Origin of the sequence: Alloalcanivorax balearicus MACL04, from assembly GCF_025532145.1 — a bacterium.
Taxonomy (GTDB): Bacteria; Pseudomonadota; Gammaproteobacteria; order Pseudomonadales; family Alcanivoracaceae; genus Alloalcanivorax; species Alloalcanivorax balearicus.
Genome location: NZ_ARXS01000032.1, coordinates 1 through 54,188 on the forward strand (window position 1 = coordinate 1; position 54,188 = coordinate 54,188).

Sequence of the window (54,188 nt, forward strand, 5' to 3'; positions counted from 1 at the left end):
TTGCGGGGCACCATAGAATCTCCCACAGCGGTTTCCGGGGCACGTGGAGAGCCGATAAAATTGGTCGGCCACCAGTGGCTCGTGAGCCGCGATTTCGCGCGCCGAATCAGCTCCGCCGGCCGGCCTGATCGCGGGCGAACTGCCAGGCGATACGTCCGGAACGGGCGCCGCGGGTGCGGGACCACAGCACTGCTTCGTCGCGTAAAGCGGCCGCTTCCCCGTCACTGAATCCAAAATAGCGCAGCCATTGGTCCACGGCGCGCAGATAGTCGTCCTGGGTAAAGGGGTAGAAACTCAGCCATAGCCCGAACCGCTCGGACAGCGACACTTTTTCCTCGGTGGTGTCGCCGGGATGAATCTCACCGTTCTCGCCGGGGCGGGCCTCCAGATTCTCGCTCATCTTCTCCGGCAGCAAATGACGCCGGTTGGACGTGGCGTAAATCAGCATGTTGGCGGCGGCACCGGTCAGCGAACCGTCCAGGGCGGTCTTCAGTGCCTTGTAACCGCCTTCACCTTCCTCGAAGGAAAGATCATCGCAAAACAGAATGAAGCGTTCCGGGCGCTGACGGATCAGGGCCACCACCTGGCGCAGATCGGCGAGATCTTCCTTGTCGATTTCGATCAGGCGGAGGCCTTCATCGTGGAACGCCTGCAGGCAGGCCTTCACCAGTGACGACTTGCCGGTACCCCGGGCGCCGGTGAGCAGGACATTGTTGGCGGGCCGGCCGGCGACGAACTGCCGGGTGTTGCGTTCAATCGCCTGCCGTTGGCGGTCCACGTTGCGCAGATCATCGAAGCGGATCAGCGCGGGATTCTCGATCGGCACCAGGCGGCCGCCACCGAACGGTCCCTGACGCCGTTCCCAGCGATAGGCCGGCGCGTCTTCGGGAAAGGACACTGCAGCGGTGCCGGTGGCGGTCTCCAACGCGTGGGCGATGCGTTCGAGCTGACGATGCAAAGCGGTGAGCAGCGCCTCGTTGGACGAGGGTGAATCCTGAGACATGGTGACTCCGTCAATGGGGATAGGATGAAACTCCTATGATGGCGCGGGCCGGTATCCGCCTGTTACCTGAAAACCGCCTAATACTAGCGCGAATACGACAGACAAACCTCCCCGCCGGCGCTATTCTGAACCGGTTCGACAACCGTGCAGAATCACTCAGGAAAACGCCAAGGAACAAGATGTCGATCTGGAAACTGCCCGCTGCTCTGATCATGGTGGCGATGGTAACGGGCTGTGGCCCGTCCGATAACCCGTCCGCGGATGCGGCCTCCGACCAAGCCATCACCACCAATGACGCCGCCACGGATAATCAGGCCGGCTCTTCCGGCCATAACGCGCCGGTGTTGGACATCGGCACCGAGGAATCCCTGCAACAGTCCCTGGGCCAGGTGCGTTCGTCACTGCCGGAAGACCAGCGTATCGAATTCGACCAGTCGGTGAAGCTGATTATGGATGTGGAGCCGCAACGATTGCATGGCATGACCGCCGAGCAGGTGCTGGCGGCCGGGCGCGAACTACACCAGCGGATCAACGGCGGTTGAGGACGGCTGATGCTGGTCCTGGGAACGCTGTGCCCGCAGGTAGGCCGGCTCCTGCTGTGCCCGCTGCCAATAGGCACTGACCCGTGGCGGGAAGTATTGGGACAGGTCGAGTCGTTGGGCCAGTAACAGGGCATAGGCCACGGAAATGTCGGCGGCGGTGAAGCGGCCGGCGCACAGCCATTCGCGGTCGCTCAAGGCCCGCTCCACGCCTTTCAGGCGCGACAGGAACCAGCGCGTATAATCCTCCGCCACTCGCGGCAGCCGCCGTTCTTCCGCTTCCAGTTGGGTGTAACGCAGTACCAGTGTCTGCGGGAAGGTCAGCGTGGCCTCACCAAAGTACAGCCAGTTGATCCAGGCGCCGTATTCGGGATGGTCCGCCGGCAGTGCCAGTGACGAATCGGGTCCGTAGCGGCTCACCAGATAATGAACGATGCCCGAGGATTCGGTCATGCGCGTGTCGCCGTCCACCAGCAGGGGAATGGTGCCGAGCGGATTTTCCTGCAAATAATCCGGGCATTCGATGCGCGGCGGGAACGGCATCATGTTCAGCTGGTAGGGCAATTCAAGGGCTTCCAGGGCCCACAGGCAGCGGAACGAGCGGGCGTTGTGACAGTGGTAAAGCGTGATCATCGACGAGACTCCGTGATGTTGTATTCGGCCAGCACTTCATCGGTGTGCTGGCCCAGTTGCGGTGCCGGCCGGGCCGGCTGTGGTGCCCGCGCACTGAAACGGGTGGGCAGCGGCATTTCCACGTAATCCCCTTCGCTGGGGTGGTGGCGGCGCTGGAACAGGCCGGTGGCCCACAAGTGCTGGTCTTCCAGAACGCGATCAAAGGGACACACCGGCATGGCCGGAATCGATGCCGTCCGGCACAGTGTCATCCATTCAGCGGTGGTTTTTTGTGGCGTGCGTTGCGCCATTTCCTTGTAGAGCAGGGAGATGTTGGCGCGGCGCTCGGGCTGGCTGCTGAACTCCGGCCGTTCGGTGAGTTCCGGACAGCCGAGCAGATCGAGCAGGGTCAGCCAGCAGTGATCGTTGTGGGGGACGATACTGATGTGGCCGTCAGCGGTGGGGAAAGGATTGCGGTGCGGGTCCAGTTGCCGGAAATAGCCGGCTTCCTCGCTGGTGGGCGGCTGAAACGTCTGGCCGAATAAATGTTCCTGGAACAGAAACTGGGTGAAGGTCTCGAACATGGGGATCTCCACCTGTTGGCCTTCGCCGCTGCGCAGCCGGTGCACCACCGCCGCCAGTACCGCCTGGCTGGCGTACAAGGCCCCCACCTTGTCGGCGATTACCGAAGGCACATAGCGGGGCTGGCCGCCATCGCCGTCATAGCGGCCGACCAGATCGGTCATGCCGCTGGCAGCCTGGATCACGTCATCGTAAGCCTGCAAGCCGGCATAGGGGCCGCCGGAGCCGAAGCCGACACAGTGGGCATAAATAATGTCCGGGCGCAGCGCTTTGATGCTGGCATAGTCGAAGCCAAGGCGGGCGATGGCATCGGCGCGCACGTTGTGAATGAAGACATCGGCGTCGCCCAGCAGGGCCGCCAGTGCACGCCGGCCCTGCTCCTGTTTCAGATCCAGCACCACCGACCGTTTGCCGCGATTGGTGGTCACGAACGCCGGCCCCATGCCCGGTGTTTTCGCCGGATCGCCGGCGATGCGCATGAGATCTCCGGCGGGCGCCTCCACCTTGATCACGTCGGCGCCGAGATCGGCGAGCATCTGTGTGCAATAAGGGCCGAAGATCATCGTCGTCATGTCGATGATGCGTACGCCCTCGAGCATGCTCTGGGACATGATGAATCTCCCGCGGGATGAGCGATCAGCGGCCGGTCCAGACCGGTTCCCGTTTCTCGATGAAAGCGCGCGGACCTTCCTGGTAGTCCTCGGTGGTCACCAGGTACTCACGGGCTTTGTCGCCAGCGGCGATCAGCGCGGCCTCGTCCAGGTCATGGGTAAGGCGGGCGATGACCAGACTTTCCTGCACCGCGATCGGCGCATTGGCGGCGATGGTTTCGGCCAGTTCCCGGGCGGTGTCCAGAACCTGGTCCGCTTCCACCAGCCGGTTTACCAGGCCGAAGTCGTAGGCGCGCCGAGCGTCCAGGGTGTTGCCGGTGGCGATCAGTTCCAGGGCAATGGCACGGGGCAGATTGCGGGGCAGGCGATAGAGGCCGCCGGCCAGCGCCACCAGCCCGCGTTTCACCTCCGGCAAACCGAACGCCACCTTGGGGGACGCCACACGCAGGTCGCAGGTCAAAGCGATTTCCAGACCGCCGGCCAGGGCCAGCCCATTGAGCGCGGCGATCCATACCTTGCGGCGCGGTGAATGAACAAAACCGGCGAAACCGCCTTCCTTGGTAACCAGCCGATGGGCGTTGCCGGCGGAGATTTCCTTGAGATCGGCGCCGGCGCAGAACACCTTGTCGCCGCTGCCTTGCAGAATCACGGCGCGGATGTCGTTGTCCGCTTCGGTGGTTTTGACCGCGGCTTCCAGTCCCTGGGCCACGTCGCCGTTGACGGCGTTGCGGGCTTGCGGCCGATTGAGAGTGACCAGGGCAATATGATCGCCCAGGCGTTCCAGGGTTACGGCGTTATTGGTGTTATCCGTCATGTGCGCGTTTCTCATCCAGGTATTTGGGGTTGGCTGCTACACGGCTTCTTTGGTGTTGGCCGTCCGCTGTGTGGTCACGCGGAAGTGCAGAAGGTCGTCTTCTCCCGGCATGGCCTCGCCGGCCAGGCCGATGGGGCTGTTCTCGGGGTCGAGCAGGGCGTTCAGGCTGGTGCGGTCGGAGCCGGGAACACGTGCCATCAAGCGCTCGCCGGTCGGCGTCAGTGCCAGCACCACGGCGTAGTCCACCTCGCCGGCACGATTGAACAGCGCGGTGAACGTCTCCAGCGTGGCCGGTCCCTGATAGTGTTCCCGCAGCGGCGGCACCGGTCCGCGGCGGGCATCGGCTTGCGCCTGCACGCTGTAGTCCTCGGCCAGTGGTGCCGGTGGCGGCCGGTTGGAAAGCACCACGGCATGGTGTTTGGTGACGTATTCACCCTGGCCATAGAGCAGCCCCTCGCCCGGGGCGCTGTCGCGCAGGCGGCGCACCATGGCGGCGGCGGCGTGGGTCATGTAGTTGTTCATCGGCGCGCCGAAGAAGCTCAAGCCGCCAGTCACGCTGGGCTCGAAATGCTCGTCCAGGCCGAGAGTGCGGCGGGCCATTTTGGGCACGCAGGGAAAGCAGCTGTACAACTCCAGATGGCGGAAGCCGCCGACGTCGCCGCCGGCCCACTGCAGCGCGGTTTCCAGCACGGTGTCCTGGGCGTGGGAGCGGTGGAACTGATCCCGTTGCAGATAATCCTCCGGCTCCACCGCCGCCGCTCCGCCCCAAAGGTGGATCCAGCGCTCCTCGGGAATCCCCATTTCCCTGGCCACGGCGGCGCTGGTCAGCAACAGGGCGGCGCCCTGATTGACCATCGGATTGGCCACCTGCCACTTGGTGTAGGGCCAGGCCACCGCCCGGTTTTCCGCTGTCGGGGTGATGATCTCCTCGGCGCTCGGCGTGCGCTCGGACCAGGTATAGGGATTGTCCGCCGCGATGCGGGCCATTCGCGCCCACAGTCGGCCGGATTCCTCCATGGCCGCGCGGGGCGTCTGGCCATAGCGGTGAGGCAGGGCGTTTTCGTAGAACGGATACACCGTTGGCGGCATCAGAATGCCGTGTTTGAGCGACAGCGGATGCAGAATGTCCTTGCCGCGCCGCACCTTCGGCGCCGGATCGCGCGGGGGCCAGGGCAGATCCAGATTCTGTTTCGCCGCCCGTTCCGTGGTGTGCCGGGATTCGGCGCCGACCACCGCCGCTACCCGGCATTCACCCCGTGCGATGGCCAGGGCGGCCTGATGGAGGTAGTGCAACGGCGATTCCCCGCCCATGGGACCGAGTACCACCCGTTGTGGGCGGTGTCCCAGCCGTTGGCAGAGCTGCTCCTCGGTATCGGGGTAGGGCCAGGACAACTGGTAGACGATATCCACTGAATCAAGCTGATCCAGCAGGGGCGCGCCACTGTCCTGTTCGGCCTGGCGCAAAGCGTGTTCCATCAATGCCATTGGCTCGAGTCCCCGCTCCAGATGTCGGGGGCGATCAAGCACTTCACCCACGCCCACAAGGACGGGAAGACAGCGCGGGTCGGGACTGCTCATGTAGAATCCTTTGTTTCGATATAAAAAATCGCCGGGAGCGATTTTCGATGTGGCTTGGGCGACAGCCCCAGCAAATCCATCCTTGAGTGTTCCTCAGTGAGGATTGGGGATATTCGTCGATTCAGACGAAATTGCACCAAACCGGACCTTTCATCCGGCGGCGTCCGATTGTGCCGGCGTTTACCCTGTTCACGCCGCCCCCCTATACTTTCCGCAATCCCACCTCCCGCGGCCCCGCGATGGCGTGGGCCTATCCATGAGACCCTGTCTCCGGCGGTACTTGCATGACACAGCTGTTCAGCAAAAACGATAAGAGCGGGCTGACCCGAGACCTGATCGAAGCTCTGTTTCCCATGTTCGAGCAAGCCAGCGCGGGGGGCATCGCGGTGGACCGGCAGGCGCGGATTACCTGGATCAACGCCAGCTACGCCTCGCTGCTGGGGATCGAGGATCCGACGGCGGTGATCGGTGAACCGGTACGCCGGGTGATTCCCATGACGCGCATGCCGGAGGTGGTGGAAACCGGCCGCCCCCTGCTGCTGGACATCATGGAATACGAATCCCAGCAACTGGTGGTGACGCGACTGCCTTACTTTGACGACAGCGGCAAGGTCATGGGCGCGGTGGCGTTCGTGCTGTACGACGACCTGCAGCCGTTGACGCCGCTGGTCAGCAAGTACCGCCGTTTGCACCAGGATCTGGTGGCGGCCCGCAAGGCGCTGGCGAGGAAAAATCGCGGTACGCGTTACAGCCTGGGGGATTTCGTCGGCGCCAGCCCGGCGGCCCTCGAGGTCAAGCGTCGGGCCCGGCTGGCGGCGGGGCGGGATATGCCGGTGCTGTTGCTGGGGGAAACCGGTACCGGAAAGGAAGTGCTGGCCCAGGCCATCCACGCTCTGTCGCGGCGGGCGGACCGTCCCTTCGTCGGCGTCAATGTGGCGGCGATACCGGAAAATCTGCTGGAGGCGGAATTCTTCGGCGTGGCGCCGGGCGCCTACACCGGCGCAGACCGGCGTACCCGGGACGGCAAATTCCAATTGGCCAATGGCGGCACCCTGTTTCTGGATGAAGTGGGCGACATGCCGCTGGCTCTGCAAGCCAAGCTGTTGCGGGCGTTACAGGAAGGGGAGATCGAACCGCTGGGCTCCAACAAGGTGGCCCAGGTGGACGTGCGGGTAATCGCCGCCACCAGCCGTAATCTGGAAACCATGATGGAAGAGGGCCGCTTTCGTTCGGATCTCTATTACCGGCTCAATGTGCTGGAGATCACCATCCCGCCCCTGCGGGAACGCCTGCCGGATCTGGGCGTGCTGTGTGAAGCGATTCTGGAGGATATCGGGGCCGGTCTGGAGCTGCGTGCCGAGATCACCGATGCCGCCGTGTCGGCCCTCAGCAGTTATGACTGGCCCGGTAATGTCCGCGAGTTGCGTAATGTGCTCGAACGGGGCCTGACCATGGGGGAGGAAACCGGCCTGCTGGACGCCGACGCCATCTTCAAGGTGTTGCCGCGCAAAAGCGGACGCCTGCAACCGGTGGGGGCGGCGCAACCGACCCGTCCGCTGGCCCAGGTGCTGGCGGAGGCGGAACTCCAGGCCATCGAAGCCGCGCTGGTGGCCAGTCGGGGTAACCGCTCCCGTGCGGCGCGGATACTGGGGATCTCCCGTTCCGCCCTGTATGAAAAGCTGAATAAGCTGTCCTGATTCCAAGACAGGTGTCCATTTTTTAGGACAAATTCGTTAGACCTTTGTCTAAATCTGTTCTGAATTCCGGACACTTTTATGAAAAGGAATCACCGGAAAACTCATACCTCTTTGTTTTTAAAGGGTTTTCTGGTCTGGCACGGTGCCTGCTAGTTGGTGTGCGCAGAAGGTGGGAACAACCACCCCGACAATCGCACAACAACAAAGAAGGATTCTCTTCATGTCGCTCAAGCAACAGCTCTCGAATCTCGGGCGCGGTGCCACTTTCGCCGCTCTTTTTTCCGCCACGGTGATGTCCGCCAGTCTGATCAGCGGTCAGGCCGTGGCGGAAGAGAAAATACGCTGGCAGGTACCGCTGGCGTTCCCTTCCCACCTGGTCGGCCTGACCACCCCGATCAAACATCTCTCGGACAACCTGAAAGCGATTTCCGGCGGCGATATTCAACTGCGTTACTACGAGCCCGGCGAACTGGTGCCGCCGTTTGAAATCATGGACGCCGTCAGTGAGGGCAAGTACCCGGCGGGCTACACCTGGGTCGGCTACGATCAGGGCACCATTCCGGCTCTGCCACTGTACTCGGGCGCCCCGTTCAACATGGAGCCGCCCGCCTATCTGGCCTGGTACTACGAAGGTGATGGCAAGGCGCTGTTGGAGGAGATCTACGACGAGCGCAACATCCACCCGATGCTGTGCAGCATCATCGGCCCCGAGGGCGCGGGCTGGTTCGCCAAGCCGATCAGTGAACTCAAGGACATCGAGGGGCTGCGGATCCGTTTCGCCGGTATCGGCGGCAAGGTGCTGGAAGAACTGGGCGCCTCCGTCACCATGATCCCCGGCGGCGAGCTGTATCAGTCCCTGGAGCGCAAGACCATCGACGCCACCGAGTTCTCCCAGCCCGCCATCGACAAGATGCTGGGCCTGGATCAGATCATCAAGAACTACGTGATGCCGGGCTGGCACCAGACCCTCACCACTTCTCATCTGCTGGTGAACAAGGAAGCCTGGAACAAGCTCAAGCCGGAAAGCCGCGCCTTGATCGAAATGGGCTGCGAGTCCGCTGTTCTCAAGGGATTTGCCCAGAGCGAATGGGCACAGCCCACCGCCCTGCGGGAATACCAGAAGGAAGGCGTCACCGCCCAGACCCTGCCGGAACCGGTGTTGCGTGAATTGGAGAAGGTCACCAACAAGGTGCTCGATGACATGGCCGCCAAGGACGCCATGTTCAAGCGTGTGCTCACCAGTCAGCGTGAGTTCATGAAGCATCACGCCATCTGGCACAGCAAAGGGTATCTGCCGCGGGATTTCTATCAGTACGACTGATCCGACAGTACGACTGACCCGAACCGGATAACCCCCGGGGCAGGCACCGTCCGGTGCCTGCTGATGTCATTTGCTTTCCGATGCAGAGGTGACCGTGACTAACAAGCCTGTTTCCCTTGATGCGGCGGCCGATGCCTTGCCGTACAACCGGCTGTCCTGGTGGCTGGACCGGCTGGTGGCCGGAGTCGGGCGCTGGTGCTCCTGGCTCTGGCTGGCGGTTCTGGCGGTGGTGTTGAGCAATGTGTTCAGCCGTTTCGTGATGAACGAAGGCTCCATCGCTCTGGAAGAGCTGTCCTGGCACTTTTTCGGCGCCGCCATGATGTTGACCCTGGGCTACGCCGTGGTCCGGGACGACCACGTCAGAGTGGATGTACTGCGGGAAAAATTTTCTCTGAAAGCTCAGGCGTGGATCGAACTGGTGGCCATCGTATTGCTGGCCTTGCCGATCCTTTATCTGATGATCGATGCCTTGGTGCCCTACGCCTACAAGGCCTACACCTTCAGCGAACGCTCCCAGGCTCCCAGCGGGCTGCCGCACCGGTTCATTTTCAAAAGTGTGTTGCCACTGGGGCTGATGCTGGTGGCCGTGGCGTTGTTCTCCCGGGGACTGCGCTGCGCCACTTTCCTGTTCCGTTTTCCTCGTGAAATCCAGCCCGGCACGGATGAGCGCGACGGCGCTCATCCCCACCCCTGATCAAGAGGCATCACTATTATGGGTCTGGAAGAAACTCTGGTTATCGCCATGTTCGCCAGTTTCATGGGGCTGCTGTTGTTGGGCTTTCCCGTGGCCTGGGCGCTGGCGGGCGTGGGGCTCTTATTCGCCGTTATTGGCAGTGTATTGATTCAGTATTTCGACGCCGATCTCTGGTTCACCTGGGCCGGTACCATCGGTGTTCTGGATGCCCGCATTTACGGCATCGTGGCCAATGAATTGATGGTGGCGCTGCCGCTTTTCATCTTCATGGGCATCATGCTGGACCGCTCCGGGATCGCCGAGAAATTGATGCACAGTCTGGTGCGGGTGCTCGGGCCGCTGCGTGGCGGCTACGCGATCACCGTGGTGGTGGTCGGTATTCTGCTGGCGGCGTCCACCGGCATCGTTGGCGCCTCCGTGGTGTTACTGGGCATGTTATCGCTGGGGCCGATGATGCAGGCCCAGTACAACAAACCGCTGGCGGTGGGCACCGCCTGTTCGGTGGGAACCCTGGGCATTCTGGTGCCGCCGAGCATCATGCTGGTGTTGATGGCGGATCGGTTGGGCACCTCCGAGGCCTCCGTTGGCAAACTGTTCATGGGAGCCCTGATCCCCGGCATGATGCTGGGAGCGATGTACATTCTCTACATCGTTATCGCCTCCTGGTTGAAAAAAGATCTGGCTCCGGCACCGAAGCATCATGACCGTCTGGACGGACGGGCGGTATGGGATCTGTTCTTGTCGGTGGTACCGCCGCTGGCGCTGATCATCGCCGTATTGGGTTCCATCTTTTTCGGCATCGCCACCACCACGGAGGCGTCCGGCGTGGGCGCGGCGGGGGCCTTGTTGATGGCGCTGCTTAGCCGGCGTCTGAATATGACGGTGCTCAAGGACGCGCTTTATCAAACCAGCCGTACCACGGCGTTTATTTTCGGTATTTTCATCGGCGCCACGGTGTTCGCGGCAGTGCTGCGCGGATTGGGCGGCGATGACGTGATTCGCGCGGCGATCACCGGTTTGCCGTTCGGTACCACCGGCATTCTGCTGACCATTCTGCTGGTCACCTTCCTGCTCGGTTTTTTTCTGGACTGGGTGGAGATCACCTTGATCATTCTGCCGCTGGTGGCGCCGGTGGTGTTCTCCCTCGGCGTGGAACCGGTGTGGTTCGCGATTCTGTTCGCGCTGTGTTTGCAGACCTCGTTTTTGACACCGCCGGTGGGATTCGCGCTGTTTTATATCAAGGGCGTGTGTCCGCCGGAGATCACCACACGGCACATCTATCTGGGCGTGTTGCCGTTTATTGCCCTGCAGTTGTTGGGGCTGGCCCTGGTGTTCTGGTTCGAGCCTCTGGCCACCTGGTTGCCCAATGAAATCTACGGAGGGCCTTAGGGTGCCTCTGAAACATACCCCGTCATCCCGGGGGTGGCCCGTACGTCATCCCGGGCTTGACCCGGGATCTCTCTCCGTAGGGCGCGTGGCTCCGTGGAAGGAGATGCCGGATCGAGTCCGGCATGACGTTTTTTAAGAGGAGAAATGAATGAGCAACATGGCAGCTTCCCCCGTGCTCTGGTCCCCTTCGGCGGACACCCTGGCCAATTGCCAGATGGGACGTTTCAAGACCTGGCTGGAGACGCGGGGATTCGGCCCCTTCGCCGATTATCACGCTTTGCACCAGTGGTCGATCGAGGAGATGGAGCTGTTCTGGCAACAGCTGTGGGACTATTGCGGACTGATCCACGAGGTTCCCGCCGAGCGGGTGCTGGGCGGACGCGGCATGCCCGGCGCCGAATGGTTTCCCGGCATGCGAATGAACTTCGCCGCCAACCTGTTGCGTCTGGCGGAGGGGGAACACGCCGACCGGGAAGCGGTGGTGGCCTATTGTGAAACCCGGCCGGTGCTGCGCAAAAGTTATACGCAACTGAAGGCGGACGTGGGGGCTTTGGAAGCTTTTCTTCGTGCCCGGGGCATCGTTCGGGGGGACCGCGTCGCCGCAGTGGTGACCAACGGTTACGAGGCGTTGGTGGGCATGTTGGCGGCCACTAGCCTGGGCGCCATCTGGAGTTCCGCATCCCCGGACTTTGGCACAGGCGCCATTCTGGATCGCTTTGGCCAGATCGAACCCGCCGCTTTGATCGTGGTGAACGGTTACGGCTACGGTGGCAAGGTGTTCGCCCGCCAGGAAGACTTCGCCGGGCTGATCGAGGGATTGCCGAGCCTGCGTTGCGTGGTGAGTGTCCAGCAGCTGCCGGATCAGCCAGCGGTGACCGGCGATCTGGTCACGCCCTGGCCGGAAGCGCTGGCGGAAGGCGAGGGCCAGGCGCCCTCTTTCACGCCGTTGCCGCCGGATCATCCGGTGTACATTCTCTATTCCTCCGGTACCACCGGTAAGCCCAAGTGCATCGTCCACGGCGCCGCCGGGTTACTGGTCAATCACGCCAAGGAGTTGATGCTGCATGGCGATGTCGGGCCGACGGACCGTTTTCTCTACTTCACCACCTGCGGTTGGATGATGTGGAACTGGCAGGCTTCGGCTTTGCTCACCGGCGCCGCCGTGATCACCGTGGACGGTTCGCCCGGTTACCCGGAGCTGGACATGTTGTGGCGCCTGGTGGCGGACGAGAAGGTGACTCACTTCGGCACCAGCGCGCGCTTCCTGGCGGGATGCCGCAAGGCCGGCCTGACACCGGCGAGGACCCTGGAACTGTCCGCTCTGCGGGTGTTGTTCTCCACCGGATCGCCGTTGCTGCCGGAGGATTACGACTGGGTTTATGCCGATGGTGCTCCGAACGTGCTGCTGGGCTCCATTGCCGGCGGCACCGATATTTGCGGCTGTTTTGTCGGCGCCACGCCGCTTTTGCCGGTGCGCCGGGGCGAGATTCAATGCCGCTTCCTGGGCGTGGACGCGGTGACGTATGGGGAGCACGGCGAGCCAGTCAGCGAAGGCCGGGGTGAGTTGGTATGCCGCCAGCCGCTGCCGTCCATGCCGGTGGCGTTCTGGGGCGACCCTCGGGGTGAGCGTTACCGTGCCGCCTATTTCGAAACCTTCCCCGGAGTCTGGGCCCACGGCGATTTCATTCACTTCACCGAACACGGCGGCGCGGTGATCCATGGCCGCTCCGATGCCACTTTGAATCCCGGCGGCGTACGCATTGGCACCGCGGAAATCTATCGTCAAGTGGAAACCGAGGTGTCGGTCAAGGACAGCCTGGTGGTGGGCCGCCAGATCGACGGCGATGTGGAAGTGGTGTTGCTGGTGGTGGCGAATGACGGCGGCGACCTGAGCGAAGAACTGATTCAACGTCTGCGGACGAGAATCCGCGAAGGCGCGAGCCCCCGCCACGTTCCCAGGCATGTTATCGCCGTGCCGGATATCCCCTATACCCGCAGTGGCAAGAAGGTGGAGCTGGCGGTGGCCGGGCTGCTCAACGGTGCTGCCCGTAGCGATAACCGCGATGCCCTGGCCAACCCCGAGGCGCTGGATCGGATCCGTGACCGCCTGCGTCAGGCGAACCTGTTGCACGGTTAGCGGATCGCGCCGCCGCGGGCCGCTACGGCGGATGACGCTCCAGGCCGGGAAGGTGGCGCAGCGTTTGCTCCAGCCAATCGACGAAGGCGCGGACCTTGGACGAGCGGTGTCGGTGGTGTGCGTACACCACCGACACCGGGCTCGGCGCCGGCCGGTAGTCCGCCAGCACTTCCACCAATTCGCCGTCGTCGAGATGGGGGCGAACGGAGTACAGCGGCACTTGCACCAGACCGAAGCCGGCCAGGGCGGCACTGATGTAAGCCTCGGAATTGTCCACGGTAAGGCGGCCGTCGGGCAGGCATTCGTGAACCTGTCCGTGCTCGGTGTATTCCCAGGGCAATGGCCGGCCGGTGCGGCCGGAGTGATAGTTGATAACCTGGTGGTGGGATAGGTCCTTTGGCGTTACTGGTGTGCCATGCCGGGCCAAATAATCGGGCGAGGCACAACTGATCTCGGTGAAGTAACCCAGACGCCGGGCCACCAGACTGGAGTCCGGTAACTCACCAACGCGCAGCGCGCAATCCACGCCTTCCTGGATCAGATCCACCAGCCGGTCGTTGATGCCCAACTCCAGATGAATATCCGGATAACGTTCACAAAACGCCATCAGCCGGGGCAGGATCACCAGCCGTGCCGGTCGGCCCGGCAGGTTGACTCGTAGCCGTCCGGAGGGCCGGTGGCCGTCCGTAAACAGGGCCTCGGTGTCCGCCAGTTCCTCCAGCAGATGAAGGCAGCGTTCGTAATAGGCGCCGCCGTCCAGAGTCAGGGACACCCGCCGGGTGGTGCGGTGCAGCAGCCGCACACCAAGATGATCTTCCAGTTGCCGCACCGCGGTGCTCACCGTGGCCTTGGGCAGTGACAGGGTTTCCGCGGCCCGGGTGAAATTACCGGCATCCACCACCCGGACAAAGATTTCCATGGCGCGCAGACGATCCATAGGGCCACAACTACTGTTCAGAAATCGTGAACAGAGTTAACCACGAATGCCGGTTTATCGACCACTACCTGAACGAACACACTGTGCCGGTCTGTTTCCTTTCATTGAAAAGAGCATGTCTGTCGAGGAGCTCAAAGATGCAACAACGACGATTGGGCCGGGACGGTCCGCTGGTATCGGCTCTGGGCCTGGGCTGCATGGGCATGAGTGATTTCTATGGGGACCGGGATGACCGGGAATCCATTGCCACCTTGCACGCGGCCTTGGAGAAGGACATCACCCTGATCGATACCGCCGACATGTATGGGCCGCACACCAATGAAGAACTGGTGGGACGCGCCATCGCCGGCAAGCGTGATCAAGTGTTTCTGGCCACCAAATTCGGCATTGTCCGCGATTCCTCGAATCCGCACGCCCGTGGTATCAATGGTTCCCCGGACTACGTGCGCGAATCGGTGGAAGGCAGCCTGCGTCGCTTGGGCGTGGACACCATCGATTTGTATTACCAGCACCGGGTGGATCCGCAAGTGCCGATCGAGGACACCGTCGGCGCCATGGCCGATCTGGTGCGGGAAGGGAAGGTCCGCTACCTCGGATTGAGTGAGGCGGCGCCGGATACCCTGCGCCGGGCGCAGGCGGTGCATCCCATCAGTGCCTTGCAGAGTGAATACTCCCTGTGGACGCGTGACCCGGAAGACGGGGTGTTGGACACCTGTCGCGAACTGGGCATCAGCTTTATCGCCTACAGTCCACTGGGGCGGGGGTTTCTCACCGGCGCGATCCGTTCGCCGGAGGATTTCGAGGAAGGGGATTTTCGCCGCCACAATCCGCGTTTCCAGGGGGCGAATTTCCAGCGCAATCTGGATCTGGTGGATCAGGTGCATGCCCTGGCTGAACAGAAGCAGGTGTTGCCATCGCAACTGGCGCTGGCCTGGGTGCTGGCCCGGGGCGAGGATGTGATCGCCCTGTTCGGAACCAAACGCCGCCGTTATTTGCAGGAGAATCTGGCGGCGCTGGAGGTGCGACTGAGCGACGATGAGCTGGCGCGGCTGGATGCGATCTTTCCCCGCCACGGCGCCGCTGGCGAACGCTATGGTGAGGAAGGCATGCGGACCGTGGGAAACTAGCCGGGCACGGCGGTTCCAATGGGCTGCCCGCTGGCCAGGCGGCGTTCATCCAGCAGCCAGTCGCGGAAGTCGGTGACGATGGTCCGGGGTGAGACGCGCTCCGGGCTGACGATGAAATAGTGGAACCGGCAGGGCAGCGCCACTTCACTTAACCGCCGCAGGGTGCCGGCGGCCAGCTCCGTCTCCACCAGCTCCGGGCAGACCAGCCAGGCGCCCTGGCCGGTGAGGGTGGCTTCCAGTGCCAGCAAGCCGTTGCCGAAGTGGTGCTCGCGGGCATCGGCGGGAAATGGCTCTCCGGCTGCTTCGCACCATTCGCGCCAGCCGAACCGCTCATTGGAACGGCCGGCGGTATTGTCGGTGAGCAGGGCGCCCTCATCGAGCACCTCGGCGATGGTGCTCCGGCCCGTCGCAGGAGCAACCACCGGCTCCAGCGCCACTTCCAACAGCGGTGAGCTGTCCATATCCGGGTACTCGCCGTAGCCGAAGCGGATCGCCAGATCGATGCCGGCGCGGGAGAAGGCGGAAGCGGTGACCGGTCCTCCGGGGGCGGTGTCCACGGAATGCAGACTGGCCTGCAGACGCACTTCCGCCTCCGGGTGGCGGGCGTAGAAACGATGCAGGCGTGGCACCAGCCATTTGGTGGCGAACAACGGCTCGGCGCACACCGTGATGACGTCCTTGGCTTCACCCTGGCTGCGCAGTTCATCGACAGCATCGAGCAGCGCGGCGAAGCCGTCCTGTAACCGGGGCAGGATGCTCAGGGCCGCCGCCGTCGGCGTGACCCGGCGATGGTGGCGAATGAACAGCGCCACCCCGAGTTGCTCCTCGAGGGCTTTGATCTGATGACTCACCGCCGCCGGGGTCACGCTCAATTCCTTGGCGGCGGCGGCGAAGCTGCGGGTGCGCGCCGCCACTTCGAAATAGGCCAGAGCCACCAGCGGCGGCAGGCGCCGCATGAAGCCGGCGGGCAAGGAGGACCGGGTGTGTTCGTTCATCGGTTTAGCGTTGCCATTAGCTTAGCGATGCCATTGTGCCGCCCGTTTGTTGAGGAAGGCGTCGATACCTTCGGCGGCGTCCGCTTCCATCATGTTTCGTGCCATTACTTCTCCGGCAAAACGATAGGCTTCGTCCAGGGGCAGCTGCCGTTGCCGGTAGAACATGGCTTTGCCATGGCGGATCGCCGCCGGGCTTTTCTCCATGATCGAAGTGGCCAGGGCGGTTACCGCGCCGTCCAGTCCCGCTTCCGGCACGGCTTGATTGATCAATCCCCAATCGGCGGCGGTGGCGGCGTCGATGAAGCGCGCGGTCACCAGCATTTCGAAGGCGCGCTTGGCTGAGACATTACGGGACAAAGCCACCGAAGGCGTGGAACAGAATAGCCCGGCGTTGATGCCGGAGACGGCGAAGCGGGCGCTGTCCGTGGCCACCGCCAGATCACAACTGGCCACCAGCTGACAGCCGGCGGCGGTGGCCACCCCTTGAATGACCGCGATCACCGGCACCGGTACCGCCAGCAGGCTTTGCATTACACCGCTGCAGGTGGCGAACAGTTGCCGGTAATAATCCTCCTCGCCTAAATGCCCGTGCATCTGACGCAGATCGTGGCCGGCACAGAACGCCTTGCCCGCCGCCCGCAACACCACGCAGCGCAGGGTTTCGTCGTTGGCCAGAGCGTCCAGCTCGGTTTTCAGCGCCGCCAGCATCTCCTCGGACAAGGCGTTGTAGTGGCGGGGCCGGTTCAGAGTCAAAGTGACCAAGCCATTCTGGTCTTCACGCAGTACCAGAGGGGCATTGAGATCGGCTTGCGCGCTCATCACGATTCTCCTTGTTTTGCGTTATCCGCTCAGGCCGCCGCGGACTGGGTGCGCAGGCGCACCTTGGTCTTCAGTGAATTGCCGATGAAGCAATTACGGTGAGCGCCGGCATGCAGGCGTTGCAGCTCGGCCGGTTCCGGTGTCTGGCCGTCGGCGAACTCGATGGTGGGTTGCAATTCCACCCGGGTCACCGCCAGCCGGCCTTCCTCGTTCTTTTCCAGAAAGCCCACCGGTGTGTCCTTGTAGCTCTCCACCCGGTAGCCCTTGACGTCGGCGATGGCCAGGAAGAACAGCATGTAGCAACTGGACACCGAGGTCACCAGAAGTTGCTCCGGGTCGGCGCAGTTGCCGTCTCCTTGATAATCCACCGCGGCGGAGACTTGCACGGTCTGACCGCCATTGAGGGTGGCCAGATGGTTGCGGGAGTAGCTTCCGCTGCCGTCCGGGTGGTCGGCGCGGGTCCAGGCAATGGCGGCGTGATGTTCTGACATCGGCTCTGCTCTCTTCTGAAAATGGGCTGGTTTCTGAAGATGGGCCGGGCTGCCCCGGCGAGCATTACCATTGCATCAGCTCTGCTTAATGAAAAGCGATGTTTTCTAGGGGTTTGGCCTATCCAGGCTAATGCAAAAGGAAAATAGCGCCAACCCGGAAGGTGGCGGCGCCGGGGCTCAGTCTTGCTGATTAAAGGCCCGCCAGGTGTCCACGGCTTTACGTGTCACCACCGGGCCGGCAACCTGGGTCAGCGCGCGGCGCAGGGTGGGGCTGGCGGCAATCGCCACGCCGGCGGTGAAGGCGCCGATCATCAGCAGACCACTATTGCGGCGCGCCCACTCCAGGGTCTGATCGCCGACCAAGGGACGCAGACCGGACTCCAGGACGCTTTCCGTCGGGCTCGGCGCCGGTGGCGGCGCTTCGTCCCGGGCTGGACCGGGTCGGTTGGCGCGAACCAGGCCGTAGCCGAGGGCGGCGGCCACCACCAGCAGACCGGCGCCGCTGATCAACGCGGCCAGCGCCGCGCCCAGCGGCGGTGTCATCGCGATCCAAGCCGCCGCCGTCAGGCTCAGCAATGCCGCCAGGCTAATCAGCATGATCAGCCAGATCATCGCATTAAGACTGAACAGCCCGGCCAGCATGCCGCGCAGTTTCACACTCAACGGCCGAGCAGTTTGCCGAGCAGCAGGCCCACGCCGAACGCCGTGAGCACGCTGGTAAAAGGGCGGGCCTTGATCTCCTCCCCCAGATGCTCGGCTTGCCGGGAGGCGCTTTGGCGGGCGCCTTCGAAGGTTTCCCGGGCGCTGTTGAGATGCTCTTGCGCGCGCTCTTGAGTGGAATGCTTGACCGCGTCGGCCAGGGCTTTGAGGTCCCGGCGCAACTGCTCAAGGTCTTTTTTCAGGGCTTCGGTTTCCGCTGACTGGTTCATGACGCCTCCTTGGTATAGACCTGCGTTCTGATATGAACAACGAAGCTTCAGCATATAGAGAGCAGGACCGCGGCGCCTAGAGGGCAGGCTGTTAAAAATGCAAAACCATGGGGTTTCTTGATCCGGCTCACGAGCGGGCCGGGAATGGTGGGTCGTGAGCCGCTGCCTCACCGTTTCCCTCAAACCGAACTACGAAGCCGCTGTGGGAGCTTGCCTGCAAGCGAATGAGGTTCGCTCAGGCGTTGAGCAACATTCGCCTGCAGGCAAGCTCCCACAGCGGCTTCGCAGCCATATTACTGCGCCAGCTTACGAATCACTTCGTCGGTGAATTCCGTGGTGCTGCTGCGCCCACCCAGATCCGGGGTGACTTTGTCCCCTTCACCGACCACCGTGCGCAGGGCATTGCGCAGGCGCTCGGCTTCGCTGTTGAGATCCAGGTAGTCGAGCATCATGGCCGCGCCGAGCATCAGGGCGGTGGGGTTGGCGACCCCTTTGCCGGCGATGTCCGGTGCGCTGCCGTGCACGGCTTCAAAGATGCCTTTGTCTTCCCCGACGTTGGCGCCCGGTGCCAGTCCGAGGCCGCCCACCAGGCCGGCGCAGAGATCGGAAAGAATGTCACCGAACAGGTTGGTGGTGACGATGACATCGAAGCGGTGAGGGTTCATCACCAATTGCATGGCGCAGTTGTCGACGATCATTTCCTCGTGCTCGATATCGTCGTATTCCTTGGCCACGCTGCGTGCCACATCCAGGAACAGCCCGGAGGTGGATTTCATGATGTTGGCTTTGTGCACCACGGTGACTTTCTTGCGGCCCAGCCGGCGCGCGGCTTCGTAGGCGAAACGAATCAGACGTCTGGATTCCTTGCGGGTGATGACGCTGCGCAGCTCCGCCCGTTCGCCATCTTCGCTGACCATCTGGCCTTCACCGGAGTAGATACCTTCGATATTTTCGCGGACGGTGAGAATATCGACGTTGTCGTAGCGGGAACGGACACCGGGAATGGAGAGGGCGGGGCGGACGTTGGCGAACAAATCGAAGTATTTGCGCAGGGTGACGTTGACCGAGCGGAAGCCCTTGCCCACCGGGGTGGTGATCGGCCCTTTCAACGCCACCGGATTCTTGCCGATCATGTCGAGGGTTTCCTGGGGGACCAGATCGAGGCCCTTGTCCAGGGCGGTTTGCCCGGCGATGGCGTAGTCATAGGCCAGGCCGCAGTCCAGAGCATCCAGGACTCGAACGGTGGCATCGACGATGTCCGGGCCGATGCCGTCGCCCGGGATGATGGTCACGCGTGTTTCCGCCATGGTTTCCTCTCCTTCTGGTCTTTTGGAATGCAGAAAAATTATGGTGGGTCCGTCGCCACGTTGTGGGTGGGGGGACCGTCTCGGCCGGATCCCGGGGTGGGTATCCGGCCGTAGCTGTCCGGGCCGGTAAGCGGGAAGCTGAATTTGCGCCCTATATGGGGGCGGATCTGTTCTGATTCAAGCAGGCCCGCCCGGGTCCCGGCAAGCGGACGGCCTCTTGTATTCAAGTTCCGTGCCGTGACGAAACCGTGTCAGCACGGGCAATGGTGCATAACGGAGGCACAGGAATGGGGCGGGCAAGGCGGGTGGCCCGGTGAGCGTGCACCGGGCCGGGGCGGTTTACTGCGTGAACAATCCGCGTGCGCTGTAGGGCTCGCTACGCAGATATTGCGGGGAGGCGTGGATCGTGGCGCCGAGACGGGCCGCGGCGTGCCAGGGCCAACGCGGGTTATACAGGATGCCACGGGCCAGGCCGACGGCATCCGCCTGGCCGGACGCCAGCAGTGTTTCCGCCTGCTCTGGCTCGGTGATCAGGCCCACGGCGATGGTGGTCAGGCCGCTTTCGGCCTTGATGCGAGCAGCCAGGGCGGTCTGATAACCGGGGCCGACGGGAATCTTCTGCGCCGGTGTCAGGCCGCCGCTGGAGACATGAATGAAATGGCAGCCGCGTGCCTTGAGGGCCTTGGCCAGCGCCACGGTTTGCTCCAGGTCCCAGCCGTCCGCTGCCCAGTCGGTAGCCGATACCCGTACCCCGACCGCCATTTCCGGCACCGCTTCGCGGACGGCGTCGAACACCTCCAACAGCAACCGCATGCGGTTTTCCAGACTGCCGCCATAGCGGTCGTCACGGTGGTTGGACAGCGGCGACAGAAACTCGTGCAGCAGGTAGCCATGGGCGCCGTGGATCTCGATCAAATCCAGCCCCAGGCGGCGTGCCCGTTTGGCGGCGGCGACAAAGGCTTCAATCAATTCACCGATCTCGTCCTCGGAAAGCGGCTCCGGAGCCTGTTCATTGTCGGCGAACGGCAATTCGGAGGGCGCGCGGGTTTGCCAGCCGTTGTCCTGATCCGGCCTGATTTGCGCTCCGCCCTCCCAGGGGCGGTGCGTGGAGGCTTTACGGCCGGCGTGGGCCAGTTGGATCCCTACAGGCATGGGAGACCATGCGCGCACTTGGTCGAGCACGGTTTTCAGGGCGGCTTCGTTGTCGTCGTTCCACAGTCCCAGATCCTGCGGGCTGATGCGGCCTTCCGGCAACACCGCGCTGGCTTCCAGGATCAGCAGGCCGGCGCCGGATTGCGCCAGGGTGCCCAGGTGGATGGTGTGCCAGCTGGTGGCGTTGCCGTTGTCGGCCGAATACTGGCACATCGGGGCGATGACGATACGGTTATCCAGGTTCAACGGACCCAGTTCGAGCGGGGTAAACAGATGGCTCATGGACCTCTCCGGAAAGGGGGCGCAAATAAAGGAAAGGGGCGGGCACGCCGCCCCTGGAGACGGGGTCAGGCGGGGGCGCCGACGCCCTCACCGGTCAGCAGGCTCTGTACGTGGGCGCGCGGCGGCGCGCCGAACATACGGCTGTATTCGCGGCTGAATTGGGAGGGGCTTTCATAACCTACCCGGTAGCTGGCGGTGGCCGCTTCCAGGCCCTCGCTGAGCATCAGACGACGCGCCTCATGCAGACGCAGTTTCTTCTGGAACTGCAGCGGCGACATGCGTGTCACCTGTTTGAAGCTGTGGAACAGGGACGATTCACTCATATTGACCTGATCCGCCAGATCACGAACCCGCAGCGGTTGGGTATAGCGGTCCTTGAGCAGGGCGATGACCTTGGAAACCCGGTGGGACTGACTGTCGGCGGCGGCGAACTTGCGCATGCGCGCGCCCATTTCGCCGATCAGCGCGCGATACAGGATCTCGCGCCGGATCAGTGGTGCCATGATCGGTGTGTCGGCGGGCTTGTCCAGCAGTTCCACCAGGCGGGTGGTGGCGTCCAGCATGGCGGTGTCGATGGGCGCCATGCACAGCCCGCAATTGATCTCCGGGCAGTGATCCTCTTCATTCACCGCCTCGCCCAGTTCGAACACCAGATCCGCCACTTCCTGGGAATCCACATCCAGACGAATGGACAGAAACGGCTCGCCGGGGCTGGCAACGTTGACCTGTCCCAGCACCGGGAGGTGGACGGATGACACCAGGTAACTCAAGGGGCCATAGACGATTTCGCGGTCGCCAAGCCAGATTGTCTTGCTGCCCTGGACGATGACGCACAGACAGGGCTCGTAGATGGCCGAGGTGCATTGCGTGGGCGTATTGGCCCGGCCCAGATGCAGGCCCGACAGTGTGGATTCCTCCATGCCATCCTCTGGAGCATGCCGCAGGACGGTTCTGGTAAGCCGGGAACGGAGCTGTTCGAGTTCGACGTCCTGCCCGGACGGTGAAAAGGAAAGGGAGTGATGCGCCACGATAGTGCCCTCCGTGTGAATGCCCCGCAGTATACGCACTGCCCGTGACAGGGTAAGCGCGGCTTCTGGAATGCTGCAGGATCGTGCAATGACTGTGGAGTAACAAGCAATTTCAGGCAAGCCGAAGGGGTTGTCATGGTGATCCGCGACAATCCGTAATCTAGCCTGATCCGGCTCTGCCTGGTGCGTGCATCAAATTGAACGGATGTCGGTTTTATGACGCGGCAATATGGTGCAAAGCCTTTTGTTTCAACACTATTGCCCTTGTTTGGGACGGCGGCTTCGGTGGCGTGATGTTGTTCGCACTTGCCGGATAGTGGATCACTGATCCGGGCCGGTCTTTGGCGGAGACGGCTGCCTGATTCTGTATTGTTCACAGAATCAGGCAATTATCCCGCAGTAAACGGATACCGCAGCCTGGCGGCTGTCCTCTATTGTGTTCGGCGTGGAAGGGACCCGCCGCCAGTCGGCGGGGAGGGGCCGTCAGGTGGCAAGCGGGGGCCCCGATCCATATTGCTGTCGAATAGGTCGTGCCTATATCGACCATCGGTAAAGCCATCAAGAAATGCCGTTGACCTCAATCTTAGTTGAGGAATTAACGTTCGCGATCTGGGGGAGAACGAGTCCAATGCCCGGGGCATTAAATCGTTTGACCTCTCTTGATGGTGTTTCGCTATTGACTGACGGTCAGTCAATTTTTAGAGTTTTGCAAATGGGAACCATTTTCAATTGAAGGCAGGCGTATTGCCTGCAAGGCCCGAACAGCAGGAGCGAGCGCAACATGGATTCAATCAATACCCATTACGCCAGTGGGGGAGAGCTGATCATCGGGCTCGCCCTCATACTGATGGTGGCCGTTGGATTGGCCGGCTGCGATGCCCGTGGTGAGCAGGAGCAGGCGCAAATGCCGCCTCCGGCGGTCAAGGTGGCGAAGGTGCTGGATGACCCGGTGATGCTGTGGGATGACTTCACCGGCCGGGTGGCGGCACCGGAAACCGTGGACCTGCGTCCCCGCGTCAGCGGTTACATCGACAAGGTGAGCTTCGAGGAAGGGGAACTGGTGGAACAAGGCGATGTGTTGTTCGTCATTGACCAGCGCCCTTACCGTGCCCGTGAACGGGCTGCCGCCGCCGACCTGGCCCAGGCCCGTAGCCAGTACCAACTGGCCAAGAGCGAGGCCTCCCGGGCGGAACGGCTGGTGGCCAGCCGCGCCATCTCCCGCGAGGAATACGACCGCCGGGCGTCGGCGATGGTGTCAGCGCGCGCGGCCATGAATGCCGCCGAAGCGGCGTTGGAAACCGCCCGTCTTGATCTGGAGTACACCGAGGTGCGCTCTCCGATCACCGGCCGCGCCGGCCGCGCCATGGTCACCCGTGGCAACCTGGCCAACGCTGATCAGACCTTGCTGACCACACTGGTGTCGGTGGATCCGGTGTACGTGTATTTCGAGAGCGACAGCGATTCCTACCTGCGCGGTCGTGAGCTACTGGGTAATGGCGAGGGCACCGAAGTGCGTATCGGGTTGAGCGGTGAAAACGGCTACCCGCATCGGGGCAAGGTCGACTTCATCGATAACCGTCTCAACGCCAGCACCGGCACGTTGCAGTTCCGCGCCGTGGTGCCGAACCCGGATGGCCGCTTCAAGCCGGGGCAATTCGCCCGGGTGGAACTGCCCGCCGAACGTCTCGACACGGCGTTGTTGATCGACAGCAAGGCGCTGCTTACCGATCAGAACCGCCGTTATGTCTACGTGGTGGACGATGAGAACAAAGCATCCCGCCGTAACGTCGACGCCGGCCGTACCGTGGATGGCCTGGTGGTGATCCGCGACGGGTTGAAGCCTGGCGAGCGGGTCATCGTCAACGGTGTGCAGAAAGTGTTCATGTCCGGTATGCCGGTGGCGCCGACGCTGGTGGAGATGCGCGCGGCGGCCACCAAGGAACCGGAAGTGGCGGCGACGCCCTGATCGACTGACACCGACATAACCCAAGTCTATGGATCGAGCGCGCTCTCCGGGGCGCGCCAAGAGGGTACTCTTGTCATGAATTTTTCTCGTTTCTTCGTCGACCGCCCGATCTTTGCCGCGGTGCTGTCGATCATCATCCTCGCGGTCGGCGCCATCTCGATCCCGATGCTGCCGATCAGCGAGTACCCGGAAGTGGTGCCGCCCTCGGTGGTGGTGCGCACGGTTTACCCCGGCGCCAACCCCAAGGTGATCGCCGAAACCGTGGCCACGCCCCTGGAGGAGTCCATCAACGGCGTCGAGGACATGATGTACCTCAAGTCGGTGGCCGGCTCCGACGGTGTGCTGCAAATGACCGTCACCTTCCGCCCCGGCACCGACGCCGATGACGCCACGGTAAGGGTGCAGAACCGGGTCAGCCAGGCGCTGGCACGGTTGCCCGAGGACGTGCGCCGCCAGGGCGTGACCACCCAGAAACAATCGCCCACCTTTCTCATGGTGGTGCATCTGACCTCGCCGGACGGCCGCTACGACACGCTGTACCTGCGTAACTATGTACGTTTGCATGTGAAGGATGTGCTGGCCCGGATCCAGGGCGTCGGCGATGCGCAGATCTTCGGCGGCGGCGACTACGCCATGCGCGCCTGGCTGGACCCGGACAAGATCGCCTCGCGGGGCATGACCGCCAGTGATGTGGTGGGCGCCATTCGTGAACAGAACGTTCAGGTTTCCGCCGGCCAGCTCGGCGCCGAGCCGATGCCCAACAGTGATTTTCTCACCCTGATCAATGCCCAGGGCCGGCTGCGTACGGTGCAGGAGTTTGGTGACATCGTATTGAAAAGCGGTGAGCAGGGCGAAATTGTCCGGCTTTCCGATGTCGCCCGTCTGGAACTGGGCGCCGGTGACTACACCCTGCGCTCACAACTGGATGGCAAGGACGCGGTGGCGGTGGGTATCTTTCAGGCGCCCGGCGCCAATGCCCTGGAAATCCGTGATTCGGTGATCGCCGCCATGGACGAATTGTCCACCCGTTTTCCGGAAGGGGTGAAGTACGAAGCGGTGTACGACACCACTATTTTCGTGCGCGACTCCATTCATTCCGTGGTGAAGACCCTGCTTGAAGCGGTGCTGCTGGTGGTGCTGGTGGTGACGCTGTTCCTGCAGACCTGGCGTGCTTCGATCATTCCGTTACTGGCGGTGCCGGTATCGGTAATCGGTACCTTCTCGGTCTTGCTGTTACTCGGTTATTCCATCAATTCACTGACGCTGTTCGGGTTGGTGCTCGCCATCGGGATCGTGGTGGACGATGCCATCGTGGTGGTGGAAAACGTGGAACGGAACATCGAGGAGGGACTCTCTCCGGTGGCCGCCGCCCACCAGGCGATGAAGGAAGTGTCCGGCCCGATCGTCGCCATTGGCCTGGTGTTGTGTGCCGTGTTCATTCCCATGGCGTTTCTGTCCGGGGTCACCGGTCAGTTCTATCGCCAGTTCGCGGTGACCATCGCCATTTCCACCGTCATCTCCACGATCAATTCGCTGACGCTGTCCCCGGCCTTGGCGGCCAGACTGCTGCGCTCCCATGATGCGCCGAAGGACCGCCTCACCCGCATCATCGACGGGCTGTTCGGCTGGCTGTTCCGTCCGTTCAACCGTTTCTTCAACAGCAGTTCCGAGAAGTATCAGGGTGCGGTAAAGCGGTCATTGAGCCGTCGCTCGGTGGTGTTCATGGTCTATCTGGTGTTGCTGGTCAGCACCGGTTTGATGTTCAAGGTGGTGCCGCCGGGGTTCATCCCGACACAGGACAAGCAGTATCTGATCGCCGGCGTGAAATTGCCCGAAGGCGCTTCCCTGGAGCGCACCGACAAGCTGCTCAAGACGGTCACGGATATCGCCATGGAGGCGGAAGGCGTGGCGCACTCGATTTCGTTCCCGGGACTCAATGCGCTGCAGTTCACCAATACCTCCAACACCGGTCTGGTATTCCTGCCGCTGGAGCCGTTCGATCAGCGTGAGCGCACTGCGGAGGAGATTAACGCCGAGATCAACGCCAAGATTTCCGCGTTGAGCGAGGGCTTCGCGTTCTCCTTCATGCCGCCGCCCATTCTGGGGCTGGGCAATGGTGCCGGTTACCAGATGTTCATCGAGGACCGGGGTGGATTGGGGTATGGCGCTTTGCAGGAGGCGGTCAGTGCCTTCCAGGGTACCATCTCGCAAACACCGGGGATGACCTTCCCGATCACCAGTTATCAGGCCAACGTGCCGCAGCTGGACGCGGTGGTCGACCGCACCAAAGCCAAAGCCCAGGGCGTGCCGATGACGGAGCTGTTCGACACTCTGCAGACCTATCTGGGCTCCACCTACGTGAACGACTTCAACCGCTTCGGGCGCACCTGGCAGGTGATCGCCCAGGCCGACGCGCCGTTCCGTGACAGCGTCGAGGACATCGCCAATCTGCGGACCCGCAATGAGCAGGGCGAAATGGTGCCGATCGGCTCCATGGTGGATATCCGGCAAACCTTCGGGCCGGATCCGGTATTGCGCTACAACGGCTACCCCGCCGCCGACCTGGCCGGCGAAGCCGATCCAAGGGTGATGTCGTCCGCCCAGGCCATGGACAAACTGACGGAACTGGCGGACCAGGTTCTGCCCAACGGCATGAGCTTTGAATGGACCGACCTGAGTTACCAGCAGCACACCCAGGGCAACGCGGCGCTGGTGGTCTTCCCGTTGGCCATCCTGCTGGTGTTCCTGGTGCTGGCGGCGTTGTATGAAAGCTGGGTGCTGCCGTTGGCGGTAATCCTGATCGTGCCGATGTGTATGCTCTCCGCGCTGATCGGTGTGTGGTTCGGCGGCGGTGACAACAACATCTTTGTACAGGTAGGGCTGGTGGTTCTGATTGGTCTGGCCTGTAAGAACGCCATCCTCATCGTGGAGTTCGCCCGTGAACTGGAACTGCAGGGCATGGAGACCGTGAAGGCCGCTCTGGAAGCCTGCCGTCTGCGTCTGCGTCCGATCATCATGACCTCGATCACCTTCACCGCCGCCGTGGTGCCGCTGGTACTCGGTCATGGCGCCGGCGCGGAAGTGCGCCAGGCGCTGGGGGTGGCCGTGTTCGCCGGCATGATCGGTGTCACCTTGTTCGGACTGTTCCTGACGCCTGTGTTCTATGTCGGCCTGCGCAAACTCGCCGGTCCGCTCAAGCACTCCCACGCTTCCACCATGGACGGCGAAGCCCACGGTCTTTCAGGAGAAAGTCATGCATAAGTACGCTCTGAGCGCTGTGCCACTGATCATGGCCCTGGCCGGTTGCGCGGTGGGACCGGACTATCAGGAGCCGGAGACACCGTTGCCGGAACGCTTCGTTGGCGCCGACCAGGTGCGGCCGTTCGATGAAAGTGCCGAACGCCGTTTCTGGTCCGGCTTCGACGATCCGTTGCTGGCGGACCTGATTGATCAGGCACTCAATGCCAATCACGACCTGCGTGCCGCGCTGGCGCGCTACCAGAGAGCGGAAGCGCTGCTGCGCGGTGCTCGCCGGGAGCAACTGCCGAGCGTCACCGTCAATGGCAGTGCCGCCGAGCAACACCTGGCGGAAGTGGAGCGGAATGCTCCGGGCGGCGCGGAGCGAGTGGAGCTCTATCAGGCTGGTGTCGCCGCCGGTTGGGAGCTGGACCTGTTCGGACGTTTGCGGCGCGCCACCCAGGCGCAAGCGGCGGAGCTGGATGCCGCGGAAGCGGATCTGGGAGCGCTGCAGGTGGCCATGGCCGGTCGCATCGCCAACAGCTATTTCCAGCTGCGTGGCCTGCAGCAACAGATGCAGGTTGCTCGCCGCAATGTGGAGAACCAGCAGCAGGCGCTGGATATCGTTCAGGCGCGCATGGAAGACGGCAGTGCCACGCGTTTGGATGAGGCCCGCGCCCGGGCACAACTGGACGCGGTGCGGGCCACGGTGCCGCAACTGCAAACCGCGATTCGGACTTACATGTACCGTATCGCGGTGCTGACCGGGCGCACCCCGGACAGCCTGGTGACCACCCTGGCCGAGCCCGGTGACTTGCCGGCGCAAGTGCCGGATCTGGCCACCGGCACGCCGTCTGGTGTGTTGCGCCGGCGCCCGGATATCCGCGCCGCCGAGCGTCGCGTGGCCGCCGCCACCGCCCGTATCGGCGTGGCCACCGCCGACCTGTTTCCGCGTTTCACGCTGGAAGGGCTGATCGGCAGCGTCGCCTCCCGTGACGGTGACCTGTTCAGCGGTCCGGCGGAAGGCCGGCGCGTTGCCCTGGGGGTGGACTGGACCTTCCTCGACTTCGGCAAGGTCCGCTCCCGCATTGATGCCGCCGATGCCGAAACCCAGGCCGTCATCGCCGAGTACCAGCAAACCGTGCTCACGGCGCTGGAAGAAACGGAAACCCAACTGGTGCGTCACCAGCGGGCCCGTGAACGCACCGAGCTGTTGCGCCACGCCACCGACGCCGCGCAGCAGGCCGCCGAACTGGCACGCCTGCGTTACCGGGAAGGCTTCATCGGTTTCTTCGAAGTGCTGGACAGTGAACGGGAATTGATGGACACCCGCGATGCCTTCATCCGCAGCCGCACCGAAGTGACCCTGGCGATGGTGGATCTGTACCGCGCCCTGGCCGGCGCACCAGTGCCGCCGGAGCAGGATCCGGCAAGGAGAAGCGCGGCGCGCTAAGTAACGGCCGGGTCCGCTTGCCGTCCCAGAAGGTATCAATGCAGCGCTGTCTACAAGGCCGCTGTGGGAGATTCTATGGTGCCCTGCAAGCCCGCCACGCTAGTGCGCCATTCGCCAGCAGGCTGGCTCCCACGGATCATGCCACGAAGCCGCTGTGGGAGCTTGCCTGCAAGCGAATTCGACGTCAGATGATGGGAAAAAGACAAAAAAGCCCGCTTGCAGAATCAAGCAAGGTTCATGGAGCCCTGGGTATTAGCAATACCGCTTCCGACGGCGACAATGGACACACATAAAGGACACAACGCGATAGGAGGAACCGACATGTTCGATACCCATGCTTTGCAGCGCTCGACAAGGACCACCAATCCGGCGATCCAACATTTTCTGGCGCTCACCGCCTGCTATCTGCGTACTCCGCTGGTGTTGTGATCCTCACTCGCCAGCGAGATCCCATATAACTTTCTGCCAACAGGCCCTTTAGCGGTCTCTCGTTAAATCGGCGGTGCTGGTCCACCGCTCCGATTTCTTACCCCCAAAAGGTCAGGGACGACCTTCTTTTTTTCTCCCTGTTTCGTTTGATGGCGATTTGCCATCGGATTCCCTATCATCGGCGCGCCCTGCCTTGAAGGATTCTCCGATGATCGTTCGTGACCGTCCCAATCCCATTGCGTTATTGATCGCCCTGCGTGGCTCGGTGGTGCCGGATATCCTGCCGCACATTCTGCTGGTGGCGTTGTTTGCCTCGGTGATGACCCTGGTCAGCCAGTACCACGTGTTGGATGTGAGCCACTACACGGTGATGCCGGTGACCTTGCTGGGGATCGTGCTGTCGATCCTGCTCAGTTTCCGCAATAACGCCGCCTATGACCGTTGGTGGGAAGCGCGCAAACAGTGGGGCCAGATGGTGTATGAGATCCGCAGCCTGGCAAGGGCCAGTGGCACCTTACTTGGTAATGAAAAGTTGGGTAACGAAGAGTTGGGGAATGACGAGCCGCGCCGTCGGGAACTGCTGGGGTTGGTTCTGGCGTATGCCCACGCACTGCGCGGGCAACTGCGTGAGGAAGACGTGCGCGAGGCACTGTTAAAGGTGCAGGAGCCGGCAGTGGTGGAGAAGGCCCTGGCCCATCGTAACGGCGCCGACTGGTTTTTGCGCCGGGCCGGCGATTGGGTGGGGGAACGCTATCGGGAGGGGCGTCTGGACAGTATCGGCGTGAGCATGCTGGATCAGCGGCTGACCGCTTTGGCCGGTGTGCAGGCCGCCAGTGAACGCATCGCGCAGACACCGTTACCGTTTGCCTATGCACTGTTGGCCCACCGTACCGCCTACGTCTACTGTTATTTACTGCCGTTCGTACTGATCGGCTCCCTGGGCTGGAGCACGCCTTTGTTCGTGGCGGTAGTGGCCTACACCTTCTTTGGGCTGGACCGTTTGGCGGAACATCTGGAAATGCCCTTTGGCCGCGAAGCCAACGATCTGCCGTTGGACACCATCTGCCGGACCAATGAAATCTCCGTGGCGGAAGCCCTGGGCGATCCGGCACCGGAACCGCTGCCGGTGGTCAACCACCAGTTGCAGTAAACGGGGGCGACGGCTTGCCCGGCGGCGCCCGCTGGCTCAACATGACAGCTTCGCGCTGTGGAGACGGTTGATGCAAGACGCCTACTTCTATGAGCCCGCCAAGGGCCACGGTTTGCCCCATGATCCGTTCAATGCGCTGGTGGCGCCGCGCCCGATCGGCTGGATCGGCTCCCGCAGCGCCGAGGGCGTGCTCAATCTCGCGCCCTACAGTTTCTTCAATGCGTTCAATTACCACCCGCCGATCATCGGCTTCTCCAGCATCACCTATAAGGACAGTGTGCGGAATATCGAAGCCACCGGGGAGTTCACCTGGAATCTGGCCACCCGCGCGCTGGCGGAAGCGATGAATCAAAGCTGCAAGGCGGTCCCGCCGGAAGTGAATGAATTTGAACTGGCGGGGCTGACCGCGGAGCCATCTCGGTTGGTATCGGTGCCGAGAGTGGCGGAAACCCCGGTCTCCTTTGAGTGCCGGCTCAGCCAGATTCTGCGTCTGAACACCGCCGCCGGTGAAGCGGTGGACACCTGGGTGGTGTTCGGAGAAGTGGTGGGGGTGCATATCGCCGCCCATCTGCTCAAGGACGGCATCTACGACACCGCCGCCGCCGAGCCGATTCTGCGCGCCGGCGGTCCGGCCGGATACTTCTCCGTGGATCCCTCCCAGTACTTCGAGATGTACCGGCCCCGCTGATCGGCGCCGGACGCCAGTTCTTCATGAGTTCTGCGAACTACGGCGCCGCTGTGGGAAGCGAGCTTGCTCGCGAATCGGCGTGTTGGTGTGCCGGTATGCAGAGTGGTGTAGGCATTCCAGCTCCTTGTGGGACACCAATGACCTCACTCATTTTGCTCCCGGCGCTTGGCGACCTGGTGGGCGTCCTCGGTCAATCCGATCTGCCAGTAGCCGCTGGCGTACAAGTGATGGCGTTCCACCCGCCGCTCCTGGACCAGATAGCGGCGGATGGCGCGCACCGCGCCGCTTTCCCCCGCCACCCACACCGCCGGAGAGCCTGTCAGCCAGGGCAGGGACATGACCTTGTCCACCAGGCCCAGGGCGGGCTGCTCCGGATAGGGATTTACTCGCCAGTGCACCTCCAGGCCAGAGGGGAAAGGCAAGGGCTGCTGATCCGCGGGGGAGAGAATGTCCAGTACCGCATAGCCCTGGGCACCGGCCGGCAAGCGTTCGATATTGGCGCTGATCGCCGGTAACGCCGACATGTCGCCGGCGAACAGGAACCAGTCGGCGTCGTAATCAACGAACTTCGGCGCCCCCGGCCCGGCAAACCCGATGCGGTCCCCGGAGCGGGCATGGGCCGCCCAGTGGGACGCGGGGCCATGGTCGGTGTGCATCATGAAGTCGACGAAAATCTCACCTCGGATCTTATCGAAGTGACGCAACGTATAGGTGCGTACCACCGGTCGGTGCTCCGGCGGCGTGTCGCCGTAGGGCGGCAGCGCAATGTCGGTTTGTCCCTCGCGGGGAATCAGCAATTTGAAATTGGCGCTTTCATGATTCTCGGGAAAGTCACTGAGATCGCCGCCGCCCAGAACCACCCGTTTCATGTTGGGTGTGAGGTTCTCGGTGCGCAGGACTTCCAGAATCCGGGGAGCGGGCCTTGGCATGGTCTGTCTCTCCACTGGATGTGGGTTGTGGTGTCGAGCTATTTGGTGGACAATATCAACCATATTCCCAGTAATTGACAAAGTCAACAGTGGTGTCAAAAGAAGCCGATATCCGTAATGCGATCTGGCAACTGGCGTTTCAGTTCAAGGTCAGCAGTAAAAAAGCCATCCGCCAGTACGGCCTGCCACTGAACGGCATGCATGTGCGCATCCTGCATATGATCGGCGCCACCCCGGCGTGCACCGCCAACCGAATCGTGTTGGCTTCCGGGCGCGACAAGGCGCAGATCACCCGCCTGTTGAAAGAGCTGGAAAGTATGTTGCTGATCCAACGCACGCCGAACCCCGATGACAAGCGCAGTCAGATTGTCTCTCTGAGTGAGAAGGGCGAGGCTTTGATGGCCCGTGCCCGGGAGGCGGAACAGGATGTGGTGACGCGATTGTTGAAGGGAATGAAGAAAGACGAGATCGATCGCTTTGTCGGTCTCGCGGGGCGCATGCTGGACAATCTGCGCGAGGAATAGAAAGGGGCGTGGTGGCTCTCCAGCAGGGACGCGGATCTGTGCGAGGGCCTTCCGGGATCGCCGTGAATACGTCCATGTAGGCTCTCGGTTTGACGTCCCTGTCAAACAGAGTCCCGGAAGGCCCTCGTACAGATCCACTTGGGGTGAACTGCCGCGTTCCGGGCTCCAGCAACGACGAACCTTTCAGGAAAGGAGGGCTCTCTCCATCCCTTCATAGGGGCTTGGTAGCGGCGGGAAAGACGTCGGTTACCTCGAAGCTGATCGGCGTTACGCCGATCAGCGTCCCCGATGGAGAGAAATCCCTTTCCCCTCTAAACCGAAGCCCCGTCACACGATCCGTGGTGGCGCATCACCGTGCTGGATCCCGTATTTGCGAATCAGCGCTTCGCGTTTGTCCGGATCGAAGTTGATATTGCGGGCGTCGTAGCCGGCGTGTTCCAACAGACGCTTGTCCATGAGCCGGTACCACAGAGGCGGAATATAGCTGACCAGGAACATACCGAAATAGCCGTTGGGCAGGCTGGGCACGTCGTCGAAATGACGCAGGCTCTGGTAGCGCCGGGTCGGATGGGCGTGATGATCGGAATGCCGCTGCAGATGAAAGGTGGCCCAGTTGGAGAACATGTGGTTGCTGTTCCAGCTGTGATACGGCTGGGTGCGCTCGTAACGGCCGGTCTTGGTTTTATGCCGCAGCAGGCCGTAGTGCTCGATATAGTTGGCGGAGGTCAACTGGAAAGCGCCCCAGAAAGCGGTGCCGAGGATGTACGGCAGAATGCCGATGCCGAACAGCGCCAGCACGGTGCCCCAGGCAATGGCGGTGATGATCGCCGGCTGAATGATCTCGTTGTCCAGGGACCACACCGACTTGCCCCGTGATTCCAGGCGCTCCTGCTCCAGCTTCCAGGCCCGGCGGGCGGCGCCGGGGATTTCCCGCAGTACGAATTTCCAGATGTTTTCGCCCATGCGCGAGGACGCCGGGTCCTCCGGCGTGGCCACGTCCCGGTGGTGGCCCTTGTTGTGCTCAATGAAAAAGTGACCGTAGGCGCAAGGCGCCAGCACGAACTTGGCCAGCCAGCGTTCGCCCTTGCCTTTCTTGTGGCCCAGTTCATGACCCAGGTTGATGCCGACGCCGCAGGTGCCACCGAGCAGCAGGATCATCGCCAGCAGACCGTGCCAGGGCAGGTCCTGGGTACCGACGAACCAGGCACCGAAAAACCAGGCGCCCCAGATCACCGGCACCAGGGCGTAGGTGACCCAACGGTAATAGGGATCCTCTTCCAGTTGCGGCACCACCTCTTCCGGCGGATTGCTCTGGTCCTCGCCGATCAGCATATCCAGTACCGGCACCGCCAGGTAATAGAACACCAGCGGGATCCACAGCATCAGCGCATTGCCATTGGCCAGGTACAGCAGGGGCCCGATGAACACAATGGCGGGCACGAAGATGGAAGAAACCCACAAATGGCGTTTGCGATCCCGATAGACCACGCCGGACGGGCCGGTGAACTCACCTGCCTTGCTCATACCGCAATCCTCTTTTTGTTATCCGATCACCGGATGGTGCGCCCAAGCCGGTTTGTGCGGCACCGCCAGGAGTGGCAGAAAATCGTCATAAAGTGACAAGTGACCGGGCGCACCAGCAGGGTAAGCTGGGATTCATCCGCTCATGGCGGCAAGGGAGAAACCAATGAGCATCCATATGGCCGCCCGGCTCAGGCCGGCGATTCATCCGACTTACCCGAGACTGTTGTGCGCCCATTTGCAATCCAGGGGCTTCGATAACGCCACCATCTTCGAGGGCACCCGCCTGCATTGGGAGCAGCTTCTGGGCGAGCATCGCTACCTGAGTCTGGAGCAGATGTCCCGCCTGATCCGCCGCTCCATCGAACTCACCGGCGAGCCCTGGCTGGGGCTGGACATCGGTGGTGTCACCTCGGTGTCCGCCCACGGTCCGTTGGGCTTCGCGGTGGTTTCGGCGGCGGATCTGGGGGCGGTGCTGCGGGTGCTCTCCCGCTTCGTCGGCGTGCGCTTCCAGCCGGTAACGGTGCATTTGCGCGAGGAGCCGGAGCGGGTGGTGCTGACCATGGAGGAAGAAGAGGACCTGGAAGAGGTTCGGGAATACGTCAACGGCGCGGTGCTCGCTACCTTCTTCCATCTGATCGACACCGTGACCTCCCGGCGCTTGCGGGATCTGGTGGTGGCGATGCCGATCCCGGAACCGGAGTGGGCGGAGATCTACACCGAAAAACTGGGGTGCCCGGTCCGCTTCGGGACTTCAGCGCTGACCATCGAAGTGCCGTCCGAGTTGTTGGGCACCCCGTGCCTGACCGCGGATCCCGGTCTGCACCGCACCGCGCTACGGGATTGCGAGCATCAGCTACGGCAACTTCAGAGCGGGGGACCGCTGAGTCAGCGCATTGGTGTGCAACTGCTGGAGTGTGAGGGTCACTACCCGAGTCTGGATGAGATGGCCGCGCGCCACGCCATGTCCCGCCGTACCCTGATCCGTAAACTGAAAGAGGAAGGCTCCAGCTATCAGGAACTGCTGGATGAGGTGCGCCGGGAACTGGCCGCCTGGTATCTGCTGGAAACCACGCAACCGGTGGAGCGCATCGCCGAGAAACTGGGGTACCAGGACCCGTCCAACTTCAGCCGCACCTTCCAGCGCTGGTTCGGCACCACGCCGCTGCGGATGCGCAAAGGGGAGTGAGTCTCAGAGGGCTTGCAGATTGCGCTCGATCTCGAAGATGTGCTCATCCTGCTCGCCAAGCTCGCGCAGCGCCTGGGCCAGGTTCAGCAAATACTCCCGGTTGGCACCGCTGGGGCCGTGGCTGCCTTGGATGTGGGCGGCGATCTCCGTTTCCGGCGCCGGGCCGAGAAAGGCGGCATTGTCGGCGGTGGCGATATAGACCAGTCCGTCCTCCTGGCTACCGTCCTCGAACGTCATCGGCGTGGAGAAACGCAGGTAGCCGTTTTTCTCGCGCACATCCAGTTGCCCGAACACCGCCGGGCTGACGCGATAGGCCATGCCGGCGCAGCGCACGCCCGGTGCTTCAATCAGTGTCACCACCCGGCCGGGGTTTTCCGGGGTGCCGCGATGATCGTGGGAGCCCTGCCAGAAGCGCCGGGCCCAGCCCTGAATCGACGCCGGCCGCCGCTCCTGGAACGGAAAATCCACCTTGAAAATCAGCGAGCCGTAACCGAACAGCCACACCGACTCGTGGTTCTGGAACAGGCTCCGCTCGCGGTTGATCGCGGTGGTATCGATCATACCCGGGTGCCCTCCGCCCGGCGCTGACGCTCCGCCAGTACGGCATCGCCATTGTCCTGATCCGGCCAGCCAAGCAGGTGATCGTGTATCAGCGCCACCAGGGCATCCAGATGGGCCGGGCAGTCGTTCAGCGCCGGAATGTAATCGAACCGCTCGCCACCGGCTTCCATGAAGTAACCGCGATTCTCCACGTCGATCTCTTCCAGCGTTTCCAGACAATCAGCGGAAAAGCCGGGGCAGAACACCTGCACGCTTTTCACCCCTGCGCCGGGCAGCGCCTTGAGCGTGGCGTCGGTGTAGGGCTGCAGCCATTCCTCGCGGCCAAAGCGGGACTGGAACGTGACCTGCCATTGCGTCTCGTTGAGCCCCAGCCGCTCCGCCAGAAGGCGGCTGGTTTTATGGCATTCGCAAAAGTACGGGTCGCCTTCGGTGAGGTAGCGCTTGGGCACACCGTGGTAAGAGAACAGCAGTTTTGCCGCCCGGCCATGCTGTGCCCAATGGCTGTGGATGTGCTCCGCCATGGCATCCAGGTAGGGCGCGTAATCGTGGTAATGACTGATGAAACGCAGATCCGGCAACCAGCGCCGGGCCGCGAAATCCTGCGCCACGGCATCGAACGTGGAGGCCGAGGTGCTGGCGGAATACTGTGGATACAACGGCAGCACCAGCAGCCGGGTAACGCCTTGCTCGGCCATCTTCTGCAACACCGAAGGAATGGACGGGTTGCCATAACGCATGGCGAAGTCCACCACCAGATCCTCGCCATACTCGGCTTGCAGCCGCTGCCGCAGCCCCTCGCACTGATTGCGGGTGTGCACCAGCAGCGGCGAGCCCTGCTCTGTCCAGACACCGCGGTAGGCGTGGGCGGAACGGGGCGGGCGGATCACCAGAATCACCAGATTCAGGATCAGCCACCACAACGGGCGCGGCACCTCCACCACCCGGGGATCGGACAAAAACTCACGCAAATAGCGGCGCAGGGCCGGCGTGGTGGGCGCGTCCGGGGTTCCCAGATTGGTGATCAGCACGCCGGTACGCAACGGGCGCCGGTGGCTGAAATCAGGCTGTTCAGTGAACTTCATAATGGTTCCGATGAGCCAGAGGTTGACCGGCGGCAAGGCACCGGACGTCGATGGCGCCATGATACCGGAACCAGAAGAAGGTAACAGATATGGCCCCGATAGACGCGGGCCATCAGGTCGGCCCATGCTGGCAAGTGCGCTATATTACCCGTGTCAGCCGGCCTCCCCACAGACCGGACAACGAAGCCGCTGTAGGAGCTTGCCTGCAAGCGAATTTGCCCGCGGCAACCCCCGAGCTCCTGCCCGTGAGGCCGCCTGGCAATCCAAGGGCCGCGACAGGACCGTTCGAATCAATGGGAGCAGTAAATGCGCGACATACGCGAAGAATACCAAGGCAAGGGATTGAGCGAAGCGGACCTGCTTGCTGATCCGCTGGAACAGGTACGCCTGTGGGTGGAAGAAGCGGTGAACGCCGCTCTCCCGGTGGCCAACGCCATGACCCTGGCCACCGTCAACGCCGAAGGGCAACCCTCCGCCCGCACCGTACTGATGAAAGGCGTGGAGCAGGGCGGCTTCGTCTTCTTCACCCACTACGACAGCCGCAAGGGCGACGACATCGAAGCCTGCGACAAAGTGGCCTTCGTACTCTACTGGTCACCCATGGACCGCCAGATCACCGTCCAAGGCCGCGCCCGTAAACTGGACGCGGATACCTCCCGCGCCTACTTCAAAACCCGCCCCTACGGCAGCCAGATCAGCGCCGTCGCCTCGCCGCAAAGCCGGCCCGTGGACCTGGAAACCCTGGAAGCGGACGTCGCCCAACTGCGCCAGGAATACCCGGAAGGCAGCGACATCCCCATGCCGGAAAACTGGGGCGGCTACCTCATCGTTCCCGAAGAAATCCAATTCTGGCAAGGCCGGCCCAATCGTCTCCACGATCGCTTCTGCTACCGAAAACAAGGCACGACCTGGGTCCCAGAACGTTTGGCACCTTGAAACTTCATTTCCGGAATTCGCTATGAAGAACATAAAACTAAACGCCTCCGGTACGGCATTACACAGGCAATTGTTTTTGACCTTGCGCGAGCAGATTCTCGGCGGGCAGTTTCATTACAATGATCGGTTGCCCACTCAGAATGAGTTGGCTGAACGGTACGGCGTGTCGCGGATCACCGTGCGGCGGGCATTGGCTGAGTTGCAAAGTGAAGGCTTGGTACGTAACGAGCAGGGATCGGGGTCATTCGTGGCCAAGCGCACCCAGGTGGGTGATGCGCTGGGGCGGGATCACTCTCTGCTCGACGATATGCGCAGGGTGGTTGAGGAGACCCATGTGGCGGTGCTCAACGCGAGTAATGAACGCCCGCCCGGGCATATCCAGGCATTGTTCGGGCTTGATGAGGGCGACGTGGCTCCTCATGTGGTGAGAGTGCGGGGAACAAGCAGGAAGCCACTGATGCTGTTGGATGCCTGGATGTCGCCGTCGTTGGGCGACGCGGTGCTTGGCCAGGATCTGACCCGATTACCGCTGTGGGATGTAATTGTCAGCAATATCGCCGGGGTGGGGGAGGTGGTTCAGGAAGTCTCCGCGGAACTGGCCACGCCCTCCGTGGCACAAGCGTTGGAGGCGGATGTTAATGCGCCGATATTGCGCGTGACCCGTCTGGTGCATGATGCCGCTGGGCAACCGGTCCAGCGCATCGTCATCCGCACGGTGGCGGGGCGTAGCCGTTTGCTGATGAAGGTGGCGGGCGTCGACATTGACAGCGCCAGTGCTGGTTATCTGGTGCATGATGGCACCAGATAACCAATCTGGCCGCGCGCGTTATAGAGTCATGCCCATGACGCTGGCCTGGCGCGCGTCGAAGCGTTGGCACTGCTCATCGTAGTGTTGGCCGAGTATACCGCCACGCACCGCGCCGCCTTCCACGTTTTTGTAAAAGTCCCGCCAGGTTTCCGGTAGTGGGGGAGAGTTGGGGGGGGCGATCCAGAGCCGATACAACAGACGCCGTTTATCCATTTCCTCGGCATCGATGAATTGGGTTCTGGAATGCAGAGTGACATGGGTATTCAGCAACTGCATATCACCCGGCTCCAGGTACATGCGGTACATCAGTGTTTCGCGACGCACCACTTCATCCAGATAGTCCACCGCCTCGAGCTGGCGTTTACTGAGTTCGGGTACCTGCTCCATTTTTCGCGCGCTCTCAAGGCGGTTGCGAACCCAGCGGCAGAAGAAACGTCCGTTTCGGAACGCGAAAATCGGGCCATGAATAAAGGCCGCCTCGCCAGGTGCCTCTTCACCCTGCCGGCTGAAGGGGTAGGGCCTGCACAGCTCTTCGACCAGATCCGGACGCTCCTCGGACATGATCTTGAACGCCAGCGATGAGCTGCTGCAGATGCTCTCGCCGCCCGAGATGGCCTGGTTGTAACAGGTCAGGGCCACTACATCGGCGCCATCGGTATGAAAATCCAGCTCGGCATTGGAGGAGTAGCCCCGGCCGGTAGCGCTGCGATAGTCGGTACCTTTGTTCATCACCTCGGACAAGTACTGGCTGGCCTTGCTCTGTGGCCGGGCGACGCCGAAATGCAGGCCAATCGCCCAGGTTAACAACTCGAACTCCTGGGCGCTGACTCCCTCTCTGGGCAGGCCTTTAACCAGGGCGATGCCGCGCCCCTCACGAACCTGCTCAAAGGCGCCGGATAGCACCGCCAGAGTCGCGTGGAGAAACGGGAAATCCGATTTCTGATAGTCAAGAAGCGGCTTCCCGGGCTGGTAAGCCGCGCGCACGCAGTCAAGCAACTGTTGGCCGGCTCCGTCTGGCATCGGATAAATCCAGGTCGGATCTTGCGCCAGTTCTTCGGCGCTCCATTCGGTGAGGTGTTGGTCGGGGGGTGTTGTCGGCATAAGAAGCTCCCGGGAGTTGTTGGAATCTCTTTTTTGTATGTTGGTATAACATTATACCAAATTATCGTAATTGTAAATGGCCTTAACGTGAGTGAGGTATCTACTTTGATGGTTGGCTTTGGGTTATGATTGATTGCATCTTGTACATACAAGAATACATCTGATATTCTGTGGGGCCGCTCTCCAAAGACCTTGCGTGATCGCCAGGGCGGGGCACCAATACGGGCAGGAGAAATAATGAAAACAAGTGATACCACCGTGCCGTGCGTGATCATGCGCGCGGGCACTAGTAAAGGACTGTTCTTTCACGCTGAAGACCTTCCCGAGGCGGGGCCGCGCAGGGACCGTTTACTCAAACGCATCATGGGTACGCCGGATCGTTTGCAGATCGATGGCCTGGGTGGGTCGCGTCCGATTACCTCGAAGATAGCTATTATCTCGCGTTCCGGGCGCGCGGACGCGGATGTGGATTATTTGTTCGCCCAGGCCTCGGTGGAGAGCGATGACATCAGTTATTCAGGAAATTGCGGCAATATTTCCGCCGGGGTCGGGCCTTTCGCCATCGATGAAGGCTTGGTTGCTGTCAACGGAGACGTAACCGCTGTACGTATTCACAACGTCAATACCGGTAAGGTGATCGTTGCTCGGGTACCGACAGCCTCCGGTCAGGCCGATGTGACCGGGAAGGTACGGGTCCCCGGCGTGCCAGGTACCGGAGCGGGAATTTTGCTCGATTACAGTCATACCGCGGGCGCCAAAACCGGTGCGGTGCTGCCAACCGGCAATCCGGTTGATGAAATTACCCTGGAAGACGGCCATGTACTTCGCGCCACCCTGTGTGATGTGGCCAACCCCTGTGTCTGGGTGAGCAGCGAAGAGCTAGGGGTGGACGGTGCGATTCTGTCGGACGACATTAATGCCGATGACGCCTTGCTGGAACGCATTGAGGAAATTCGTGCCAGGGCGGCTGTGATGATGGGCTTTTGCAAGCATTGGCGGGAAGCAGAGGTGCGCTCTCCTGGCCTGCCGATGCTCGGCTTTCTCTCCCCGCCCCGGACCTATCGAGATGACAACGGCGAGGAGGTGCGGGGGAGCGACATCGACTTGATGGCGCGCCTGATCTTCATGGGGCGCTGCCATGAAAGTTTCGCGGGGACCGCTTCGATCTGTCTCGCCGCCAGTTCCAGACTGCCTGGCACCCTGACGCATCAGTTCTGCCGCCGCTCGGGCGACCAGCTGGTAATTGGCCATCCTCTCGGGGCCATGCGGGTGGACGTGGAAGCGAACCGGAATAACGATGGGTTCGTTCGTCTGGGCGTGATCAGAACAGCACGACGTTTAATGAAAGGCGAGGCCTTCGTGCCGGGCGGCATTGCCAGCGATAACGACTGATTAGCGAACCAGCCAGCTACTGCTGCTTCCCGTCAAACGAACTGATACCTGTGGAGGATCATAATGACCCTGGTCCTGGAAGACACTGACGTGCGAACGATCACCCCATTGCTTTCCGATTGGATCGCCGGGGTGCCCGGTGAGGATATTCCTCCGGCACTGATCCGGCTATTGCGTGATTGTTTCTTTGATATCACCGGCCATGCCGCCTTCTCGGCTCGTTATGCCGAGAGCAGCGCCGCCATTCGCGAAGGCGTGCAGAGCATGGAGACCGGTGGTGGCGGTTACACCGTGTTCGGCGACTCTGGTGATTACTCAAGCCGGCAGGCGGCGCTGCTTAATGGCGCCTTCGCGCATTCCATGGATTTCGACGACACCAATGTGCCGGGAGTGCTACATCCCGGCGCGTCGGTGATACCGGCTGCCTTGGTGGAGGCCGAACGCATTGATTGTGATGGCCGTGGTTTTCTTGAGGCTCTGGCGGTGGGCTATGAAGTGGCGTGTCGGGTAGGCGCGGCGATTGGCGAAAGCGCTTACGACCTCGGCTTTCACACCACCTCCGTTGCCGGGATATTCGGTGCGGTGGCCGCCGCCGGCCGACTGCGCACTGCTTCGGCATCGGTGATCGAAGATGCCTTCGGCCTGGCCGGCAGCATGGCTGCCGGGTCCATGCAGTATCTGGAGAATGGTGCCTGGAATAAGCGGTTGCATCCGGGGCTGGCAGCGCGTTCCGCGCTCGACGCTCTGGATCTTGCGCAGGCTGGAGTGGTCGGTGCACATGAACCACTTGTCGGACGCTACGGCGTGCTGAACGGGTACTCACGGAACCCCAGGCCGGACCTGCTAGGACGGGATCTTGGCCGAGAATGGCTGGCCTTGAAAACCGGTCTCAAACCTTATCCGTCATGCCGCTTAACCCATGGCGCGGTGGATGCGGCTCTGGTATTGCGAGAGCGGTTCCCCACAGCGGAGCCAGTGGCAATAAGCATTGAACTGAGTCCAAAGGCATTCGACATCGTGGGCGAGCCGACCGAAACAAAGAAGCGGCCAAGAAATACCGTTGACGCTCAGTTCAGCGTCTATTTCCAGGTCGCGTGCGCTTGGCGACAAGGACGCATGGATTGGCGTAGCTATCAGAATCTGGGTGAACCGTCCCTGGAAGCTCTGATGGCCACAATCAGCGTACGGCCTGACGCGGCGCTGGCCGGGCCGGCGGCAAGACTGACGGTCGGCAGCGAAGAACTTGTGGTGGAGGTGCCGTCGGGTGAGCCGGAATCGCCCTTGGGAGAAGAGCGGCTTCGGCAAAAATTCTATTCCATGGCAGCGGAAGTCTATGGGGACGCCGGCAGCCGCCATCTAGCGGATCAATTGCTCGACATTGAGAGCTGTGGGGCGGTGTCTGACTTGATCAGAGCGTTAAAGCCGCCGTCATAATCCGTCGGCGGCATTGTCGCCCTTGCGTGATCAGCCAGATCGGTGGCCTTGGGCGATTCGGGGAAATACGGCGTCAGCCTCCGGACTGATAATACGTGACTTTCCAATTGACCGAGTCACGTTCGCCTTCATCGCCGAGAATCATGCGGATTTTGTTGAAGTCGGAGACACCCAGGGCGGAGAGGTACTCCACCGGATTGCCGTCCTTGTCGAATACGCAGCGTTTGATGTGTAGAAGCGGGGTGCCTGTCTCAAGCTTCAGGACGGTTGCCACCGACGGGGCTGCCAGAGTGGCCTCAATGGTTTGTACCGCTTTGGTGTAGGGGGCGCCCGATCGCTGAATCAGGTCATAGAGAGGCTTTTGGCCCAGATCGGCGCGCGTATAGGTGCGGCCGATGTGTTCGGGAACGTAGGTGGTCAGATGCAGCACTGGCTGATTGCCGAGAAAGCGAAGGCGAACCGCGCGCTGAGCAACCTGGTTGGCGGCCAGTTTGAGCTCGGCGCGAACTTGTGGGGGTGGCACCAGATACTCGAATTCCAGCACCTTCACCTTCATCTTTCCGGCTTCGCGGAGCTGATTGAAAAACGTACTTTCATGCAGAGAGGGGGTTTCATTACGTGCGGCTTTCTTGACGAAGGTACCACGGCCATGCCGTTTCTCAATCAGGCCCTCGCTTTGCAGATCGGATAGGGCGCGGCGCATAGTCGCCCGGGAAACGTCGAATGAGCGAGACAGGTCCTGCTCACCGGGAAGCAAGGCGCCATCCTCGTAATTGCCAGAGAGGATGGCTTCCTTCATCACCAGGAATATCTGTCGGTGTAACGGCACGCCAAGGGAGGCGTTCAGGTTCTTCTTGTTGAATGTGGCCACTATGGTGTCTCTCGATGAATCGCTATCGGCGACGGAGCCGACCCGGTCAAGCGCATCGAGGAACGGCAAGAAAAAGAAAAGAGCCTGACATTAACGATCAAAGGTAGCAGCTTCGACCGCCTGACGGATTCCATCCCATTCCCCCGCGCCAAAGCGCCTGAATCCTTCGGACGGCGTAATGTCGCCACTGCCGTGCGGCGGCGGATAGCGGCGAATTTCCTTTAAAGAGTGAAGGACTTGATCACAGGTCTGTACAACTGACTTTAGCAAAAGGCCCGGCAGAAGCGCAAGCTTGAAGCCCATCGCCTGGGCTTCATCAAGAGAGATATCCGGAGTCTTGCCTTTCCATACGATATTCACAAGGCACGGACCATTCACCCGCTCGGGCACGAGGCGCAGTTCCTCGAGATCCTGAGGTGCTTCCACGAAGGCAATGTCCGCGCCTGCGGCGAGCGCGGCACGCGCGCGCTGAATGGCATCGTCCAGCCCGGTCACGGCACGGGCATCAGTGCGCGCGATGATAACGAAGTCGGGGTTTTTGCGGGCCGCCAGTGCAGCGCGAATCTTGGCGATGTAGTCGCCTTGCGGGATGATGCGCTTGTCATCCAGATGGCCGCACCGCTTGGGATCCTCCTGATCCTCGATGTGGATGCCGGCGACGCCGGCTTGCTCGTATTCCATCACCGTGCGATAGACATTCAGCTCGTTGCCGTAGCCGGCGTCCGCGTCGGCGATCACCGGGATGTCCACGGCCGCCACCAGGCGCGCCGCATTGTCGACCATTTCCCGCATCGTCAGCAGGCCGTAGTCTGGGTAGCCCAGCGTGGCGGACGTGCCGGCGCCGGTCATGTACACAGCCTTGAAGCCGGCAGTCTGCACAGCACGGGCGGTGATGCAGTCGTAGGCGCCGGGGGCGACTGCCAGGCCGCCCCCCGCCAGCATGTCTCTCAGTCTTCTGCTCATGGTCATGGGTGGTTCCTTACATCAGGGAAGGGAGCCAGAGGGTGATATCTGGCCAGAGAATGAGGATTGCCAACACTACGATGTCCATCAGAATGAACCAGGCAACCCCTTTGAAAATCTGGCCCATGCCGATCAGGTCGCCGGTCACCGCTTTAATGATGAACACGTTCAGCCCCACCGGAGGCGTGATCAGGCCGATCTCCAGATACTTGATCATGATGATGCCGAACCAGATCAGGTCGTAGCCGAGTCCCTTTATCACCGGGATCACCACTGGCAGCGTGAGCAACATGATTTCGATGGCGCCCATGAAGGTGCCGAGCACAATGTAAAGAACCGACAGCACGGCGAGGATGACGATCGGCGGTACGTTTTCGAAGCTGGATGCCCAGCTGGTTAACTCGCCAGCGAAACCGGTGAGGGCGCTGAACGTGGTAACCATATAGGCGCCCAGTACGGCCGCGAACAGCATGGAAGTGGTTTTCAGCGTCTCTTCGCCGGCGATGACGACGCCCTTGAACTTGATGCGACCACTAAACAAGCAAAGAAGCAGGGCCACCATGGCGCCGATGCCGCCGGCTTCGGAGGGGGTGAACATGCCGGTGTAGAGACCGGTTACCACAAGGGCGATCAGCGCCAGCATACCCCAGATGCCTCTCAGGGAGCCGATCTTGTCGCGCATGGGTACGGCGGGAACCGGTGGAGCCAGTTGCGGGTTGATCTTGACGCGGATCATGACGATCAGAACATAGGCTCCCAGAGAAAGCATTCCGGGCAACACACCAGCAACAAACAGCTTAGCTACCGATTGCTCGGTGAATACCGCATATAGAATCATCAGGATGCTCGGGGGAATCAGCGAGCCCAGAGTGCCGGATGCGGCAACGATGCCAGAGGCGAGTCCCTTGTCGTATTTCCAGTGGAGCATCTCGGGAATCGCCATGCGCCCCATCGCCGCGGCGGTCGCCAGACTTGATCCGCTGATCGCGGAAAAGAGTGTGCAGCCCACCGCGGATGCCACCGCCAGCCCGCCGGGAACCCGCGCGAACCACATTCTGGCGGCGGCATAGATGTCCCTTGTAAAGCCGCCTTCCGTGGCGAGATAGCCCATCAGTAGGAACATGGGGATGGTGGTGTAGGTGTATTCGGCCACGGATGAGTAGGCCAAGTCGCCGAGGAAATGGTTTGCCGCGCTCAGTGCTCGCCCGAAGGCATCCAGATCGCCGCCGCCTCGGGCGGTCAGCACCAGCACCAGGCCGCCGAACCCGGCACAGATCAGAGACACCGCGATGGGGATGCGCAACAGTAACAAAATGATCATGGCGGCCATCACAGCCGCGCCAACAATCGCTGGATCCATGATTTAAAACACCGTTTAGTTGTTGTGTGATACGGATGAGTCGAGCGCCTGGCGCAGTTCGTTTTGCGCCTGACTGGGGCGGGCTCGGGTGAATATGATTTGCAGAAGAATGCGCAATGACCACCAGGCAAGGCCGATAGGAATCAGAGCTTTTGCTGGCCACTCAGGAATGTAGAGCACCGAACCGTAAGCTACTTCGCCAATCGAATAGGATTCGATTGCCTGCCTAAGCGAGAGGTAGGCCATCCAGGAAAAAATCATCAGAGCCAGCACCAGTCCCAGACTGATCAGCGTGGTTTGCACTCTCTTGCTGAACTGGTCGCTGAGGACGGTTACCTCGAGATGGCCGCCGATGGACTGCACGTAACTCAGCGGCAAAAATACCACCGCGACCATCAGCATTTCCTGAAAGAGCAGGTCGTCGGGTACGGAGACATGTAAGAAGGTGCGGCCCAGAACGGACACAAAGGTGATCACGACCATGGCGGCAAGCAATAGCTGTGCGATCACCATGACCACGAAATCAACACGGTTCATGCCGGTGATAAGCCGGTCTATAGGGTGCTTGTTTTTCATATCGGGACCCTGGGGCGAAGAGGTGTTGTAGGTAAGCGCCGGGCCTTGATGCTTGGCCTGCGGAGCGATGCACGGCTTTCAGATTCCTCTGATGCACATCATGTACGTACAAGAATACATCTTGCTTATTCAGCGGGCAATACGTCTTTCGCGCGCGAATCAAGAAAAACGCAAATTTATATTTGACCTCAATTTCATTGTTCTTGTATGGTACAAGATACATCTGGTCATATCCCATCCAAGGGTGTGACCGGGCGCTGGCCCGAATCTGCTGAAGTCGGCCCGGGTTGATTGTTTCAGGCCTCGGGCTATCCGCCACGTCATACCTACAAAAACTGACGGGCCGTTATGGCCCGAATGAGGACTCAACATGTCTACAGAACCCTTTAGGTCACCCTCTCTTTCAGCTCCTTTGTGCCTGGTTGCTCTCAGTATCGCTCTGTTGATCTCTCCAGGGGCGAAGGCGCGCACGCTGTCTCTGGCGATCCCCAATGCGCCGGTTGGTACCAGCGAGCATAAGGCATTGCTTTGGTGGATGGATTCCATCGATCAATGCACCAAGGGGGAAACCAGGATCAAAGGCTACTACTTGCAGAGTCTGGTGAAGCTCAAGGACGCTCTCAGCGGCGTCAGTGCCGGAATCGCCGACATCGCGATCATCGCGCCGGGTTATGATCAGGCCAAGTTGCCATTATGGTATCTGGCCAAGAGTGATGTTGGCTCCGGTAACCCGTACGTTACTGCGGTGGCCTTTAACCATATGCGCGATCGTTTTTCCGCAATCCGAGATGAAGAGAAGAGAAATAATATCAAGTATATATCACACTACTCGGTAGGCCCGGTAGTTATTCTCAGTGTCGATAAACCATATATGCAGCCGTCAGATCTGGATGGCGCCAAGGCGTATTTTGCTTCTACCTGGAGCCGTGCCGCTAAGTTACAGGGCTGGAAAGTCGCCACGGTAAGTCTCTCCTTTTCCGACCTTTATTCGTCCATGGAGCGTGGCACCATCGATGCCTTTACTTCTTATCTGCCGCTTATCGAAGCGTACAAACACAACGAAGTCGCCAATTACGCGGTCAATCCGGGTATCGGTCAGCAGATGAACCTGATCGCCATGAATCGGGGGGTATGGAAAAGCTTGCCGGTGAAGTCTCGGGAATGCTTCGACTCCCTGCAGCCTAAACTGCTCTTGCGGCTCGCTCGTGCAGAGCTGGACGACAGCGCGAATGCCCAGAAGCGTCTTAGCGGCGCTGAAAAGTACTCGATGCAGTTTCTGGAACCGGACGACAAGCAAAAGGCGGCGTGGAATGAGGGTTTTGAAAAGGCCAACGATGAGAAGGTCGAGCGCTTGTCCAAATACAACCAGCATGTCGCTGAAATCAACAAGGCCTACCTCAAAGAGGTGGGCGCAGTGACGGAAGCGGTTCGCCAGGAAGGGTATCCATGGGAGAAAAAGTGACCGCAGTGTGACGACCCTTGAAACGATATCACTCATTACGAGGTTAAAGAAATGGGGCTTCAAATTTTCCACTGCCGCCGACCTTACTACCTTGGAGTTTATCTATGAAAGCTGCCGCGCGGCTCCGTCAATTGATGAAGGAGCAGGATCTGGTCCTGGCCCCTGGTGGGTACGACGGTATTACCGCCCGTCTGATTGAACAAGCAGGATTTTCGTGCCTGTACATGACCGGCGCTGGTACGTCGGCGGCTCTCGGGTTCCCGGATCTGGGTCTGTTAACCATGACGGAGATGGTGGACAACGCCGGCACCATGGCGCGCTCGGTGTCCATTCCCCTGATCGCGGACGCTGACACCGGCTATGGTAATGAGTTGAACGTCACCCGTACCGTGCGCGAATTCGAGGCCCGCAATGTGGCGGCCATCCACATCGAGGATCAGGTCTTCACCAAGCGATGCGGTCACCTGGACGATAAGGAAGTCATCACATCGAACGAGTACGTGGCCAAAATCCGCGCGGCGGTGGCGGCGCGCCGGGATCCGGATTTTATGATTATCGCTCGCACCGACGCGCGTGCGGTGCACGGGCTGGATGAAGCCATCGACCGTGCTAATGCGGCGTTGGAGGCGGGGGCCGACATGGCGTTCGTGGAGGCGCCGCAAAGCCTGAGCGAGATGGCGGAAGTGCCACGCCGGGTGCGAGGCCCATGCCTGCTTAATATGGTGCCCGGTGGCAGGACGCCGATCATTAGCGCCGCCCAGGCGCAGGAGATGGGCTATCGATTGATGATCATGCCGGGCGCCTTGCTAAACCGGATGCTGCTGGCCGGCGACCTGGCTTTGCAGCGTATCAAGGAACTGGGTGGCCCCGAGAAGCCGGCGGACAACGAGGATGTGCGGGATTTCTTCCGACGCTTCGGCTCCGATGAATGGAGCGAATTGCGGCAGCGATTCCAGAGTCCGCCGAAGGAATAGTCATGAGCCGTACCTTGTTTGACAAAATTTGGGATGCCCATGTTATCGATGACCTGGGTGAAGGCTGGGCCTTGTTGCACATCGACCGGCATTTGCTGCACGACCTTTCTGGCCCACCGGCGTTGCAGAACCTGGCGGATCGTGGCCTGCCGGTTCATAACCCGGAACTGTGCTTCGCCACGCCGGATCATATTGTGTCCAGTCAGCCAGGCCGTACCGGCGATACCTACGAGAAGGGCCGCAGGTTGTGGGCTGGCCTGCATGATGGTGCGCTGGCCAATCGTATCCACCTGTTCGACCTGGGGCAGCCGGGGCAGGGCATCGTGCATGTCATGGGCCCGGAAATGGGTGTGGTGTTGCCCGGGTTGTCGGTGGTGTGTGGTGACAGTCACACCGGAACCAACGGCGGCGTCGGTGCATTGGCGTTTGGTATCGGCTCGTCGGAAGCGGTACACGTGCTGGCCACGCAGACATTGCGACAACGTAAGCCCAAGCGCATGCGGATTACCTTCAAGGGCAACCCGGGGCCGGCGATCACCGCCAAGGATATGATTCTGCATACGCTGGCCCGGCTGGGCGCCAGCGCCGGGGTCGGCCACGCCATCGAGTTCGCCGGGCCGGTGGTCCGTGGCCTCGACGTAGAGGCACGGCTGACATTGTGCAATCTGGCCACCGAACTTGGCGCGAAGATGAGTATGGTGGCGCCGGATGAGACGACCTTTGATTATCTGCGTGGGCGGCCTTTTGCTCCGGCCGGCTCGGCATTTGACCGGGCGGTGGCCGACTGGCGCGCGCTGGTCGGTGATGAGGACGCGGTGTTTGATCGGGAGGAGGTGCTTGATCTGACCGGCATCGCGCCAACGGTGACCTGGGGCACCAGCCCTGATCAGGCGATCAGCATCGAGGAGCGGATTCCGGACCCGGCCTTGGAGCCGGACATGGGGCGTCGTGAAGAGTACCGCGCGGCGCTGGAATACATGGGGCTGCGTGCCGGCGACGCGATCCTTGGCACACCGGTGGATTGGGTCTTTATTGGCTCTTGTGCGAACTCCCGGCTTTCCGATCTGAGAGCCGCCGCGAACATCGCCACGGGGAGGCAGGTCGCCGCCGGCGTCACCGCCTGGGTGGTGCCGGGCTCCGAGCAAGTCAAGCGGGCAGCGGAAGAAGAAGGGTTGGACCGTGTCTTCATGGAGGCGGGCTTCGCCTGGCGTGAACCAGGCTGCAGCATGTGCGTGGCAGCCAACGGCGAGCAAGTTCCGCCCGGGGCGCGAGCGGTGTCCACCTCCAACCGCAACTTCGTCGGTCGGCAGGGCCCTGGCGCGCGTACCCATCTCGCCAGTCCCGCGATGGCGGTCGCCGCCGCCATCGCCGGCGAGCTTACCGATGTCAGGAGGCTGTGAAATGGAACCCTTTGCAACCCTGCGCGGGCGGGCGGCGCCGTTGATGCGAGCGAATCTGGATACCGATGTCATCATCCGTATCGAGCGGCTTACTCAGCTTGGCAGGGACGAGCTTGGTAAATACGCTTTCGAGGCAATCCGCTATCTGGAAAGCGGTCGTCCGAACCCGGCCTTTACCCCGGGTCACCCGCGATTTGCCGGTGCGCCGATCTTGATCGCCGCCGATAACTTCGGATGCGGTTCTTCCCGAGAGGGCGCGGTCTGGGCGCTTCAAGGCATGGGCTTTCGCTGCCTGATTACTCCCGGCTACGGTGACATTTTTCGTAACAACTGCTTTCAGAACGGAGTACTGCCGATCACCTTGCCCGCGGATCAGGTGAATGAACTGGCGGTGCTTGCCGAACAGGGCCGCGAGTTTCATGTCGATCTTAACCAATGCCGTATCCGGGTGGGCGACCACCAATGGCTCTTCGAAATAGATGCCCTGCGCCGTCAGATGCTGCTCGAAGGGCTGGATGAAATCGCCCTCACGCTGCGCGGTGACGAAGCCGCGCTCGCCTGGCAAGACATGGATCGTAAGCGCCGCCCCTGGGCATGGCCCGACAAGGTCGCCACTCGCTGACGTCTCACGGAATCAACGATACAAACCAAAAAACATCAAAACAATAAACTGGAGAAACGACTATGAGACCAATAATCGGCCCTGACTGATCCAGGGCATCTCATCCCCTATGTCCGCCGGCCAGTGGCCGGACATCCAAGCTGAATCCTTCCACCGGCCGCTTCAACGGGCCAAGGGGGGGTATTCGCCGAAAAAAGCTTGAGGAGGCCCCATGAAAACCTGCGCAAAGGAAAGGCAAAGACCCCTTCACCGTCTTGTCCGCCGGATCGATATTCCCGACTTCTATCGTGGAATGGTCAATCAGCGTTCAAGCGGGTGACCTGGGCACCGGTCCGCAACGCGCCTTTACCAAGGAACTTGGGCTCTACGGTGCGGCGCTCTTTTCACCCCATGAAGCGAGTTTTTCGTCGTTGTTGGCAAAGAACCAGAACGTGACTCAAGGACGACGGGTTCGGACATCAAAGAAAAGCTGCTTCTTGAAGAAATCTAACGACAAAAATCGGGAGCTAAATGATGAATAAGAAGAATTTCATGACACTGGGATTGGCGCTGGGTCTGGCCGCTTCACCGGCTCTTCATGCGATGACGGTGATCGAAAACGATAAGAACAAGCTGGATATATACGGAAAGCTGCGTCTGTCGCTGGACTATGGGCGTTCGGATCTGGGTGATACCCCGGACGATCCGTCCGCCGGTTTGGTTGACGCCGGCCACAGCCTGTCCACTAATACCACTTTGATCGGATTGCGCGGTAAGCATCAACTGGACGGAACCTATTCGCTGGTCTGGCAGTTGGAGCAGAACTTCGATCCGGATTCGCCTCGCGATCGCGGCCTTGGCAACCGGGATACCTTCGCCGGTTTCCAGACTCCGGCGGGCTTGTTCCGCTTCGGTATCATGGACACCCCCTACAAGCGCAATGGCATCATGCTCAGCCGCTTCACCACCACGGTGGCGGATCCCCAGGCGCTTCTCGGTCGCGGCAGCGGTGGCGCTCAGCGGCTTTCGTTGCGAGCGAAAAATGCCATACGTTGGGATCAGGACTTCCTGGATCGGCGGCTCAAGGTGGCGCTGGAGTACGGCTCCGGACAGCAGGACACCGAAGGTGTCGCCGACGATAATGGAAGCGATATGTGGAGTGTCGGCCTGACCTGGGTGGGCGGCGACTTGGTCGCCGGCGTTGCCTACGTGGATTGGTCCAAACTCTATAATGACGGTGATGTCAGCGGCTTCAACGCCGGGGCCAATTACCGCATAGGTCCGGCGCGCCTTGGTGTGGTCTACGACCATTTGGAGGCGGATACCGTGGACTTTCTGAATCGCGATGCCTACGGGGCCTTCGTCACCTGGGACCTGGGGCCCCTTTATACGATTGGTGCGCAGTGGATCCATGCTGACGAATCCGACGCCGGAGATGATGAGGCGGATCAGTACAGTCTGGTCGGCACCTGGCATGCTAATCAAGCGTTGGATTTGTATCTGGCGGCGACCACCACCATCAATAGGGGCAGCGGTCAGTACCCAACCGCCGACTACGCTCATGGCGACCACATCAACACTGTACCGGGAGGCGACCCTGAAGTGCTTTCTGTGGGCATGAGCTACAAATTCTGATTCTTGGTTTATGGTAGGCAAGGCCGGGTATTTGATCCCCGGAGGCGCTCAATCAGACCGGCTCTGCGGGATACGCCGCCAACGTGCTCTTGACGTTGCCCGCCCCTCCCCACCATCCTGGCGCCGGCATGTCCTCCATGCCGGACTTTTCTCAGCCGTTCTCGGCTTCCAGGTGGTGCTGGGTGGGGCACGCGTGACAACCGGACGACCCATTCGCCCACTCTGTGTGCAGTGACGCGGAAGGGCCGGGAACCACCACTTCGCCGCGATCGGGCAGGTGTGGGAATCGCTGTATAATCAGGCCAGCACCGATCTGTTCTCGGAAGTAGCTGATGCTCCATATCTAGAGCCACTTGCCGTATTGGGCAAAGCTAGTGGGGGTGGAGCATGAGGGGCACCTTTTGGTTCTGGTTTCAGGTTTAGGTACCTTCATCAGAACCGGTAACCCTCTCTTTTTCAAAGGGATTTTTCAGATTTGCTCTGAACTACTCCTCCTTACTGATTGGCCTGGCTTCCGACGCTTTGGATGCGAGTACGAACAATTTCGTGGCGCATGAGCTTCCCAGCGGAATGATTCTCGATCTGACCGCCGAGCAATATGCTCGAGACTGGGCCTTGGCCCAGTTTTATTTCCATCTCATGCCCGCTTACTCAATATTGCGCCGCGAAAAGGTCGAACTTGGAAAGGCTGATTACGTGGCGCACATGCTCCCATATATTCGTCCGGAAACGATACCTAAAGGTTGATGGCTGATTGAAGGCAGGCTTCGCCTTTATCTTTTCCACGATGGTTTCTCCAAGGTTATCAAAAGATGGTTTTATTCGGACGCGCTGCTTCGCTGCGCGCCAGCGCATTGAAACGTTGGGATCGGTGCACACGTATGGATAGCCAGAGTGGCTTGGAATGAAAGTGATCGATCTGGACACAGAGAAAGGCAACCAGCTTCTTGAAACACTGATGAGTGAGGGCTGGAAGAAGATCAAGGAGTACCCGTCTCTGGCTTTTGACAAGGGAATCGATTTCGATAGTTTCACCCTCAGGAAGGACGGGCTGGAGCTGGTGCTTGAATGGACCAACTGGTTCGAGTGGGAGATTCGTGGGGACGACGCGGCGCTTGAGGCACTGGCCGATCAGTATGGATTGAAAATCAGGGATGAAGAATGAGCCGGGATGGAAGAAGGGTTGAGGCGTTCGTATTGACGTACGTTCGTAAAAGCGTACAATTTGGCCAAATATTGAACACTCTGGAGGTGCGTCATGACGGGTATTACCGCCACCGAGGCGCGCAGCAATCTCTATCGTTTGATTGATGAAACCGCCGAGTCCCATCAGCCGATCGTTATCCTGGGTAAACGGAACAGGGCGGTTCTGGTGTCCGAAGAGGATTGGGCCGCGATTCAGGAGACCCTTTACCTGCTCTCGGTCCCCGGGATGCGGGAATCAATCCGTGAGGGAATGGATACCCCCGTGGATGAATGCGATGAGGAGTTGGATTGGTGACATGGAAGTTGGTTTATACCCGGCACGCGCAGAAAGACGCAAGGAAGCTGGCCTCAAACGGTCTGAAACCGAAAGCTCAGGAGTTGCTGGCGCTGCTCGCGGAAGATCCGTATCGGAAGCCGCCCCCGTTCGAGAAGCTGGTTGGTGATCTGGCGGGGGCTTATTCCCGCCGTATCAACATCCAGCACCGGTTGGTGTATCAGGTACTTGAGAGCGAACGGGTGGTGAAGGTGCTTCGGCTTTGGAGTCACTACGAATAGTGCCTGGTCTGTTTGGTCAGGTGCTGCTCCACTCTGCAAAGGCCTCTGTATCTGGCATGTAGGCGCTTGCCCTGAAGGCGAATTGGGGTAAGGGGAAAATTCGCTTGCAGGGCAAGCTCCTATGTATGGACTCGCCCTCTG

Annotated in this window: 50 protein-coding genes; 27 read left to right on the top strand and 23 right to left on the bottom strand. The window is 61.3% G+C overall.

Going from position 1 to position 54,188, the window contains the following annotated elements:
- Window positions 1-106: 106 nt before the first annotated feature.
- Window positions 107-1,003 (bottom strand): ATP-binding protein, encoded by an 897-nt coding sequence (locus tag MA04_RS19090; RefSeq protein ID WP_262462224.1) that lies wholly within the window; start codon window positions 1,001-1,003, stop codon window positions 107-109.
- A 179-nt stretch (window positions 1,004-1,182) separates the two neighbouring features.
- Here MA04_RS19090 and MA04_RS19095 point away from each other — a divergent pair, with 179 nt between their 5' ends.
- Window positions 1,183-1,545 carry a DUF6694 family lipoprotein gene (locus MA04_RS19095; RefSeq protein ID WP_262462225.1) on the top strand — a complete coding sequence of 121 codons (363 nt, stop codon included), beginning with the start codon at window positions 1,183-1,185 and terminating at the stop codon, window positions 1,543-1,545.
- On the opposite strand, the gene MA04_RS19100 is transcribed toward MA04_RS19095, so the two are convergent.
- From MA04_RS19100 to MA04_RS19115, 4 genes are read right to left on the bottom strand one after another with little or no spacing between them, the layout of a single operon-like run.
- Window positions 1,519-2,175, bottom strand: a complete 657-nt coding sequence (locus tag MA04_RS19100; RefSeq protein WP_163123221.1) for a glutathione S-transferase family protein — start codon at window positions 2,173-2,175, stop codon at window positions 1,519-1,521. The genes MA04_RS19095 and MA04_RS19100 overlap by 27 nt on opposite strands.
- The gene (locus MA04_RS19105; RefSeq protein ID WP_163123224.1) at window positions 2,172-3,347 is read right to left on the bottom strand and encodes a CaiB/BaiF CoA transferase family protein; all 1,176 of its coding nucleotides are present in this window, start codon (window positions 3,345-3,347) and stop codon (window positions 2,172-2,174) included. Before MA04_RS19105 ends, MA04_RS19100 begins: the two co-directional genes overlap by 4 nt.
- Before the next feature lie 25 nt (window positions 3,348-3,372).
- Complete coding sequence (locus tag MA04_RS19110; RefSeq protein ID WP_163123227.1) at window positions 3,373-4,161, bottom strand: enoyl-CoA hydratase-related protein; 789 nt, start codon at window positions 4,159-4,161, stop codon at window positions 3,373-3,375.
- A 36-nt stretch (window positions 4,162-4,197) separates the two neighbouring features.
- A complete protein-coding gene (locus tag MA04_RS19115) occupies window positions 4,198-5,739 on the bottom strand; it encodes an acetyl-CoA acetyltransferase (RefSeq protein ID WP_262462229.1) in 1,542 nt (513 codons plus the stop codon).
- 284 nt (window positions 5,740-6,023) lie between these two features.
- Here MA04_RS19115 and MA04_RS19120 point away from each other — a divergent pair, with 284 nt between their 5' ends.
- From MA04_RS19120 to MA04_RS19140, 5 genes are all read left to right on the top strand, one after another.
- Entirely contained in the window at window positions 6,024-7,436 is a 1,413-nt protein-coding gene (locus tag MA04_RS19120) for a sigma-54 interaction domain-containing protein (protein WP_262462231.1), read from the top strand.
- Window positions 7,437-7,656: 220 nt separating this feature from the next.
- Complete coding sequence (locus MA04_RS19125; RefSeq protein WP_262462232.1) at window positions 7,657-8,757, top strand: TRAP transporter substrate-binding protein; 1,101 nt, start codon at window positions 7,657-7,659, stop codon at window positions 8,755-8,757.
- Between the two features lie 94 nt (window positions 8,758-8,851).
- A complete protein-coding gene (locus MA04_RS19130) occupies window positions 8,852-9,451 on the top strand; it encodes a TRAP transporter small permease subunit (protein WP_163123236.1) in 600 nt (199 codons plus the stop codon).
- 18 nt (window positions 9,452-9,469) lie between these two features.
- Window positions 9,470-10,840 carry a TRAP transporter large permease gene (locus MA04_RS19135; protein ID WP_063142337.1) on the top strand — a complete coding sequence of 457 codons (1,371 nt, stop codon included), beginning with the start codon at window positions 9,470-9,472 and terminating at the stop codon, window positions 10,838-10,840.
- A 148-nt stretch (window positions 10,841-10,988) separates the two neighbouring features.
- Entirely contained in the window at window positions 10,989-12,977 is a 1,989-nt protein-coding gene (locus tag MA04_RS19140; RefSeq protein ID WP_262462235.1) for an acetoacetate--CoA ligase, read from the top strand.
- A 22-nt stretch (window positions 12,978-12,999) separates the two neighbouring features.
- Here MA04_RS19140 and MA04_RS19145 read toward each other — a convergent pair whose 3' ends face one another.
- Window positions 13,000-13,914 (bottom strand): LysR family transcriptional regulator, encoded by a 915-nt coding sequence (locus MA04_RS19145; protein ID WP_262462236.1) that lies wholly within the window; start codon window positions 13,912-13,914, stop codon window positions 13,000-13,002.
- Between the two features lie 137 nt (window positions 13,915-14,051).
- Between MA04_RS19145 and MA04_RS19150 the strand changes: the two genes are divergently transcribed.
- Entirely contained in the window at window positions 14,052-15,041 is a 990-nt protein-coding gene (locus MA04_RS19150; RefSeq protein WP_262462237.1) for an aldo/keto reductase, read from the top strand.
- Here MA04_RS19150 and MA04_RS19155 read toward each other — a convergent pair.
- The 8 genes from MA04_RS19155 to MA04_RS19190 form a co-directional block, all read right to left on the bottom strand.
- Window positions 15,038-16,036, bottom strand: coding sequence for a LysR family transcriptional regulator (locus tag MA04_RS19155; RefSeq protein WP_163123247.1), 999 nt, complete (start codon window positions 16,034-16,036; stop codon window positions 15,038-15,040). The genes MA04_RS19150 and MA04_RS19155 overlap by 4 nt on opposite strands.
- 21 nt (window positions 16,037-16,057) lie before the next feature.
- Window positions 16,058-16,855 carry an enoyl-CoA hydratase gene (locus MA04_RS19160; RefSeq protein WP_262462240.1) on the bottom strand — a complete coding sequence of 266 codons (798 nt, stop codon included), beginning with the start codon at window positions 16,853-16,855 and terminating at the stop codon, window positions 16,058-16,060.
- A 29-nt stretch (window positions 16,856-16,884) separates the two neighbouring features.
- Entirely contained in the window at window positions 16,885-17,346 is a 462-nt protein-coding gene (locus tag MA04_RS19165; RefSeq protein ID WP_262462241.1) for an OsmC family protein, read from the bottom strand.
- Between the two features lie 177 nt (window positions 17,347-17,523).
- On the bottom strand, window positions 17,524-18,003 hold the full coding sequence (locus tag MA04_RS19170) for a hypothetical protein (RefSeq protein ID WP_163123255.1): 480 nt from the start codon (window positions 18,001-18,003) through the stop codon (window positions 17,524-17,526).
- A gap of 2 nt (window positions 18,004-18,005) precedes the next feature.
- A complete protein-coding gene (locus MA04_RS19175; protein ID WP_262462243.1) occupies window positions 18,006-18,275 on the bottom strand; it encodes a YtxH domain-containing protein in 270 nt (89 codons plus the stop codon).
- Window positions 18,276-18,568: 293 nt separating this feature from the next.
- Window positions 18,569-19,582, bottom strand: a complete 1,014-nt coding sequence (locus tag MA04_RS19180) for an isocitrate dehydrogenase (RefSeq protein ID WP_022993917.1) — start codon at window positions 19,580-19,582, stop codon at window positions 18,569-18,571.
- A 339-nt stretch (window positions 19,583-19,921) separates the two neighbouring features.
- Window positions 19,922-21,016, bottom strand: a complete 1,095-nt coding sequence (locus MA04_RS19185) for an NADH:flavin oxidoreductase/NADH oxidase (RefSeq protein WP_262462245.1) — start codon at window positions 21,014-21,016, stop codon at window positions 19,922-19,924.
- Window positions 21,017-21,081: 65 nt separating this feature from the next.
- Complete coding sequence (locus tag MA04_RS19190; RefSeq protein WP_316252631.1) at window positions 21,082-21,936, bottom strand: AraC family transcriptional regulator; 855 nt, start codon at window positions 21,934-21,936, stop codon at window positions 21,082-21,084.
- Between the two features lie 955 nt (window positions 21,937-22,891).
- Between MA04_RS19190 and MA04_RS19195 the strand changes: the two genes are divergently transcribed.
- From MA04_RS19195 to MA04_RS19215, 5 genes are all read left to right on the top strand, one after another.
- On the top strand, window positions 22,892-24,010 hold the full coding sequence (locus MA04_RS19195; RefSeq protein ID WP_394356166.1) for an efflux RND transporter periplasmic adaptor subunit: 1,119 nt from the start codon (window positions 22,892-22,894) through the stop codon (window positions 24,008-24,010).
- 75 nt (window positions 24,011-24,085) lie between these two features.
- Window positions 24,086-27,271: an efflux RND transporter permease subunit gene (locus tag MA04_RS19200; RefSeq protein WP_262462251.1), complete on the top strand. Its 3,186-nt coding sequence runs from the start codon at window positions 24,086-24,088 to the stop codon at window positions 27,269-27,271.
- Window positions 27,264-28,700 (top strand): efflux transporter outer membrane subunit, encoded by a 1,437-nt coding sequence (locus tag MA04_RS19205; RefSeq protein ID WP_262462253.1) that lies wholly within the window; start codon window positions 27,264-27,266, stop codon window positions 28,698-28,700. The genes MA04_RS19200 and MA04_RS19205 overlap by 8 nt, the downstream gene beginning before the upstream one ends.
- Window positions 28,701-29,337: 637 nt before the next feature.
- Window positions 29,338-30,279 (top strand): bestrophin family protein, encoded by a 942-nt coding sequence (locus MA04_RS19210; RefSeq protein WP_163123270.1) that lies wholly within the window; start codon window positions 29,338-29,340, stop codon window positions 30,277-30,279.
- A 70-nt stretch (window positions 30,280-30,349) separates the two neighbouring features.
- Window positions 30,350-30,967, top strand: coding sequence for a flavin reductase family protein (locus tag MA04_RS19215; protein WP_022993908.1), 618 nt, complete (start codon window positions 30,350-30,352; stop codon window positions 30,965-30,967).
- 143 nt (window positions 30,968-31,110) lie between these two features.
- Here MA04_RS19215 and MA04_RS19220 read toward each other — a convergent pair whose 3' ends face one another.
- Window positions 31,111-31,896 carry a siderophore-interacting protein gene (locus MA04_RS19220; RefSeq protein ID WP_262462257.1) on the bottom strand — a complete coding sequence of 262 codons (786 nt, stop codon included), beginning with the start codon at window positions 31,894-31,896 and terminating at the stop codon, window positions 31,111-31,113.
- Between the two features lie 92 nt (window positions 31,897-31,988).
- Here MA04_RS19220 and MA04_RS19225 point away from each other — a divergent pair, with 92 nt between their 5' ends.
- A complete protein-coding gene (locus MA04_RS19225) occupies window positions 31,989-32,420 on the top strand; it encodes a MarR family winged helix-turn-helix transcriptional regulator (RefSeq protein WP_262462259.1) in 432 nt (143 codons plus the stop codon).
- Between the two features lie 327 nt (window positions 32,421-32,747).
- Here the strand turns inward: MA04_RS19225 and MA04_RS19230 are convergent, their stop codons facing one another.
- Window positions 32,748-33,944, bottom strand: coding sequence for an alkane 1-monooxygenase (locus tag MA04_RS19230; protein ID WP_262462260.1), 1,197 nt, complete (start codon window positions 33,942-33,944; stop codon window positions 32,748-32,750).
- Window positions 33,945-34,107: 163 nt separating this feature from the next.
- On the opposite strand from MA04_RS19230, the gene MA04_RS19235 reads away from it, so the two are divergent.
- Entirely contained in the window at window positions 34,108-35,130 is a 1,023-nt protein-coding gene (locus tag MA04_RS19235; RefSeq protein WP_262462261.1) for an AraC family transcriptional regulator, read from the top strand.
- 3 nt (window positions 35,131-35,133) lie between these two features.
- Here the strand turns inward: MA04_RS19235 and MA04_RS19240 are convergent, their stop codons facing one another.
- Both MA04_RS19240 and hemH read right to left on the bottom strand, forming a co-directional pair.
- Window positions 35,134-35,691 (bottom strand): gamma-glutamylcyclotransferase, encoded by a 558-nt coding sequence (locus MA04_RS19240; RefSeq protein ID WP_262462263.1) that lies wholly within the window; start codon window positions 35,689-35,691, stop codon window positions 35,134-35,136.
- On the bottom strand, window positions 35,688-36,773 hold the full coding sequence (gene hemH, locus MA04_RS19245) for a ferrochelatase (protein ID WP_262462264.1): 1,086 nt from the start codon (window positions 36,771-36,773) through the stop codon (window positions 35,688-35,690). The genes MA04_RS19240 and hemH overlap by 4 nt, the downstream gene beginning before the upstream one ends.
- A 306-nt stretch (window positions 36,774-37,079) precedes the next feature.
- On the opposite strand from hemH, the gene pdxH reads away from it, so the two are divergent.
- Window positions 37,080-37,709, top strand: a complete 630-nt coding sequence (gene pdxH, locus MA04_RS19250; RefSeq protein ID WP_262462265.1) for a pyridoxamine 5'-phosphate oxidase — start codon at window positions 37,080-37,082, stop codon at window positions 37,707-37,709.
- 22 nt (window positions 37,710-37,731) lie between these two features.
- Complete coding sequence (locus MA04_RS19255; protein ID WP_262462267.1) at window positions 37,732-38,517, top strand: GntR family transcriptional regulator; 786 nt, start codon at window positions 37,732-37,734, stop codon at window positions 38,515-38,517.
- 18 nt (window positions 38,518-38,535) lie between these two features.
- Here MA04_RS19255 and MA04_RS19260 read toward each other — a convergent pair whose 3' ends face one another.
- Window positions 38,536-39,618: a TauD/TfdA family dioxygenase gene (locus tag MA04_RS19260; protein WP_262462268.1), complete on the bottom strand. Its 1,083-nt coding sequence runs from the start codon at window positions 39,616-39,618 to the stop codon at window positions 38,536-38,538.
- Window positions 39,619-39,855: 237 nt separating this feature from the next.
- Here MA04_RS19260 and MA04_RS19265 point away from each other — a divergent pair, with 237 nt between their 5' ends.
- Window positions 39,856-41,010, top strand: coding sequence for a 2-methylaconitate cis-trans isomerase PrpF family protein (locus tag MA04_RS19265; RefSeq protein WP_262462269.1), 1,155 nt, complete (start codon window positions 39,856-39,858; stop codon window positions 41,008-41,010).
- Window positions 41,011-41,073: 63 nt separating this feature from the next.
- A complete protein-coding gene (locus MA04_RS19270; RefSeq protein ID WP_262462271.1) occupies window positions 41,074-42,444 on the top strand; it encodes an MmgE/PrpD family protein in 1,371 nt (456 codons plus the stop codon).
- A gap of 73 nt (window positions 42,445-42,517) precedes the next feature.
- Here MA04_RS19270 and MA04_RS19275 read toward each other — a convergent pair whose 3' ends face one another.
- The 4 genes from MA04_RS19275 to MA04_RS19290 form a co-directional block, all read right to left on the bottom strand.
- A complete protein-coding gene (locus MA04_RS19275) occupies window positions 42,518-43,315 on the bottom strand; it encodes a GntR family transcriptional regulator (protein WP_262462273.1) in 798 nt (265 codons plus the stop codon).
- Window positions 43,316-43,405: 90 nt separating this feature from the next.
- The gene (locus tag MA04_RS19280) at window positions 43,406-44,284 is read right to left on the bottom strand and encodes an isocitrate lyase/PEP mutase family protein (protein ID WP_262462275.1); all 879 of its coding nucleotides are present in this window, start codon (window positions 44,282-44,284) and stop codon (window positions 43,406-43,408) included.
- Window positions 44,285-44,294: 10 nt separating this feature from the next.
- Window positions 44,295-45,638 carry a TRAP transporter large permease gene (locus MA04_RS19285; RefSeq protein WP_262462277.1) on the bottom strand — a complete coding sequence of 448 codons (1,344 nt, stop codon included), beginning with the start codon at window positions 45,636-45,638 and terminating at the stop codon, window positions 44,295-44,297.
- Window positions 45,639-45,653: 15 nt separating this feature from the next.
- Window positions 45,654-46,214, bottom strand: coding sequence for a TRAP transporter small permease (locus MA04_RS19290; RefSeq protein ID WP_262462279.1), 561 nt, complete (start codon window positions 46,212-46,214; stop codon window positions 45,654-45,656).
- Between the two features lie 370 nt (window positions 46,215-46,584).
- Here MA04_RS19290 and dctP point away from each other — a divergent pair, with 370 nt between their 5' ends.
- From dctP to MA04_RS19335, 9 genes are all read left to right on the top strand, one after another.
- Entirely contained in the window at window positions 46,585-47,676 is a 1,092-nt protein-coding gene (gene dctP, locus MA04_RS19295; protein ID WP_262462281.1) for a TRAP transporter substrate-binding protein DctP, read from the top strand.
- A 104-nt stretch (window positions 47,677-47,780) separates the two neighbouring features.
- On the top strand, window positions 47,781-48,650 hold the full coding sequence (locus tag MA04_RS19300) for an isocitrate lyase/PEP mutase family protein (RefSeq protein WP_262462284.1): 870 nt from the start codon (window positions 47,781-47,783) through the stop codon (window positions 48,648-48,650).
- A gap of 2 nt (window positions 48,651-48,652) precedes the next feature.
- On the top strand, window positions 48,653-50,050 hold the full coding sequence (leuC, locus tag MA04_RS19305) for a 3-isopropylmalate dehydratase large subunit (RefSeq protein ID WP_262462285.1): 1,398 nt from the start codon (window positions 48,653-48,655) through the stop codon (window positions 50,048-50,050).
- Window position 50,051: 1 nt separating this feature from the next.
- Window positions 50,052-50,672 carry a 3-isopropylmalate dehydratase small subunit gene (gene leuD / locus MA04_RS19310; RefSeq protein ID WP_262462287.1) on the top strand — a complete coding sequence of 207 codons (621 nt, stop codon included), beginning with the start codon at window positions 50,052-50,054 and terminating at the stop codon, window positions 50,670-50,672.
- A 510-nt stretch (window positions 50,673-51,182) separates the two neighbouring features.
- Window positions 51,183-52,286 (top strand): porin, encoded by a 1,104-nt coding sequence (locus MA04_RS19315; RefSeq protein ID WP_262462288.1) that lies wholly within the window; start codon window positions 51,183-51,185, stop codon window positions 52,284-52,286.
- A gap of 507 nt (window positions 52,287-52,793) precedes the next feature.
- Entirely contained in the window at window positions 52,794-53,033 is a 240-nt protein-coding gene (locus MA04_RS19320) for a DUF1993 domain-containing protein (RefSeq protein WP_262462291.1), read from the top strand.
- Window positions 53,034-53,190: 157 nt separating this feature from the next.
- Window positions 53,191-53,451 carry a hypothetical protein gene (locus MA04_RS19325; protein WP_080530438.1) on the top strand — a complete coding sequence of 87 codons (261 nt, stop codon included), beginning with the start codon at window positions 53,191-53,193 and terminating at the stop codon, window positions 53,449-53,451.
- Window positions 53,452-53,544: 93 nt separating this feature from the next.
- Window positions 53,545-53,787, top strand: a complete 243-nt coding sequence (locus tag MA04_RS19330) for a type II toxin-antitoxin system Phd/YefM family antitoxin (RefSeq protein ID WP_080530439.1) — start codon at window positions 53,545-53,547, stop codon at window positions 53,785-53,787.
- Complete coding sequence (locus MA04_RS19335) at window positions 53,784-54,047, top strand: Txe/YoeB family addiction module toxin (protein WP_163123310.1); 264 nt, start codon at window positions 53,784-53,786, stop codon at window positions 54,045-54,047. Before MA04_RS19330 ends, MA04_RS19335 begins: the two co-directional genes overlap by 4 nt.
- Window positions 54,048-54,188 lie beyond the last annotated feature (141 nt).

Excerpts from the sequence above, each read along its gene's own strand:
- MA04_RS19090 (WP_262462224.1), bottom strand. The coding sequence starts at position 1,003 with ATGTCTCAGGATTCACCCTCGTCCAACGAGGCGCTGCTCACCGCTTTG.
- MA04_RS19095 (WP_262462225.1), top strand. The coding sequence starts at position 1,183 with ATGTCGATCTGGAAACTGCCCGCTGCTCTGATCATGGTGGCGATGGTA.
- MA04_RS19100 (WP_163123221.1), bottom strand. The coding sequence starts at position 2,175 with ATGATCACGCTTTACCACTGTCACAACGCCCGCTCGTTCCGCTGCCTG.
- MA04_RS19105 (WP_163123224.1), bottom strand. The coding sequence starts at position 3,347 with ATGTCCCAGAGCATGCTCGAGGGCGTACGCATCATCGACATGACGACG.
- MA04_RS19110 (WP_163123227.1), bottom strand. The coding sequence starts at position 4,161 with ATGACGGATAACACCAATAACGCCGTAACCCTGGAACGCCTGGGCGAT.
- MA04_RS19115 (WP_262462229.1), bottom strand. The coding sequence starts at position 5,739 with ATGAGCAGTCCCGACCCGCGCTGTCTTCCCGTCCTTGTGGGCGTGGGT.
- MA04_RS19120 (WP_262462231.1), top strand. The coding sequence starts at position 6,024 with ATGACACAGCTGTTCAGCAAAAACGATAAGAGCGGGCTGACCCGAGAC.
- MA04_RS19125 (WP_262462232.1), top strand. The coding sequence starts at position 7,657 with ATGTCGCTCAAGCAACAGCTCTCGAATCTCGGGCGCGGTGCCACTTTC.
- MA04_RS19135 (WP_063142337.1), top strand. The coding sequence starts at position 9,470 with ATGGGTCTGGAAGAAACTCTGGTTATCGCCATGTTCGCCAGTTTCATG.
- MA04_RS19140 (WP_262462235.1), top strand. The coding sequence starts at position 10,989 with ATGAGCAACATGGCAGCTTCCCCCGTGCTCTGGTCCCCTTCGGCGGAC.
- MA04_RS19145 (WP_262462236.1), bottom strand. The coding sequence starts at position 13,914 with ATGGATCGTCTGCGCGCCATGGAAATCTTTGTCCGGGTGGTGGATGCC.
- MA04_RS19150 (WP_262462237.1), top strand. The coding sequence starts at position 14,052 with ATGCAACAACGACGATTGGGCCGGGACGGTCCGCTGGTATCGGCTCTG.
- MA04_RS19155 (WP_163123247.1), bottom strand. The coding sequence starts at position 16,036 with ATGAACGAACACACCCGGTCCTCCTTGCCCGCCGGCTTCATGCGGCGC.
- MA04_RS19160 (WP_262462240.1), bottom strand. The coding sequence starts at position 16,855 with ATGAGCGCGCAAGCCGATCTCAATGCCCCTCTGGTACTGCGTGAAGAC.
- MA04_RS19165 (WP_262462241.1), bottom strand. The coding sequence starts at position 17,346 with ATGTCAGAACATCACGCCGCCATTGCCTGGACCCGCGCCGACCACCCG.
- MA04_RS19175 (WP_262462243.1), bottom strand. The coding sequence starts at position 18,275 with ATGAACCAGTCAGCGGAAACCGAAGCCCTGAAAAAAGACCTTGAGCAG.
- MA04_RS19180 (WP_022993917.1), bottom strand. The coding sequence starts at position 19,582 with ATGGCGGAAACACGCGTGACCATCATCCCGGGCGACGGCATCGGCCCG.
- MA04_RS19185 (WP_262462245.1), bottom strand. The coding sequence starts at position 21,016 with ATGAGCCATCTGTTTACCCCGCTCGAACTGGGTCCGTTGAACCTGGAT.
- MA04_RS19190 (WP_316252631.1), bottom strand. The coding sequence starts at position 21,936 with ATGGAGGAATCCACACTGTCGGGCCTGCATCTGGGCCGGGCCAATACG.
- MA04_RS19195 (WP_394356166.1), top strand. The coding sequence starts at position 22,892 with ATGGTGGCCGTTGGATTGGCCGGCTGCGATGCCCGTGGTGAGCAGGAG.
- MA04_RS19200 (WP_262462251.1), top strand. The coding sequence starts at position 24,086 with ATGAATTTTTCTCGTTTCTTCGTCGACCGCCCGATCTTTGCCGCGGTG.
- MA04_RS19205 (WP_262462253.1), top strand. The coding sequence starts at position 27,264 with ATGCATAAGTACGCTCTGAGCGCTGTGCCACTGATCATGGCCCTGGCC.
- MA04_RS19210 (WP_163123270.1), top strand. The coding sequence starts at position 29,338 with ATGATCGTTCGTGACCGTCCCAATCCCATTGCGTTATTGATCGCCCTG.
- MA04_RS19215 (WP_022993908.1), top strand. The coding sequence starts at position 30,350 with ATGCAAGACGCCTACTTCTATGAGCCCGCCAAGGGCCACGGTTTGCCC.
- MA04_RS19220 (WP_262462257.1), bottom strand. The coding sequence starts at position 31,896 with ATGCCAAGGCCCGCTCCCCGGATTCTGGAAGTCCTGCGCACCGAGAAC.
- MA04_RS19230 (WP_262462260.1), bottom strand. The coding sequence starts at position 33,944 with ATGAGCAAGGCAGGTGAGTTCACCGGCCCGTCCGGCGTGGTCTATCGG.
- MA04_RS19235 (WP_262462261.1), top strand. The coding sequence starts at position 34,108 with ATGAGCATCCATATGGCCGCCCGGCTCAGGCCGGCGATTCATCCGACT.
- MA04_RS19240 (WP_262462263.1), bottom strand. The coding sequence starts at position 35,691 with ATGATCGATACCACCGCGATCAACCGCGAGCGGAGCCTGTTCCAGAAC.
- hemH (WP_262462264.1), bottom strand. The coding sequence starts at position 36,773 with ATGAAGTTCACTGAACAGCCTGATTTCAGCCACCGGCGCCCGTTGCGT.
- pdxH (WP_262462265.1), top strand. The coding sequence starts at position 37,080 with ATGCGCGACATACGCGAAGAATACCAAGGCAAGGGATTGAGCGAAGCG.
- MA04_RS19255 (WP_262462267.1), top strand. The coding sequence starts at position 37,732 with ATGAAGAACATAAAACTAAACGCCTCCGGTACGGCATTACACAGGCAA.
- MA04_RS19260 (WP_262462268.1), bottom strand. The coding sequence starts at position 39,618 with ATGCCGACAACACCCCCCGACCAACACCTCACCGAATGGAGCGCCGAA.
- MA04_RS19265 (WP_262462269.1), top strand. The coding sequence starts at position 39,856 with ATGAAAACAAGTGATACCACCGTGCCGTGCGTGATCATGCGCGCGGGC.
- MA04_RS19270 (WP_262462271.1), top strand. The coding sequence starts at position 41,074 with ATGACCCTGGTCCTGGAAGACACTGACGTGCGAACGATCACCCCATTG.
- MA04_RS19280 (WP_262462275.1), bottom strand. The coding sequence starts at position 44,284 with ATGACCATGAGCAGAAGACTGAGAGACATGCTGGCGGGGGGCGGCCTG.
- MA04_RS19285 (WP_262462277.1), bottom strand. The coding sequence starts at position 45,638 with ATGGATCCAGCGATTGTTGGCGCGGCTGTGATGGCCGCCATGATCATT.
- MA04_RS19290 (WP_262462279.1), bottom strand. The coding sequence starts at position 46,214 with ATGAAAAACAAGCACCCTATAGACCGGCTTATCACCGGCATGAACCGT.
- dctP (WP_262462281.1), top strand. The coding sequence starts at position 46,585 with ATGTCTACAGAACCCTTTAGGTCACCCTCTCTTTCAGCTCCTTTGTGC.
- MA04_RS19300 (WP_262462284.1), top strand. The coding sequence starts at position 47,781 with ATGAAAGCTGCCGCGCGGCTCCGTCAATTGATGAAGGAGCAGGATCTG.
- leuC (WP_262462285.1), top strand. The coding sequence starts at position 48,653 with ATGAGCCGTACCTTGTTTGACAAAATTTGGGATGCCCATGTTATCGAT.
- leuD (WP_262462287.1), top strand. The coding sequence starts at position 50,052 with ATGGAACCCTTTGCAACCCTGCGCGGGCGGGCGGCGCCGTTGATGCGA.
- MA04_RS19315 (WP_262462288.1), top strand. The coding sequence starts at position 51,183 with ATGATGAATAAGAAGAATTTCATGACACTGGGATTGGCGCTGGGTCTG.
- MA04_RS19325 (WP_080530438.1), top strand. The coding sequence starts at position 53,191 with ATGAAAGTGATCGATCTGGACACAGAGAAAGGCAACCAGCTTCTTGAA.
- MA04_RS19330 (WP_080530439.1), top strand. The coding sequence starts at position 53,545 with ATGACGGGTATTACCGCCACCGAGGCGCGCAGCAATCTCTATCGTTTG.